The organism is Methylophilus sp. YYY-1 (genome assembly GCF_029132825.1).
Classification (GTDB): Bacteria; Pseudomonadota; Gammaproteobacteria; order Burkholderiales; family Methylophilaceae; genus Methylophilus; species Methylophilus glucosoxydans.
Genome location: NZ_WOVG01000002.1, coordinates 401,214 through 458,884, shown reverse-complemented (window position 1 = coordinate 458,884; position 57,671 = coordinate 401,214). Strand labels below are relative to the sequence as shown.

The 57,671-nt window shown below is 53.2% G+C and carries 51 protein-coding genes and 1 tRNA gene (2 of these 52 cut by a window edge); 15 read left to right on the top strand and 37 right to left on the bottom strand.

Going from position 1 to position 57,671, the window contains the following annotated elements; genetic code table 11:
- Positions 1-166, top strand: the 3' end of a protein-coding gene (locus GOC95_RS08840) for a GNAT family N-acyltransferase (protein ID WP_275356735.1). Its footprint begins 623 nt before the window's first position; the window shows 166 of its 789 coding nt (coding positions 624-789); its start codon lies beyond the left edge, outside the window; its stop codon occupies positions 164-166.
- A 76-nt stretch (positions 167-242) separates the two neighbouring features.
- Positions 243-965 carry a lysophospholipid acyltransferase family protein gene (locus tag GOC95_RS08835; protein WP_275356734.1) on the top strand — a complete coding sequence of 241 codons (723 nt, stop codon included), beginning with the start codon at positions 243-245 and terminating at the stop codon, positions 963-965.
- Between the two features lie 21 nt (positions 966-986).
- On the opposite strand, the gene GOC95_RS08830 is transcribed toward GOC95_RS08835, so the two are convergent.
- The 5 genes from GOC95_RS08830 to GOC95_RS08810 all read right to left on the bottom strand — a co-directional run bounded on the left by GOC95_RS08830 (position 987) and on the right by GOC95_RS08810 (position 6,220).
- Positions 987-1,745 carry a TSUP family transporter gene (locus GOC95_RS08830; RefSeq protein WP_275356733.1) on the bottom strand — a complete coding sequence of 253 codons (759 nt, stop codon included), beginning with the start codon at positions 1,743-1,745 and terminating at the stop codon, positions 987-989.
- Positions 1,746-1,759: 14 nt separating this feature from the next.
- Complete coding sequence (locus GOC95_RS08825; protein ID WP_275356732.1) at positions 1,760-2,599, bottom strand: symmetrical bis(5'-nucleosyl)-tetraphosphatase; 840 nt, start codon at positions 2,597-2,599, stop codon at positions 1,760-1,762.
- A gap of 224 nt (positions 2,600-2,823) precedes the next feature.
- Positions 2,824-3,327: a c-type cytochrome gene (locus GOC95_RS08820; RefSeq protein WP_275356731.1), complete on the bottom strand. Its 504-nt coding sequence runs from the start codon at positions 3,325-3,327 to the stop codon at positions 2,824-2,826.
- A 150-nt stretch (positions 3,328-3,477) separates the two neighbouring features.
- Positions 3,478-4,962: a choice-of-anchor I family protein gene (locus GOC95_RS08815; protein ID WP_275356730.1), complete on the bottom strand. Its 1,485-nt coding sequence runs from the start codon at positions 4,960-4,962 to the stop codon at positions 3,478-3,480.
- 118 nt (positions 4,963-5,080) lie between these two features.
- Positions 5,081-6,220 (bottom strand): NDP-sugar synthase, encoded by a 1,140-nt coding sequence (locus tag GOC95_RS08810; protein ID WP_275356729.1) that lies wholly within the window; start codon positions 6,218-6,220, stop codon positions 5,081-5,083.
- A gap of 231 nt (positions 6,221-6,451) precedes the next feature.
- Between GOC95_RS08810 and GOC95_RS08805 the strand changes: the two genes are divergently transcribed.
- On the top strand, positions 6,452-7,486 hold the full coding sequence (locus tag GOC95_RS08805; protein WP_275356728.1) for a sulfite exporter TauE/SafE family protein: 1,035 nt from the start codon (positions 6,452-6,454) through the stop codon (positions 7,484-7,486).
- Between the two features lie 90 nt (positions 7,487-7,576).
- Positions 7,577-7,653: transfer RNA gene (locus GOC95_RS08800), tRNA-Arg, on the top strand.
- A 483-nt stretch (positions 7,654-8,136) separates the two neighbouring features.
- Here GOC95_RS08800 and GOC95_RS08795 read toward each other — a convergent pair.
- On the bottom strand, positions 8,137-9,081 hold the full coding sequence (locus tag GOC95_RS08795; RefSeq protein ID WP_275356727.1) for a hypothetical protein: 945 nt from the start codon (positions 9,079-9,081) through the stop codon (positions 8,137-8,139).
- Between the two features lie 237 nt (positions 9,082-9,318).
- Positions 9,319-11,445, bottom strand: a complete 2,127-nt coding sequence (locus GOC95_RS08790) for a molybdopterin-dependent oxidoreductase (RefSeq protein WP_275356726.1) — start codon at positions 11,443-11,445, stop codon at positions 9,319-9,321.
- 294 nt (positions 11,446-11,739) lie between these two features.
- Between GOC95_RS08790 and GOC95_RS08785 the strand changes: the two genes are divergently transcribed.
- The 5 genes from GOC95_RS08785 to GOC95_RS08765 all read left to right on the top strand — a co-directional run bounded on the left by GOC95_RS08785 (position 11,740) and on the right by GOC95_RS08765 (position 21,632).
- Positions 11,740-12,306 (top strand): MOSC domain-containing protein, encoded by a 567-nt coding sequence (locus GOC95_RS08785; protein WP_275356724.1) that lies wholly within the window; start codon positions 11,740-11,742, stop codon positions 12,304-12,306.
- A 385-nt stretch (positions 12,307-12,691) separates the two neighbouring features.
- Positions 12,692-13,993: an MdtA/MuxA family multidrug efflux RND transporter periplasmic adaptor subunit gene (locus GOC95_RS08780; RefSeq protein ID WP_275356723.1), complete on the top strand. Its 1,302-nt coding sequence runs from the start codon at positions 12,692-12,694 to the stop codon at positions 13,991-13,993.
- Positions 13,994-14,008: 15 nt separating this feature from the next.
- The gene (locus tag GOC95_RS08775) at positions 14,009-17,095 is read left to right on the top strand and encodes an efflux RND transporter permease subunit (RefSeq protein WP_275356722.1); all 3,087 of its coding nucleotides are present in this window, start codon (positions 14,009-14,011) and stop codon (positions 17,093-17,095) included.
- Positions 17,092-20,220 carry an efflux RND transporter permease subunit gene (locus tag GOC95_RS08770; protein WP_275356721.1) on the top strand — a complete coding sequence of 1,043 codons (3,129 nt, stop codon included), beginning with the start codon at positions 17,092-17,094 and terminating at the stop codon, positions 20,218-20,220. Before GOC95_RS08775 ends, GOC95_RS08770 begins: the two co-directional genes overlap by 4 nt.
- Complete coding sequence (locus GOC95_RS08765) at positions 20,217-21,632, top strand: efflux transporter outer membrane subunit (protein WP_275356720.1); 1,416 nt, start codon at positions 20,217-20,219, stop codon at positions 21,630-21,632. The genes GOC95_RS08770 and GOC95_RS08765 overlap by 4 nt, the downstream gene beginning before the upstream one ends.
- Here the strand turns inward: GOC95_RS08765 and GOC95_RS08760 are convergent.
- The 10 genes from GOC95_RS08760 to GOC95_RS08715 form a co-directional block, all read right to left on the bottom strand.
- Positions 21,629-22,843 carry a diguanylate phosphodiesterase gene (locus GOC95_RS08760; protein ID WP_275356719.1) on the bottom strand — a complete coding sequence of 405 codons (1,215 nt, stop codon included), beginning with the start codon at positions 22,841-22,843 and terminating at the stop codon, positions 21,629-21,631. The two genes, GOC95_RS08765 and GOC95_RS08760, sit on opposite strands and share 4 nt — an antisense overlap.
- A gap of 232 nt (positions 22,844-23,075) precedes the next feature.
- Entirely contained in the window at positions 23,076-23,471 is a 396-nt protein-coding gene (locus GOC95_RS08755) for a hypothetical protein (RefSeq protein ID WP_194749370.1), read from the bottom strand.
- On the bottom strand, positions 23,446-24,597 hold the full coding sequence (locus tag GOC95_RS08750; protein WP_275356718.1) for a GNAT family N-acetyltransferase: 1,152 nt from the start codon (positions 24,595-24,597) through the stop codon (positions 23,446-23,448). Before GOC95_RS08750 ends, GOC95_RS08755 begins: the two co-directional genes overlap by 26 nt.
- Before the next feature lie 2 nt (positions 24,598-24,599).
- Positions 24,600-25,838, bottom strand: a complete 1,239-nt coding sequence (locus GOC95_RS08745; protein WP_275356717.1) for a beta-ketoacyl-[acyl-carrier-protein] synthase family protein — start codon at positions 25,836-25,838, stop codon at positions 24,600-24,602.
- Entirely contained in the window at positions 25,838-26,092 is a 255-nt protein-coding gene (locus GOC95_RS08740; RefSeq protein ID WP_275356716.1) for a phosphopantetheine-binding protein, read from the bottom strand. The genes GOC95_RS08745 and GOC95_RS08740 overlap by 1 nt, the downstream gene beginning before the upstream one ends.
- Positions 26,093-26,123: 31 nt before the next feature.
- Positions 26,124-26,963 (bottom strand): alpha/beta fold hydrolase, encoded by an 840-nt coding sequence (locus GOC95_RS08735; protein ID WP_275356715.1) that lies wholly within the window; start codon positions 26,961-26,963, stop codon positions 26,124-26,126.
- A complete protein-coding gene (locus tag GOC95_RS08730) occupies positions 26,960-27,328 on the bottom strand; it encodes an EamA family transporter (protein WP_275356714.1) in 369 nt (122 codons plus the stop codon). The genes GOC95_RS08735 and GOC95_RS08730 overlap by 4 nt, the downstream gene beginning before the upstream one ends.
- Positions 27,325-28,197 carry an arginase family protein gene (locus GOC95_RS08725; RefSeq protein WP_275356800.1) on the bottom strand — a complete coding sequence of 291 codons (873 nt, stop codon included), beginning with the start codon at positions 28,195-28,197 and terminating at the stop codon, positions 27,325-27,327. The genes GOC95_RS08730 and GOC95_RS08725 overlap by 4 nt, the downstream gene beginning before the upstream one ends.
- A 10-nt stretch (positions 28,198-28,207) precedes the next feature.
- Positions 28,208-29,581: an aminotransferase class III-fold pyridoxal phosphate-dependent enzyme gene (locus GOC95_RS08720; protein WP_275356713.1), complete on the bottom strand. Its 1,374-nt coding sequence runs from the start codon at positions 29,579-29,581 to the stop codon at positions 28,208-28,210.
- A 15-nt stretch (positions 29,582-29,596) separates the two neighbouring features.
- Complete coding sequence (locus tag GOC95_RS08715; protein WP_194749363.1) at positions 29,597-30,271, bottom strand: MtnX-like HAD-IB family phosphatase; 675 nt, start codon at positions 30,269-30,271, stop codon at positions 29,597-29,599.
- A 208-nt stretch (positions 30,272-30,479) separates the two neighbouring features.
- Between GOC95_RS08715 and GOC95_RS08710 the strand changes: the two genes are divergently transcribed.
- Positions 30,480-31,151 carry a response regulator transcription factor gene (locus GOC95_RS08710; RefSeq protein WP_194749362.1) on the top strand — a complete coding sequence of 224 codons (672 nt, stop codon included), beginning with the start codon at positions 30,480-30,482 and terminating at the stop codon, positions 31,149-31,151.
- Entirely contained in the window at positions 31,148-32,593 is a 1,446-nt protein-coding gene (locus GOC95_RS08705; RefSeq protein WP_275356712.1) for an ATP-binding protein, read from the top strand. Before GOC95_RS08710 ends, GOC95_RS08705 begins: the two co-directional genes overlap by 4 nt.
- Before the next feature lie 122 nt (positions 32,594-32,715).
- Here GOC95_RS08705 and GOC95_RS08700 read toward each other — a convergent pair whose 3' ends face one another.
- Complete coding sequence (locus GOC95_RS08700; protein WP_275356708.1) at positions 32,716-33,222, bottom strand: hypothetical protein; 507 nt, start codon at positions 33,220-33,222, stop codon at positions 32,716-32,718.
- A 252-nt stretch (positions 33,223-33,474) separates the two neighbouring features.
- On the opposite strand from GOC95_RS08700, the gene GOC95_RS08695 reads away from it, so the two are divergent.
- From GOC95_RS08695 to GOC95_RS08685, 3 genes are all read left to right on the top strand, one after another.
- Positions 33,475-33,648: a DUF1328 domain-containing protein gene (locus GOC95_RS08695; protein WP_194749360.1), complete on the top strand. Its 174-nt coding sequence runs from the start codon at positions 33,475-33,477 to the stop codon at positions 33,646-33,648.
- Positions 33,649-33,763: 115 nt separating this feature from the next.
- The gene (locus GOC95_RS08690; protein WP_275356707.1) at positions 33,764-35,998 is read left to right on the top strand and encodes a bifunctional (p)ppGpp synthetase/guanosine-3',5'-bis(diphosphate) 3'-pyrophosphohydrolase; all 2,235 of its coding nucleotides are present in this window, start codon (positions 33,764-33,766) and stop codon (positions 35,996-35,998) included.
- A 43-nt stretch (positions 35,999-36,041) separates the two neighbouring features.
- Positions 36,042-36,413, top strand: a complete 372-nt coding sequence (locus GOC95_RS08685) for a DUF202 domain-containing protein (RefSeq protein ID WP_194749358.1) — start codon at positions 36,042-36,044, stop codon at positions 36,411-36,413.
- Between the two features lie 45 nt (positions 36,414-36,458).
- On the opposite strand, the gene GOC95_RS08680 is transcribed toward GOC95_RS08685, so the two are convergent.
- The 18 genes from GOC95_RS08680 to ureE all read right to left on the bottom strand — a co-directional run bounded on the left by GOC95_RS08680 (position 36,459) and on the right by ureE (position 55,971).
- Positions 36,459-37,619: an efflux RND transporter periplasmic adaptor subunit gene (locus GOC95_RS08680; protein WP_275356706.1), complete on the bottom strand. Its 1,161-nt coding sequence runs from the start codon at positions 37,617-37,619 to the stop codon at positions 36,459-36,461.
- Entirely contained in the window at positions 37,612-40,806 is a 3,195-nt protein-coding gene (locus GOC95_RS08675) for an efflux RND transporter permease subunit (RefSeq protein WP_275356705.1), read from the bottom strand. The genes GOC95_RS08680 and GOC95_RS08675 overlap by 8 nt, the downstream gene beginning before the upstream one ends.
- Positions 40,799-41,740, bottom strand: coding sequence for a DedA family protein/thiosulfate sulfurtransferase GlpE (locus GOC95_RS08670; protein WP_194749355.1), 942 nt, complete (start codon positions 41,738-41,740; stop codon positions 40,799-40,801). Before GOC95_RS08670 ends, GOC95_RS08675 begins: the two co-directional genes overlap by 8 nt.
- Positions 41,741-41,805: 65 nt before the next feature.
- A complete protein-coding gene (locus GOC95_RS08665) occupies positions 41,806-42,900 on the bottom strand; it encodes a calcium:proton antiporter (protein ID WP_275356704.1) in 1,095 nt (364 codons plus the stop codon).
- Positions 42,901-42,972: 72 nt separating this feature from the next.
- Positions 42,973-43,857, bottom strand: coding sequence for an efflux RND transporter periplasmic adaptor subunit (locus tag GOC95_RS08660; RefSeq protein WP_275356703.1), 885 nt, complete (start codon positions 43,855-43,857; stop codon positions 42,973-42,975).
- Between the two features lie 11 nt (positions 43,858-43,868).
- Entirely contained in the window at positions 43,869-44,081 is a 213-nt protein-coding gene (locus GOC95_RS08655; protein WP_275356702.1) for a DUF1656 domain-containing protein, read from the bottom strand.
- 12 nt (positions 44,082-44,093) lie between these two features.
- The gene (locus tag GOC95_RS08650; RefSeq protein WP_275356701.1) at positions 44,094-46,265 is read right to left on the bottom strand and encodes an FUSC family protein; all 2,172 of its coding nucleotides are present in this window, start codon (positions 46,263-46,265) and stop codon (positions 44,094-44,096) included.
- Positions 46,243-47,730 carry an efflux transporter outer membrane subunit gene (locus GOC95_RS08645; protein WP_275356700.1) on the bottom strand — a complete coding sequence of 496 codons (1,488 nt, stop codon included), beginning with the start codon at positions 47,728-47,730 and terminating at the stop codon, positions 46,243-46,245. Before GOC95_RS08645 ends, GOC95_RS08650 begins: the two co-directional genes overlap by 23 nt.
- Positions 47,731-47,789: 59 nt before the next feature.
- Entirely contained in the window at positions 47,790-48,293 is a 504-nt protein-coding gene (locus tag GOC95_RS08640) for a MarR family transcriptional regulator (protein WP_275356699.1), read from the bottom strand.
- A gap of 120 nt (positions 48,294-48,413) precedes the next feature.
- Positions 48,414-49,079 (bottom strand): ANTAR domain-containing protein, encoded by a 666-nt coding sequence (locus GOC95_RS08635; protein WP_275356698.1) that lies wholly within the window; start codon positions 49,077-49,079, stop codon positions 48,414-48,416.
- Positions 49,045-50,196: a transporter substrate-binding domain-containing protein gene (locus GOC95_RS08630; protein WP_275356697.1), complete on the bottom strand. Its 1,152-nt coding sequence runs from the start codon at positions 50,194-50,196 to the stop codon at positions 49,045-49,047. The genes GOC95_RS08635 and GOC95_RS08630 overlap by 35 nt, the downstream gene beginning before the upstream one ends.
- Before the next feature lie 56 nt (positions 50,197-50,252).
- On the bottom strand, positions 50,253-50,855 hold the full coding sequence (locus GOC95_RS08625) for a HupE/UreJ family protein (protein ID WP_275356695.1): 603 nt from the start codon (positions 50,853-50,855) through the stop codon (positions 50,253-50,255).
- Positions 50,856-50,870: 15 nt separating this feature from the next.
- Positions 50,871-51,569 (bottom strand): urease accessory protein UreD, encoded by a 699-nt coding sequence (locus GOC95_RS08620; RefSeq protein ID WP_275356694.1) that lies wholly within the window; start codon positions 51,567-51,569, stop codon positions 50,871-50,873.
- 214 nt (positions 51,570-51,783) lie between these two features.
- Positions 51,784-52,419, bottom strand: coding sequence for an urease accessory protein UreG (ureG, locus tag GOC95_RS08615; protein ID WP_275356693.1), 636 nt, complete (start codon positions 52,417-52,419; stop codon positions 51,784-51,786).
- Positions 52,416-54,125: an urease subunit alpha gene (ureC, locus tag GOC95_RS08610; RefSeq protein WP_275356692.1), complete on the bottom strand. Its 1,710-nt coding sequence runs from the start codon at positions 54,123-54,125 to the stop codon at positions 52,416-52,418. The genes ureG and ureC overlap by 4 nt, the downstream gene beginning before the upstream one ends.
- A 3-nt stretch (positions 54,126-54,128) precedes the next feature.
- Positions 54,129-54,830, bottom strand: a complete 702-nt coding sequence (locus tag GOC95_RS08605) for an urease subunit gamma (protein WP_275356691.1) — start codon at positions 54,828-54,830, stop codon at positions 54,129-54,131.
- Between the two features lie 24 nt (positions 54,831-54,854).
- The gene (locus GOC95_RS08600; RefSeq protein ID WP_275356690.1) at positions 54,855-55,532 is read right to left on the bottom strand and encodes an urease accessory UreF family protein; all 678 of its coding nucleotides are present in this window, start codon (positions 55,530-55,532) and stop codon (positions 54,855-54,857) included.
- A complete protein-coding gene (ureE, locus tag GOC95_RS08595; RefSeq protein WP_275356689.1) occupies positions 55,525-55,971 on the bottom strand; it encodes an urease accessory protein UreE in 447 nt (148 codons plus the stop codon). Before ureE ends, GOC95_RS08600 begins: the two co-directional genes overlap by 8 nt.
- Positions 55,972-56,466: 495 nt before the next feature.
- Here ureE and GOC95_RS08590 point away from each other — a divergent pair, with 495 nt between their 5' ends.
- Positions 56,467-56,808 (top strand): FlxA-like family protein, encoded by a 342-nt coding sequence (locus tag GOC95_RS08590; RefSeq protein ID WP_275356688.1) that lies wholly within the window; start codon positions 56,467-56,469, stop codon positions 56,806-56,808.
- Between the two features lie 106 nt (positions 56,809-56,914).
- Here GOC95_RS08590 and GOC95_RS08585 read toward each other — a convergent pair whose 3' ends face one another.
- Positions 56,915-57,671 carry the 3' portion of an NAD(P)-dependent alcohol dehydrogenase gene (locus GOC95_RS08585; protein WP_275356687.1) on the bottom strand. 287 nt of this gene lie beyond the right edge of the window, so only the last 757 of its 1,044 coding nucleotides appear in the window; its start codon lies beyond the right edge, outside the window; the stop codon is at positions 56,915-56,917.

The following is a 57,671-nucleotide window of genomic DNA, read 5'->3' as shown; positions in this document are numbered from 1 at the left end:
GTCACTCGAAGTGACCTGCCCACCATTGGTGAAAGGCTATTTGCGCCTGGGGGCTTATATTTGTGGCGAACCTGCCTGGGATCCGGCTTTTAATACGGCCGATATGCTGGTATTGTTACCTTTATCCAGAATCAATCCCAGATATGCTGCGCATTTCTTGAAATAACTTGCCAAAAACAAATTTTCTTACCTTCTGCTGGCGCACCGCCCGCATCTTTCTCCACACACTCACCGGACTCACATTGGCAACACTCGTGTTGCCTGTGTGTGGCCGTCGTGGCCGCGAGCAGCTGATTCGCTGGTGGTGTGCCAAACTATTGCGCTGTTTTAACCTGCAGTTATCGGTGAGCGGCGTACGCCCGGCGCCGCAGTCCAAGCATGTGCTGTTTGTTGCCAACCATATTTCCTGGTCAGATATCCATGCCTTGAACAGCCTGATTCCAGTGCGTTTTGTCGCAAAAGTCGAAATCAAGGATTGGCCAGTGTTTGGCTATCTGGTCAAAAAGTCTGGCACCATTTTTATTAACCGGACACGCCAACGTGATGCGGCACGCGTGCTGAAAGTAGTCACGCAGGCGATGAAACTGGGGGACAATCTGTGCGTGTTTCCCGAAGGCACCACCACCGATGGACAGCAAGTATTACCGTTTAAAAGTAGCCTGATTCAGGCCGCGATTGATGCAGAGGCGACGGTGATCCCGATTGCGATCCACTATCCCATGCCTGACGGCAGCCCTAACCTGGCGGCAGCGTATGCCGGTGAAACCAGCATGATCGAATCCATGCTGTCTTTTCTGAACATGCAGTCACCCAAAGTGCATTTGCATTTTTGTGCGCCGATAGAGGCGCGCCTGCTGGACCGGCAAACGCTGGCCAGCCAGGCAAGAAATGAAATCATGGCGCGCTTACCCTGGGCGACCGTGCCTGAAACCGTCAGCGAACCAGCGGTGCAAAAGCAAGCCTGACTGTGATGGCTCAGCCCATCGTTAGACATATGCCTGCCAGGCCGTTTTAAGCAGCAAAAGCGTCACAACTGCCACAAACACCCGGCGCACCAGCGTGGTTCCATGCTTTAGCGCCAGTGCACTGCCTAACAGGCTGCCTGCGATATTGGCGGCCGCCATGGCCAAGCCCAGTTGCCACCAGACTGCACCGCTCCAGCCCAGCACCGCTAACGTTGCCAGATTCGTACTGGCATTTAACACTTTGGCAGAGGCAGAAGCATGCAAAAAATCCTGCCCGAGAAAACGCACCAGCATAAAAATAAAAAAGCTGCCGGTGCCTGGTCCAAAGAAACCGTCATACCAGCCGATGCTGACCCCAATGGCCAACGCAATTATCCATCGCTGCCGCACGCTGTGGCCCTGGGCCCCCTGTTCGACCCCAAACTGCGGAAACTTGAGCGTATACACCAACACCAGCAACAACACCGCTGGCAATAGCTTGCGCAAAAAATCTGGCGCGACCCAGGTCAAGGTCCACGCGCCCAGGCAGGCGCCTAAAAATGCAGCCAGCGTTGCAGGGACTAACCAGGCCCAATCCAGACGCACATGCCGACTATAGCGCCAGGCGGCAACACTGGTGCCAAACACACTGGAACATTTATTGGTGCCAAGCAACAACACCGGCGCGGTATTCGGAAAGCTGGTTAGCAAAGCGGGGACGGTCACCAGCCCACCGCCGCCCACCATGGCATCCACCACGCCCGCCCCAAAAGCGGCCAGGATCACCCACCAGAGTTCCACCCGCGTCCCCTGTGCTAATCGCCACCCAGGCCTGGCGGCTGATCACGCGGATCCAGTGCCACCTGCGTCGCCTCGCCAGTGTCCAGGGCGTATGCCGTCAGTTCTCGCCCCCATAAACAACCGGTGTCCAGCGCGATCACGCCATGCGCTTGATACAGGCCCAACGCCGACCAGTGCCCACACAGGATGGGCTGCTTGGCCTGGGCGGACTGGCGACCGGCCGCCTGAAACCAGGGCAGATACCCGGCCGGTAGCTCAGACAGTTCGCCTTTAAACGCAAACTCCATCGCGCCGGCCGCATCCACCACACGCATGCGGGTCAGCGCATTGGTAATCGCCCGCAAGCGGTCCATGCCGGTCAAGTCCGCGTGCCAGGCGGCAGGCTGATTACCGTACATCTGTTGCAAAAAGCCCAGATAGTCGGGCGATTGCAATACCGCCTCAACCTCGGCAGCCAGCGCCCTCGCTTGCGGCAACGACCACTGCGGATACAAGCCGGCATGTATCATGGCATAGTCGTCTTCCAGCACCATCAATGGTTGATGCCGCAACCAGTGCAATAACGCTTCGCCATCCTCGGCTGCCAATAAAGGCGCTAAAGTGTCAAAGCGATGCGGTGGCCGCACGGCGTGTGCGACGGCAATGGCATGCAAATCATGGTTACCCAGCACCACCTTGATATGCTCGCGATGCGCATATAACCAGCGCAATACCGGTAGTGATCCCGTGCCGCGGTTGATCAAATCGCCAACCAGCCACAACTGGTCGCGCCCAGGCGCAAAGTTTAGCTTTGCCAGCAACTGCATAAAAGAATGATAGCAACCTTGCAGGTCGCCAATCGCGTATCTCGCCATGGCTATGCACCTATCTGAAATCGATTTACGGGCACTGCTACACACTCAACTTCGGTCGCGATACGGCGTTGCTCATCAAGAAATTTCTCCTGCCATATCAACTATATGCAGCATCAAATTTTTTCATGCGCGCCTTGCCTGGCTTAGCGATTTGAAGGTGTAGAAGCGCCCTGACCAATAAAAAAGCCGCTTGAGATTCAAGCGGCTTATCGCAATATTGCTGTTTATTTTTTCAAGCTGGCAGGATCAAATTTGGCCCCTGCCTGATTCGCCATATAGGCCACCGCATCCGCGACTTCGTGGTCAGTCAACTCTGCGTTACCGCCGCGCGCTGGCATGCTACGAATCCCTTCGATGGCATGTTTTACCAAGGTTTCATAGCCTTGTGCAATACGTGGACCCCAGTCACCGGCATTACCGATTTTTGGCGCACCCAAGGCACCCACACCGTGGCAAGCGATACACACGCCTTTAACAATCTCTTCACCGCTCTTTTCAACGTGCGCGCCACCTGCTTCAGCCACGGCCACTGTCGCAACCGGGGCAATATTGGCCAGCACTTTTTGCTCTGCTGCTTCAGCCGCTTCTTTGCTTGGGGCTGCTTTTTCGGCACCAAGCACGCCAAAAAGATATGCCAGCAGCGAAACCAGCAATGTGAAAGCAATAATGGCGCCTGGAATGGCAATAATTAACTCTTTAATGCTTGAACTCTGATTGTAACCCGACATATCTGCATCCCGTTGCGTTAGAAAAATTTTCCACGTGATTATAGCGCAGAACCGCCAGACAGGAAACGCGCACCGGTATTTACTGCCATGCAAAACAAACAGCCGGGCTGATTCCCAGACCCGGCTGACATTAGCACAGATAAAACCGTACTACTTTTGTCGACGACGCAACATCGCCAATGAGAGCAACCCCATCCCCAGCATCGCTGCGGAGCCGGGTTCAGGGACAGCACTGACCTTGAACAAGGAAGTGGTGTTGGAGCTTTCATTCGAGAACGCCAGGAAAATCTGTCCGGCTTTTTCAAACGCAACCAAGCCTTCTGGCGCTTTGTCGCCGTCTGAGACAATCATATCAATAAAGCTGACTTTGGTAGGATCAGTGATATCAAACAGTGCTACGGCCCCTTTCAGGGTTCGCTCCAAACCGATAGCAGCGATGGTACGGCCACCCAGGGTAAACAAGTCCACACCTTCTGGCTCAACCCCTTTGTCGCGGCTACGGGCGTCATCATAAATCCCACGTGCAAAAGCTTCTTTATCAAGGATATCGCCACTGTCGTAAACCAGACTACCATCGGCATTACGGATGCTGAAAGAACGCGCACCCGCGGCGTACAGATCGCCTGCAGATGAATCGGTGTTTGATACGCGGATATTGGCCAAATCCCCAGTCGCGCCTAATGAACTGGCATTAGAACGATCACCGTCATCCTCACGGAAATCACCTTCGTTCGCAGTCACCAAGTAGTCCTTGCCAGCAACGTTGTAAGTCGCGATCCCGTCAGGCATGTACAACCCTTTTACGTTGGCGCTAATAAAATTAACGCTACCATTGTTAAGCGGGTCTATGCTGTTGCCCGGCAGGCTGAAGTCTTTGGCACCCAAGCCAACCACCTGGGTAAATGAATTGGTGTTCATGTCCAAAATGCCGATGGCATTCGCCTCTTGAAGGGTCACGTAAGCCTTGCTGCCATCTGCACTGACGGCAATATACTCAGGCTCATAATCCATGCCAGTATTATTGCGAATATGGCTACCTGAAGTAGGCACTCCAGACAACGTGGCAGTGGCAGCCACAGTACGCTTGGTTACATCAATAATAGTCACGCTACCGACTGGATCATTGGCTGCCGGATTGAATACGCGTGGCACCGTGCTGCCTTTACGTGTGCCATACACATCTGGCGTCCCTTCATTGGCAACCAAAATCTTGCTGCCATCCGGCGTAAAAGTCAGCATATCTGGCAATGCACCGACCGTAAATGTGTTAGTCCCAGATGCAAGGCTTCTGGTTGTGGTGTTATATAACTGCACGATCCCCGGTTGAGTACGTGCACTGTTTTCGATGGCAAATGCCGCCATGCCATTGCTGATACTGACGCTATTGATGTTACCGAAGCTACTGGTGTCAATATGCTGCACCAGGCTGCCTGTAGCCGCATTCAAAACATCTACGCCTTTGACGCCTGCGACCCATAAAGTATTGGTCATGGCATCAAATGCCGGAATTTCAGACAAATAACCACTCCCACTATGGCTAAAGGTCCACTCTTTGCTAATCTGATAACTGGTTGCAGCCTCAGCCACGCCCATGCTGCCCACTAGCAAGCCAATCATTAAAGTCATTTTTTTCATGTGTATACTCTCCTCATAAAGTGAGAAAAGCATAGGCATCATGCATGACAAATCCTTGACAGTTAAATGTCAATCAAATGAAAACGGACTAGTCATGTAAAATCAAACCGCGCTGAAATTACAACCTCGCATAAGCGTAGTTTTGCGGATACACCACTTTTTCCCGTGCATCAGTCCAGATAATGTCGCAGCTATCATCATCCATATGCACCATGCGGCCATTACGGTCTACGCAATACTCGCCACAGACGATGCGCTCAACAATTTCATAGCCCTGCGCAATGCGGGTGTAATCAAACAAAATGGAGCGGATGACCGTACTGTCGCGCTGGATATGGCAACCCGAGTTAATCCAGGTTGGGCCAACAATGCGGGTATTTTTATCAATCCGGCTACCAGAACCAATATATACCGGCCCCTCAATCTGCGTGCGCTCCCAGTCAATATGCACATTGAGGCCCACCCATACACCCGGTTTCACCTGCGTGCCCGGAATCGGCATCGACGGGAAGAAGCCTTGCATCATTTGCTGCATCACCAGCCAGTAATCGGTCACCACGCCAATATCAATCCAGTTAAACGGATGCTGAATCGCGTAAAACGGCAAGCCTTTTTGCACCAACAACGGAAACAAGTCCGAGCCAATATCGAACTCGCTGCCAGAAGGGATCAAGTCCAGCACCTCCGGCTCGAAAATATAAATGCCGGTACTCGCCCAGTTAGAGCGCGCCTCCAGCTGGCTAGGCTTCTCCTGAAACGAAATAATGCGCCCTTCATTGTTGGTTACCACCACGCCATAGCCAGATACCTTGTCCATGGGCACCTGCATGGTCACCAGGCTCGCCAGTGCGCCTTTCTCCTTGTGCTCTTTCACCGCACTCGTAATGTCCAGGTCAATAATCGCATCCCCGCACAACACAATCGTCGTTTCATCAAAAAAGCCGCTAAAGTCCTGAATCTTGCGCATGCCACCGGCTGAGCCCACTGCATGCGGCACCACCTGGCCATCCACAATATCCCCCTCAAACGAGTAGCCGATATTCACGCCAAAACGATGACCATCCTCAAAGTAATCCTGAATCTTTTTGTGCAGATAACTGACATTGACCATAATATCCGCCACCCCATGCAATGCCAGGTGCTCCACCAGATAAGCCATCACCGGCTTGCCCAGCACCGGAATCATCGGCTTGGGTAAATCATAAGTCAGTGGCCGAACGCGAGTGCCCTTCCCCGCAGCTAAAATCATGGCTTTCATCGTGCTATATCCTCATATGTTTAGATTTATCAGCCAAGCATAGTCACGCTCTATGACACGATTATTGCAACCTTTAGTACGCTCCCCGAGTCAAGGCAAGGTGAGCGCTAACCCCCTGCCTGCCAAACGACTGCCGCTTTTTTATAGATGCTTAACTAAAAGCCCAGGCATTTGGGCTATGATTTGAGCGTTTCAAATGCAACCAAAAACATAACGCCTGCCCTGCCCCACATGATTTATTTAAATGTTTTCCTCATTGCCTTCATCGCGTTTGCAATCAGTATGGTTTGCGGCGGCGGAGCAGGCCTGCTACTGATCCCCATTCTAGGCCACGTGCTCCCGGCGTCTCAGGTGCCAGCGGCGCTATCGGTAGGCACCTCAGTGAGTTCACTGACCAAGCTCTATTTGTTCTTCCAGCACATTAACTGGCGCATCGTCAGGCACTTTCTGCCCCTCGCCTTACTGGGGGTGATCGTCGGCGCCTGGCTACTCAGCTACCTGGCCCCGATGTACATCGAGCTGTGCATGGCCATTTTTCTGGTCTGCAACCTGCCCTACCTCTTCAAAAAAACCACCGCCCCCAGTGCAGACAAACCCGCGCTATCCAACCACTTTCTTAAATTCATCGGTTTTCTCGCAGGCTTTATCTCCGCCCTCACCGGCGCAGTCGGCGTTTTGTTCAACGGTGTTTACCTTAGATACGGGCTCAGCAAAGAAGAAATCATCGCCACCCGCGCAGCCAATGAGATTTTTCTGCACATCGTCAAACTGGGCCTATATGCCTATTTCGGATTATTTACGCTAAAAGCACTCACCATCGGCATACTGGTCGCCATTGCCGCCGTCGCAGCCACTTACCTGATGAAATACCTGCTGCCTAAAATCTCCATCAGCCTCTTCAGCAAAGTTGGCTACGGTGCCATGGTCTTGTCCGGCGTCGTCTTGCTCAACAGTGCCATCATCCGCATTCAAGAAGCACACGACCCCAACGTACACATCGTCCGCGTCTCCAAGGGCTATGACGCCACGCTAAACTGGGATGATTTAATCTATACCATCGAGTTCAAATACGGCGAAGGCTTTGAATTTGAAAGGATTATTCCATTCACAGCGCTGGACGCGCCAAGACAAGCCCATGTAAACGCGCAGAATATAGGCGCTGACAAAATTGTCATCGAAAAAGTCTATTCTCTGAAGAAAATCTCATACGAAGCCTATTACTACAAAGACGAAACTAACTTGATCAAAAAGATCAAGTTTAAGTAACAGCGAGAAACGCTTTGAATCAAACACACCTAAAAATTGAGCGGCGACAAGCGAAGCCAGCCGCACTTAATTTGCTATAATGGCAGGATTGCGCCCGTAGCTCAGCTGGATAGAGTATTGGTTTCCGAAGCCAAGGGTCGTGAGTTCGAATCTCGCCGGGCGCACCAGAAATAAAAGCAAAGCCAAGATAGTTGTCACTAGCACCATAAATTGACCGCAACGGCCACTTTATGCTTCCGTGTACTAGCTAAAAAAGCCTGCTAAACTTTTCTTCCTCACTCAATCCAGAAATGGGGTAAATAAACCGACTTTTCTTGGTAGTCATAAACTAAGAAGAATATGGACCAAATATAAAAGAAGTGTCGCACAAGGTGACAAGCCTTGTGCGACACTAAAGTTATATCCCAAATGGACTTTCGATTTTTAGTTGTTTAAGAGTTAAGCTCCACAACTGTTCCTGCAAACTAATATCGCGACTGGCTTTTGACGACTTTCCTATCTTGGATTTAGCGAAATATTTTCCGGAGACTGCGTCGAGCTCAAGAGCCGTTGCCACATGAATAGAGGTTGGATTTCTCCATTGATAGAAAGTAGGAAGCCGGACCTTTTACCTTTGTTTCGTCTGCAATTGAAACCCGATTGTGTGACTTTTATGTATTTTTTAATGCTCCAGATGCATGAACGGAGTAAAGGAAGTCATCTGTCACTGAAAACTGCACGATATATTCCTCAGAGTGTGGTAAGCCAAAATATTCTCCACCCACTGCCAGATCACGATAATTTCTTGGCCCTTTGTAATCATGGACTTTAGCCAAAAATACCTCGTTGTGTGCATCTTCCATATCGATATGATATTGAACCTTCATCGTTGCCTCATCATTTTTAATCAGCCATGGAAAAATACTTCCCAAGTCAGACCCCACGTGAGCAGCGATTCTCCCGGTTTCCAATAAACATAATGCAGTTGGAAACGCCTTGTAGACATTATCATAGGCACGGATTCTAAGATCACTACCGCAAACAATGGCACGACCCTGAGCAATCAGTTCCCATAATGGTTCATGGTCTGGGTGTGCCTCGCCCGACCAATATCTAGGTATCCACGATGGATCAGTGATGTACCCATTTTTATCAAGCGGGGCATATGTAATCCAGTTTGAGTCAACCTTAGTAATGCTTGAAGATGGATGTAAGGCTAACTCAGCCAAATACTCTGGTGTGAAGTGATACCCCCAGTTTTTTAAACGTTGGGCAGAAGCCATGTCTTCAAAAAAATACATGCCAGTGAGTCTGGAATTGCATGTTGGAAAGTGTTGCTGACGCCAGGTTTCAATCAACATCTCATTGCGAAACCTTACATTGTTTTGGGCAGCAATCATGCCCGCAAACATCATGGAAATGGGGCATTGTGGAGGTTGATACTTAGCATGTGCCGAAACCAATACTCCACGATAACTCGCCCAAGCGACAAATGGTTGGTCAATATCCAGATATGCAAACACCTGCATAGGCGTGCCCTCATACGGTAGTGGCTCTGTGATTGGCTCCCCTGGGCCAACACGAGGAACTTCTTTTTGGTTTGTTTGTGTATTCATAGTAGTAATCCTAAAAATCAGATTGATGCTGAGTGTGTAAATGCATCATCTGTTATATCTATTTTAAGTTCCGATTTTCGGTTTTCTGGAAAAACTGACGATTTATGAATCGCCACTAATTTTGTAGTCACTGTTCAGCCGATTGATTGAACAGCTTTTCACAGTTAGCGGCGATCCCGAGTGAAAAAATTCGATAGATCAATCGAAACCCTGCCTCTGCTTTTACAAAGTAACTGTTCAAACAAGCTCAACCTCTACCAGATTGTCGCTAAACGTATTTGAGTGGCCCATGTCACCATACTCGGCAGAACTGATACAGTTCACCGTCCCCTTGTTGAGTTGGCGCCAATAGCCCAGAGTAGCGACCACGATGCCGGGATTCACATCAGTAGTGACACGGGCGACCGCTTCAAAAGCGCCTCTTTCGTTATAGGTTTTGACCATCATGCCATCCTGCACATCGCGTGCGAGTGCATCTACCGGGTTGATCATCAGGTATTGCTCGCCCTGCACGCGGAGTTTGGATTCCATATTCGCGTATGAGGAGTTGATAAAGCCATGGCTTTTTGGGGAGATGATGTTTAATGGAAACTTGGCCGCCAGTGCTGCGTTGGTATCAGGCGCTTCCCGACTGGGCACATAGGCCGGCAATGGGTCTAAATCTTCGCCCGGTTGAAAACCGTCATACATCTGCCTGAAAGGGCCGGCGACAAAATTCTTGGCGCCTTCAACCATGAACATACATTTACCGGTCGGGGTGGGGAAATTGCCCTCACGATGCGGGGCGCGGTCGTCTTTTGTACCGACATTCAGTCTTGCAAACCCGTGCTCACGCATGTAGTTAAGGTCTATGCCTTTGCAAGCGGGTGAACTCCAGTCTACATAGTTTTCAAGACATTCGCTGTCACTCCATTTGAAATTATCTTCTTCGAAGCCCAAACGCTGGGCCAAGCGGCGGAATATTTCATTATTGGGTAAGGCTTCGCCGGGAGGCTCTATACATTTGGTGTTGTAGGTGAGGTATAAATGACCCCAGGATAAGATCATGTCTTCCTGCTCTGCGCCCATGGCGGCGGGCAAGACAATATCTGCATACGACGCCGTATCTGAAATGAAATGGTCTGCCACAATGGTAAACAGGTCTTCGCGCTTGAGCCCTTCGATGACTTTGTCAGTTTCGGGCGATTGGGTGACCGGGTTGGTATTCCACACCATGATCGATTTAATCGGCACCTCTAGCGGTGTTTCGCCAAGCAGCGCCCGGCCTAATTGCAGGATATTAACCACTGGCGTACCTTCAGGGATCAGGTCCGGCCTGCAAATCACATCAAACTTGTAAGGATGCTCCCAGACTGGGAATTGCAGCGCTCCACCGCCTACGTGGCGCCAGGCCCCGATAAGAGCTGGCAATGAGGTGACAGCGCGTATCGCCTGACTGCCGCCATAACTGCGTTCCAACGCGACGCCAATGCGGATGGCGGCTGGCGGCGTGGTCGCATATTCGCGGGCAAACAGGCGAATCTGGTCGGCGGGGATGCCTGTGATGTCAGCTGCCCATTCCGGCGTGCAGGGTTTAGCTCTTTCCGCCAGCTCGGCATAGCCCACGGTATATTTTTCAACATAGTCATGGTCAACCAAGTCTTCTGCAATGATCACGTGCATCATCGCCATCGCCAGCGCGCCATCGGTCCCTGGTTTGGGGGCAATATGCCAATCGGCTTCTTTTGCGGTTTTGGAAGCGAACGAATCTACAACGACGATCTTCGCCCCTCGTTTTTGCGCATCTTTAATAATGTGCCAGTGATGAAGATTGGTGGAGACCGAGTTACACGCCCAGATGACGATGAATTTGGCATGGATAAAGCTTTCGGGGTCCACGCCGGCGGTCGGCCCGACTGTGAGTAACCAGGCAGTACAGGAGCCTTCGCCACAAAAGGTTCTTTCACAAACGGTGGCGCCCAGCCGGTTGAAAAAGGCATCCCCGCCATTGAGTCCATGTACCAGCCCCTGATTACCCAGATAACTGACGGGTAATATGGCGCGGGGGCCTTCATGATTGATCAATGCCTGCCATCGATCCACAATGGTATCCAGGGCCTCATCCCAGGTGATGCGCTCAAACTGATTGGTGCCTTTGGGCCCTACCCGCTTCATGGGGTACAGCAGGCGGTTGGGATGATAATGCCGCTTTTCGTAATCTTTTAATTTGACGCATAACCCGCCTCGCGTCATCGGATGATCAGGGTTACCTGAAACTGAAATCAGCTCGCCGTTTTTGACATGAAACTGCATCGCGCAAGTATCAGGACAATCATGCGGACAACCACCATGAAAGGTTTTGACTACATCTGCAACATCATTCATATGACACTCCAAGCGCACTGTTATATGCCGTCATGTTTTAAAAAGAATCAATGCAAGACAGGTCTGTCTATTTCAAATACTATACCCCTTAGCATGGAAATACAATACTGCTGGATATTGATACTTTTTGTTCTTAAAGCGGATCATCGCCTGTAGATAAAAAGTTTGAGCATGGGTTGCATGACTCGCTATTCAAACTCGATATAATCGTTCTAGGCGATACGCAAACAAAATCAATTGTGTTTTCCCAGCGCCCCAATTTATGAATCGCCGCTTATTTTTAAGACTCAATTAATGCAAACCGCCACCCTGCGTGACTTAACCCAGCACTTTAGCCAACACGGTCGACTGGAAACCATTTACCTTCGTCCAGATCGCGGTCAGCCTTGTTTGTCACCCAATCAAGCCTTAGCGATAGCAAACCGTGGATTGCAAGGGGATAGAGCCAGCTTGCGCGCGTCATCACAAGCGAATGGCAGCAAACGGCAGGTGACCTTGCTGCAAGCCGAGCATTTACCAGTGATTGCGGCACTCACGGGGCGGGCGCAGGTGGATCCGGCGGTGCTCAGGCGCAACCTGATTGTCTCCGGACTCAATCTGCTGGCGGCTAAATCGCTGTTTAAAGATCAGCCCTTGCATCTATTGATAGGCGAAGTGGTGCTGGAGGTGACTGGCCCTTGTGAGCCATGCTCACGTATGGAGCAGGTGCTGGGGACAGGCGGTTACAACGCCATGCGTGGTCATGGCGGGGTCACGGCTCGGGTTTTAAAAAGTGGGATACTGCAGCGAGGAGACCCGGTGCGGGTGATGGTCGCTGAGTCTGCAACAGATGCGCCGTTGCAATCGTCTTTGAGCTTCTAGCAGAAGCAGCCCGCAAAATTACTTTTTCCTGACTTGTCTTCGCCGCCTACCCCTGACTAAGCCCGCTTCAATCCCCGGCGTTGAATCAGGGGTTGATACATTTCGTGACAAAATCTTTTGCACAATAATCGCACCAATTGTTAGATTAGCTGCCTAGCAAATGCAGCACTCAATGCGGTGATGCAAGGTTACGCCCTGTAAACAGATATCACAGTGAGTCCCACCCCAATTACAAACAACTCCCGTTTGCGATTTGGAATTTTCTTTTTCTGGAAAACCAGAATCGGGGGATGGGCGCGATAAAATGCAAGTCGCGGGGGTGAATGATTGACCGCATGAAGAGATGTTTGTATTTTCAACGTTGAGCAAGCATATTGAGTCGGCTATGTCTAATAAAAAAGCGCTATTGAACACTGCAATAGGACTGATTGCCCTGGGATTGGCACTCTGGTTCTGGAAACATCCGCGTACCGATCAAGGGGCTGAGGCGCCCCAGGCCGAGGCGCAAGCTGGGCAAGGGCATGGTCGCGGACACGGCGGCCATCATGGCCCGGGGGGAGACAAGCCAACGCCAGTGACAGCGGCCACGGTAACGGTTGCCGATATTCCGGTGACACATACGGCGCTGGGGACGGCGATTCCGTCTGCGGTGGTGACGGTGACCAGCCGCGTGGCCGGGCAATTGATTCAAGTGGCTTTTCAGGAAGGTCAGCTGGTCAAGCAAGGGCAGTTATTGGCGAAGATTGATCCGCGTCCGTTTGAAACGGCGCTGGGGCAGATTCAGGGGCAGGCAGTGCGCAACCAGGCCTTGCTCAAAAATAGCCAGATTGATTTGGAGCGCTATAAAACCCTGCAAGCGCAAGACTCGATTGCCTCGCAGCAAGTAGACTCACAAGCCTCGCTGGTGCAGCAATATCAGGGCACGGTGCAGGCAGACAAAGCCTCGGTGGAAAACGCCAGGTTACAGCTCAGTTTTACCAACATCACCGCGCCGATCAGCGGCCGCATTGGCTTGCGTCAGGTCGATAGCGGCAACAATATCGACACCACCAGCCCGATTGCGGTGATTAATGCGATTCATCCTATCCATGTGGTGTTTACGCTGCCGGAAGACCGCATCACGCGTCTGGTGGCACAAAGCCAGTCAAGCGCTGGCTTGCACAAACTCAAGGTAGAAGCGTGGGACAAAGGCAATACGCGGCGGTTGGCCAGCGGGGTGCTTGAGAGTATTGATAACCAGATTGATACCACCTCGGGCACACTTAAGCTCAAGGCGGCCTTTGCCAACGAGGACGACCACCTGTTTCCTAACCAGTTTGTGAATGTGAAACTGTTTAGCGAGACGATTCCGCATGCCAGCGTGATCCCGATCAATGCCTTGCAGCAAGGGCCGGACGGCGCTTTTGTGTATAAAATTGTGCCCGATACCAACGGCGAAAAAGTGGTGTTGCAAGCGGTGACGGTGGGGCATACCGACGCGGAAATCGCGGCCATTACCAAGGGCTTGCAGCCGGGTGACCGGGTGGTGAGCAGCGGCATTGATAAACTCAAGCAAGACGCCAAAGTGCGGGTCAAGGACCCGAATCACGCGCTGGATCCGGCTGAGCAGGCGGACCCAGCGCTGGCCAATGGTAGTGCTGACGGACAAGCATCCAAGCATAGACGTCGCGCGGCAGCCGGGGCATAAGCGGCACGCCTGACGATGATGAACCCTTCACGGCTGTTTATTTTAAGACCGGTGGCGACCTCGTTATTGATGGTCGCCATTCTGCTGGCGGGCCTGCTGGCGTATACCTTGTTGCCAAAAGCTGCCTTGCCGCAGGTCGATTACCCGGTGATTCAAGTGGTCACGCTCTACCCCGGCGCCAGTGCCGAGGTGATGGCGATGAATGTGACCTCACCGCTGGAGCGTCAATTTGGCTCTATGGCTGGCCTGGCACATATGTCATCTGCCAGCTCTGGCGGCGTTTCAGTCATTACCTTGCAGTTCAGCCTGAAAAACAGCCTCGATGTTGCCGTCCAGTCAGTTCAGGCGGCCATGAACGCGGCCAGTACCTTTTTGCCTGCGGATTTACCCTCCCCGCCCATCTATAACAAGGTGAACCCGGCCGATGCCCCGGTGCTGACGCTGGCCGTGACTTCGCAGAGCCTGCCATTGCCAAAGTTACGCGACCTGGTGGATACACGCATGGCACAAAAAATTGCGCAGGTGAGTGGCGTGGGCCTGGTCAGTGTGGATGGCGGGCAAAAACCGGCGATCCGCATTCAGGTGAATCAGCCCGTGCTGGCGGCCTACGGGCTGGGCATGAATACGCTGCGCACCATCATAGACAGCGCCAACTCCAACCAGGCCAAAGGCAATATTGATGGCCCCTTGCTGGCCTATGAACTCGATGCCAACAGCCAACTGCGGTCCGCAGAGGAATACCGTAACCTGATCATTGCCAACACCGGTGACCGACCTGTGCGCCTGCGGGATGTGGCTGAGGTGAAAGAGGCACAAGAAGATTTGTATATCTCTGCCTGGGCCAATCAAACGCCCGCCATTCTGGTCAATATCCGCCGCCAGCCCGGCGCCAATGTGATTGAGGTGGTCGAGCAGATTCGCGAGCGCCTGCCCGGCCTGACGGCGGGCTTGCCGGCCGATGTCAGCGTCAGCGAACTCACTAACCGCACGCATACCATCCGTAGTGCGCTTGAAGATGTGCAGTTTGAGCTCATGCTGGCCATTGCCCTGGTGGTGATGGTGATCTTCCTGTTTTTGCGCACGGCGGCGGGCACCGTCATCCCCAGTTTGACTGTACCGCTGTCGCTGGTGGGCACGTTTAGCATCATGTATGCGGCGGGCTTTAGCATCAACAACCTCACTCTGATGGCGCTGACCATTGCCACCGGCTTTGTGGTCGATGATGCCATTGTCATGATTGAGAATATCGCGCGCCATATTGAAGAAGGCGAGACGCCGATGAATGCCGCCATCAAGGGCGCCCGCCAGATCGGTTTTACCATCATCTCGCTGACCTTTTCACTGATTGCGGTGCTGATCCCCTTGCTGTTTATGGGCGATGTGATTGGCCGCTTGTTCCGCGAGTTTGCCGTCACACTGGCCGTTGCCATCCTGATTTCGGCGGTAGTCTCGCTCACCCTGACGCCCATGCTGTGTGCGCGCTTGCTCAAACCGGCCAAAGCCCCTGTCGCAAACCAGACTAACCTCATAGACCGCATCATTGCCTATTACGGCAGAGGACTGCAGGTTGCCTTGCGGCACCAGCCACTGGTATTGCTGCTTGCCGCCGCCTCGCTGGTGCTAACGGTCACGCTGGTGATCAGCATCCCCAAAGGCCTGTTCCCGACCCAGGATACCGGCTTTATCCAGGTGATGACTGAGGCCAACGGTTCGGATGCCTTCAGCGTCATCAGCCACAAGCAGCAAGCCGTGGTAGAAGCCATTTTGCAGGATGCCGATGTAGAAAGTATTTCTTCTGTGGTGGGCGTGGATGGGGTCAACACCACGCATAACAGTGGCCGCATGCTGATCAACCTCAAGCCCTACCCGCAACGCCAGGCCAGCGCCAGCGAGGTCATTACCCGCTTGCAATCTCGCCTGGAGGCCACCGCCCCGCTCAAGCTGTTTATGCAACCGGTGCAAGACCTGACGCTGTCAGACCGTGTCAGCCAGACCCAGTATCAATACCTGCTGACCAGCACCGATCCGCAGGCCTTGCAAAGCGCGCTCCCCGGCTTTATGCAAGCACTGCGCAAGCTGCCGCAACTGACCACCGTCACACATAACTTGCACAGCGACGGCCTGCGCGCCGCCGTGACCGTGGACCGCGACAGTGCCGGGCGGCTGGGCATTACCATGGCGGATGTGGACAATGCGCTCTATAGCGCCTTTGGCCAGCGCATGATCAGTACCATTTTCACCCAGGCCAATCAGTATCGCGTGATTCTTGAGTCGCAACCGTCCTCGGCCTCGGGCTTGCAGGCGCTGGATCAGGTTTATGTCACCAGCAATACCGGGCGCCAGGTGCCGCTGGCGAGTATCGCCCGCATCAGCGAGCAACCGGCGGCGCTGGTAGTGAACCGGGAAGACCAGTTACCCTCGGTCACCATTGGCTTTAACCTTGCCGAGGGCTATGCCCTGGGGGATGCTGTGGCCGCGATTGATGCAGTCAAACAGCGCATGCAATTCCCGGCCACCATGATTAGCCGCTTTCAGGGCGCGGCTGCCGCCTTTAATGCCGCACTCGGCAACGAATTATTTTTAATGCTGGCCGCCATCCTCACCATGTATATCGTGCTGGGCATTTTGTATGAAAGCTATATCCACCCGCTGACCATCCTCTCCACCTTGCCTTCTGCTGGCGTCGGCGCCTTGCTGGCCCTCATGCTGACCGGGCACCCGCTCAGCGTGATTGCCATCATCGGCATTATCCTGCTGATCGGCATTGTGCAAAAAAATGCCATCATGATGATTGATTTTGCGCTGGAGGCCGAGCGCCATCATGGCAAGTCGCCTGAAGAAGCCATTTATGAAGCCTGCCTGCTCAGGTTCCGGCCTATCCTGATGACCACGCTGGCGGCGCTGTTAAGTGCCGTGCCGCTGGTCACCGGCGATGGCCCCGGCTCAGAATTGCGTGCGCCGCTCGGCATTGCCATGATAGGCGGCCTGTTAGTAAGCCAGCTGCTCACCTTGTTTACCACGCCTGTCATCTACCTGATGTTTGACCGCCTGGCCCAGCCTGGTCAGCGCAAAGCTGTCGCACACAGCGAGGCAAGCCCATGAGTGGGCTCACGCTGTTTTTGCGCCGCCCCGTGGCCACCACCTTGCTGGCACTGGCGATTGCCTTGCCCGGCATTGCGGCTTATGTGGCGCTGCCGATTGCCTCGCTGCCGCAAGTGGAAATGCCCAGCATCGATGTGTTTGCGCGCCTGCCCGGCGCCAGCGCCGAAACCATGGCCTCGGCTGTGGCCTCGCCGCTGGAGCGTTCGCTGGGTAATATTGCCGGCCTCAACGAAATGACCTCCAGCAGCACCAAGGGCCAAACCCGGGTCAGTTTGCAGTTTGATCTGGATCGCAATGCAGACAGTGCCGCACGCGATGTGCAAGCGGCCATCAATACCGCCATCCCCTTGCTGCCAGCCGGCATGCAAAGCAACCCAACCTGGCGCAAGAGTGGCCCGACCATGATCATGCATATCGCGCTGACCTCGGACCGCTACAGCCAGTCCGAGCTGTACGATGTGGCCTACAGCCTGGTCGGGCAGCGCATCTCGCAAGTCGATGGCGTAGGCCAGGTCAACGTCAATGGCAGCGCCTTGCGGGCGGTCAGGGTAGAAGTGAATCCGCTCACTGCCAATCAATATGGCATTAGCCTGGACCAGATCCGCACGGCCATCGCCAATGCCAACGCCCATTTACCCAAAGGCTTTATCGAGAGTGCCAGCAAACGCTGGCAGCTGGAAGTGAACGACAGTAACCGCCAGGCGGCCGATTTTCGTGATTTGATTGTGGCCTGGCGCAATGCCGCCCCGGTCAGGCTGCGCGACATTGCCGAGGTGAAAGACTCGGTGCAGGAGCTGCGCAGCGCCGGTAGCGTCAAGCAAAAGCCCGGCGTGGTCATCGCGGTGAATAATATCCCGGGCGCCAACATTGTCGCCACGGTTGATGGCATCAAGGCCTTGCTGCCCAGGCTGCAGCCCTTGTTGCCGCCAGGCATCGCCATGGAAGTGCTCATAGACCGCAGCACCATCGTCCGCAAATCGTTAGAAGAAGTCGAACACAGCCTGCTGATCTCGATTGGATTAGTGATCGTGGTGACTTTTCTGTTTTTAAAAAGCGGGCGCGCGGCGCTGATTCCCAGCATCGCCATTCCGGTGTCCTTGCTGGGGACGCTGGCCGTGATTTACCTGTGCGGTTTCAGCCTCAATAATCTGACCCTGATGGCGCTCATTATTGCCACCGGCTTTGTGGTGGATGATGCGATTGTGGTAGTCGAAAATACGGCCCGGCACATTGAACATGGCCTCAGCCCCTTGCAGGCGGCGCTGCGAGCAGTGCACGAGGTGTCATTTACCATTATCGCCATGAGCCTGGCGCTGATTGCGGCATTTATTCCGCTGCTGTTCATGGACGGTGTGGTCGGGCGCATGTTCCGCGAGTTTTCAATCACGCTGGCCAGTGCGGTGATCATTTCATTGCTGGTGTCGCTGACACTGACACCCGTCCTCTCCTCCAAACTACTGCGGCCGCAAGCAGCAAAGCATGGCGCAAAGACGGGTGGCGCTGACCATACGAGTCCCGCTCCCGCCACGCAGGACCAACCCTGGCCTGCGTCGGTGTATCAGCGTGTGCTGCGCTGGAGCCTGCACCACAGGCGCCTGATTCTGCTGCTCTTCACCGTGGCCATCGCCAGTAACCTTTATCTGTATACCCTGGTGCCCAAGGGCTTTTTTCCGCTGCAAGATACCGGCCGCTTGCAAGGCAACTTCGAGGGCGACCAGAATCTGTCGTTTTGGGCCATGCGTGAAAAAGTGGCCCAATTCATGCAGATCATCGCCCGCGACCCCGATATCGATACCTATTATGAATACACGGGTGGCTTTGGCGGCGGGCAATCCAATACCGGCATGCTCAATGCGCGGCTGAAACCCCGTGCAGAGCGCCAGGCCTCGGCGCAAGAAGTGGTGGATCGCTTGCGTCCGCAACTGGACCGCGTGGCTGGCGCTTCGTTACGCTTGCGGCCACAACAGGAATTCAATATCGGCTTGCGTCCGGGCTCGGCAGAATACCAATACACCTTACTCTCCAGCAGCGTAGACGATTTGCGCCAGTTTGCTCCCAAACTCAAAGATGCCATGGCCAAGCTGCCGCAACTGACTGACGTCTCCAGTGATGCACAAGACAAGGGCTTGCAGATTAATCTGGTGGTGGACCGCGATGCGGCCACGCGCCTGGGCATTACCCAGCAGCAGATTGACAGTGCCTTGAATGATGCCTTTGGCCAGCGGCTGGTCTCCACCATTTACGAGCCGCTCAATCAATACTATGTGGTGATGACGGTGGCGGCCCGCTTTGCGCAGGGGCCGGAGTCCTTGCAGAATATCTACCTGACCAGCCTGAAAAACCAGCGCATTCCGCTGGCGAGCTTTGCCCACTGGCAACCGGTGAATACGCCGCTGGCGGTCAATCACCAGGGGCAGTTTGCCGCCGCCACGGTCTCGTTTAACCTGGCCCAAGGCTATGCGCTGGATGCCGCCAGCCAGGCCATCGAATCGACCTTTGCCGCGCTGGCGCCGCCAGAGAGCATCCATGGCACCTTTGCCGGTAAAGCCAAAGCGTTTCAGGATTCCATGGATAGCCAGCCGTGGCTGATCCTGACCGCCGTGATCGCGATCTACATCGTGCTGGGCATGCTGTACGAAAGCCTGATCCATCCGCTGACCATCCTCTCCACCCTGCCCTCGGCGGGCATAGGCGCCTTGCTGGCCCTGTTATGGTTTGACAGCGAGTTGACCATTATCGCTATGATAGGCATTGTGCTCCTGGTGGGCATTGTCATGAAAAACGCCATTATCATGATTGATGCGGCGATTCATTTGCGGCGTGAACACGCGCTCTCTGCCGAAGCCGCCGTCACCCAGGCCTGCCTGCAACGCTTGCGGCCCATTTTAATGACCACGCTGGCGGCGGTGCTGGGGGCGGTGCCCTTGTTGCTGGGCGTCGGCGATGGTGCTGAAATCCGTCAGCCGCTGGGCATCTCCATTGTCGGTGGCCTGCTGGTAGGGCAAGTGCTGACGCTGGTCACCACGCCCGTGGTTTATCTGTATCTGGATGATGCGGGGCGTTGGCTCAGCCAGCGTTTCGGCCTCTCGTTAAACTCAAATTCTTTGAAGAATCAAACGGTATGAACATAGTCAAAATGTGGGTGCTGGCCATGGCGGGCCTGATGATACAAGGATGCAGCGTCTGGCAAGACTATGTACGCCCGCGCGTCGAGATACCGGCACAATACAAAGAACCGCCGCCTGCAGGCTGGAAAGTGGCCGAGCCCGGTTCACCAGAACTGTCTGCGGCCTGGTGGGAACGCTACAACGATCCCCAACTGACCGCCTTACTCACCCAGGCCAATCAAGCCAACTATACCATCCTGATTGCGGAGGCCAATTATCGGCAAGGGCTGGCACTGGCGCGGGCGAGCCACTCGCCGCAATTGCCCGCACTCAACGGTCAGGCAGGCGCCACCCGCGGAGAGACCACCAATACCACTGGCGTGCGCAGTGATTACAGCATTGGCCTCAATGCCAGTTGGGAGATGGACTTGTGGGGCAGGATACGTAACAGCGTGATTGCCGGCGAAACCAATGCCGAAGCCACGGCCGCCGACCTGGCTGCGGCCAAGCTCTCGGTCCAGTCTACGCTGGCGCAAACCTATTTTCAGCTCAGGATTCTCGACTCGCAAAAGCTGCTGCTGGATAACACGGCCAAAAGCTTTGATCGCTCACTCAAGCTGACCACCAACCGCTATAACGTGGGCTTGGCCTCGCGCACGGAAATCGCCCAGGCCGAAACGCAATTGCGCAACACCTTGGCGCAGTCGATTGATATCAGCGCCTCGCGCGCGCAACTGGAGCATGCGATTGCAGTACTGATCGGCAAGCCGCCAGCAGAATTGTCCATCCCCGAACAACCATACAAGGACGTGGCCAATTTGTCTCTACCCGCCGCGAATACAGGCTTGCCTGCCAGCCTGCTGGAACGCAGACCAGACATAGCCGGGGCTGAGCGCAGGGTTGCCTCCGCCAATGCACAGATCGGCGTTGCACGGGCGGCACTCTTCCCCACGCTGACGCTGGGCGCGACCTTTGGCTATAGTGACAACAGCCTGAGCAATCTGCTTTCGCTGCCTAACCGCCTCTGGTCACTGGGCCCCGCGCTGGCAGGGCCGATTTTTGATAATCAGCTGCGTAGATCGAATACCAATGCGGCCATTGCCCGCTACGATGCCAGTGTCGCCACCTATAAACAAACCGTGATTAATGGCTTGCGCGAAGTTGAGGATAATCTGGCCTTGCTGCGTATTCTGGAGGCGGAGGCAAAAGAACAGGAAACCGCCGTCAAATTTGCACGCGAAGCCGTCACCCAAACCGAAAACCGCTACCGTGCCGGCATCAGTGAATACCAATACGTGGTCAACGTGCAATCCACCCTGTTGAGCGCCGAGCGCAACCTGCTCTCCATCACCGGGCGCAGGCTCAATGCTTCAGTGGCTTTGATGGTGGCACTGGGTGGCGCTTACGTGCTGCCCCAGTCTAACTATTAAGTCTGAACAGGCCACTGGATAGGTGCCACCCCATTGAGCATGGGCTTGGCAAATAAAAACCCTTGAAACAAATCGACGCCAGCAGATTGTAGCCAGCACCATTCTTCCACGGTCTCTACCCCTTCGGCCACAATCGTAATGCCCAGCGCATGGGCACACTCAATCAGCGCCCGCACAATCGCCTGCTTGGGGCCATCCTTGTGAATATTTTCAACAATCAGTCTATCCACCTTAAGCTTCTCAGGCTGAAATTTGGACAGCAAGGTCAGCCCGGCAAAGCCGGCACCAAAATCATCAATCGACACACTAATGCCTGCCAGACGTAATTCCCTGATGGCGCGCTGAAAGTCATCAAAGTTAGCAATAGACTCTTGCTCGGTGATTTCAACGATGATTTGCTGCGGCTTGAAATCAAACTGTGCGATATAACTGAGCAGCTTTTCCACCGCATTGGGCACCCGCACCAAAGACATCGGCAACAGATTGATGGATAACTTGATCGGCCCGAGTTGCATCTGCGATGCCAGGGCCAACGCGTGCTGCTTGGATTCCAGATCGAATACATATAACTCCTCGGCTGACAATCCCTCAAAACATTGCTGCGGGGAGCCGCCAGACGGGCTGCGGATCAGCGCTTCAATCGAAGAGATCAGTCCGGTCAGCGGAGAAACAATCGGTTGAAATGCAAACTGGCAAGCCGCCTGCTGAATGCGGGCAGGATTCACGACATCAAAAGGGGATGGTTGGGGCTGAAACTGCCAGTCTTCCGCGTGCAGTGTCCGCTCGCCATCGCTCCAGCGGGAGGTGGCAAAGGCCGTGATCAGTTTGATAACACGGTCATGATCGGGGAGCGACTCGCCGCTATTAAAGGTAGCCCCCTCTGACAACAGGGCATAAATGTCTTCACCATACACCTTTTGCACATCAATGCAGTACATGGACCAGCCGCCAAATCGCCGCGCAGGAGAAAAGTCCTCCATCAGCTTGACCACATTACGATGCCTGTCATCCAAGGTAATCAGATGATAAAGCAGCTTGATGGCAATATCCGGACCTTCCAGATATTGCAGAAAATAGTCGCCATCGTATAAGAGCACGCCTGAAATGGCATTCTTTTGATTCTTTTCAGCTGCAGCGTCAACCAATGCAGCAAGTTCATCCCCCACCAGCTGCTTCACTGAGCGACTTTTATACACCAATACCGTAAACATATTTATTACAAAAACAAATTTATATTAATGTATTATACAAACAAAAATTAATCTAAACATAAAAATATTATCTAAAACGGCAAAAAAGTTAGATGTTTCAACGGAAAACCGTCAACACTGTAGTGGGGAGATGTGACACTGTTATTTTTAAACCCTGTTACAGGCACATTCAGGTGTGACATCGCATGCTGGACGCGTGAATGGAGGCTGGCATTGCGCTAATCGCCCGCTGCTAGCTGAGACTGGAAATCGTCGCCCCCAGGGTGATCAGGCCAATGCCCATGATTTGCGCCGGGCTCAGATGCTCGGCAAACAAATATACCGAGACCAGTGGCACGGTGGCATAGGCAATGCCAGAGATCAAATGTGCCTTGGAGAGGTCGGTGCGGGACATGAGCAGCATCCAGCAACAAAATGCCACCAGTAGCAGCATCACCCCACCCACCAGCGCAGGCTGCAGCAACAGTGAGCCGGCAAAGGCAAAAAAACTCTGCCAGCTTTCCAATGAGGCCGCGCCGACCTCCAGCGAGGCCATCTTGAATAACACCTGACTAAACGTATCGCAGAAAATCAGCAGTGAAAATAACCAGACGACACTGGCGTTAGATGTTCTGGTCAAAGTTTTCATAAGCAAGCAATTTGGCCAGACAAGCCAGCGGTTGATTCAGGAAGCGGTTGGTATGTTTAAACAGCAAATAAGTGTCTTCAAGCTCGGCACCCAGTTTTTTCTTTACCTCGTAGGAGGCCTGCCCGCTTTGAAACTGCGTGATGCCATCGCGCAGGCACATCTCGATGTTATAGATCCAGCTTAAGAAGTAAATATTGTGCTCCGCCGCGACAGGCTGGTGCATACCGATGTATTTGTCCATCAGGGTATGGCCGTTGTGCAGCAGCATGTTAAACGCAATCAGTTTGCCTTCGAGGTAATACAGCACAAAGCGGGTATTTTCTGGCATCAGGCCCGCCACAAACTCAAAAAAGCTGCTGGTCAGTTTTTCAAACTTCAATTCGCTGCGCTCATAGGTTTCGAGATACAGCTGGTAGATTTCGTCCAGATTGGACGGCATGCCCTGCACTTCGCGGATTTCAATCTGCGAGCGTTTTTTGAGCTTTCTGCGCAGGTCTTTGCGCGTGGCATAACTCAGGCTGGCGAAGTAGGCCTCCATCGAGTCAAATGCGATCTGATTGACGGCGACCGGCATGTTTCTGAGCGTGCTGTAGCCCAACGCATTGAGCGGGGCACCCACTTTTTGCAGGTCACGTGCCAGCACATCTTTAAACGCAATCACCGAGGCACCGGCTTTGGCGGCGATTTTTTGCAACTGCGCATTGAGGGCCTGCATCATGGCCGGATCAAACGGATAGTCAGGATGCAAGGTCATTTTGCAGGCATCCGTAATCGGCGAACCGACGCAAAGTAATTTGACCCGCATGAGGAAAGGAATACGCTCGCGGACTTTTTGCAGCAAGGGTTTCAGGCGCCCTTGCACCGTGGTATCCAGGTTGTAATCGGTGATAAAAAACGGCGCCAGGCAAACAATGACCTGGTTTTTCTTGACCGCCAGGTAACCGGTTTTAAAGCCCTGCACATTGGCGGAGTCAAACGCCAGATGCAAGCGGTAGCCTTCGAGATCATCCTTTAACAGTGTTTTCCAGGTTTCCTCGGGAAACTTGGCGGCACTGTAGCCAACTTCGACGTCAAACACAGGCGTTTCAGCACTGAGGTTGGAATCCATATATAAGGCAGTTTGCATGATTAGATCTTTCTCAAAATAAGGACACCGCTGGTGCCGCCAAAGGCAAACGAGTTACTCATGACAGTCTCGAGATGCTGAACGGGTTGCGCCTGGTTGGCCACGTAATTCAAATCACATTCCGGGTCCGGGGTGTGCAAATGCATGGTGGGTGGCAAGGTGTTTTGCTGCAAGGCGACAATGCAGGCGACCAACTCGACCGCGGCCGCAGCGCCCATCAAGTGACCATGCATGGATTTGGTGGAGCTGACCGGAATCTGCGCCGCCGCCTCACCGAACACTTGCTTGATCGCACGGGTCTCGGTTACATCGTTGAGCTGGGTGCCGGTGCCGTGAGCATTGATATAGCTGATCTGCTCAGGGTTGAGGCCGGCATCTTGCAAGGCTTTTTGCATGGCCAGGGCCTGACCTTCGACCGAAGGCTGGGTCATATGGCTAAAGTCATTTGACGTACCAAAACCGACGATTTCCGCCAGAATATGCGCGCCGCGCGCACTGGCATGTTCGTAGGTTTCGAGCACGAACACGGCTGCACCTTCGCCGAGTACCAGGCCCGTTCTATCGGCAGAAAACGGTTTGCAGGAGGCTGCAGCGGCTTGCGGGTCTTCTTTGGCGAGGGTACGCAATGCCTCCCAGGCCTTGATGGTACCAAAGGTGAGCAAGGCTTCACTGCCGCCGGCCAGCGCCGCTTCACAGCGGCCAAAGGCAATCTGTTTGGCGGCTTCACCAATGGCAATCGCGGCAGAAGAACATGCGGTGGAAATGGTTTGATTCGGGCCAGCGAGCTGGTATTTGGTCGCAATTTGCGAGGCAGCGGCACTGTTCATCGCCATCAGTACCGTAAACGGTTTGAGCCGGTTCAGGCCCTGTTTGAACAAGCGCGCATAGCCTTCTTCCGTGGCGGCAGCGCCACCCATGCCGGTGCCGATAAAGCAACCAAGCGCGTCTGGACTGAAGGCAGCCAAATCGATACCAGACTGCTGCAAGGCTTGCTCGGCACTGTGCAAGGCAAACTGGCTGACGCGGTCGAGCAAGGCTAGCTCCTGGCGGCTGAAATGCTGCTCGGGCTCAAACTGACACTGGGCAGCAATCCGCGTTTCGAGTTGCTCGGCAAACTCGGCCTTGAGCGCACCAATGCCTGACACCCCATTCAACAGGCTTTGTTGAAAGGTCGTCACATCGTTGCCTAGCGGCGAAACGATGCCCGCCCCCGTGATCACCACCCGACGCGGCATGCTCATTATGCGCTGGCCTCGGTCTTGAGCAAGTCGTCCAGCATGCGCACCACATCTTCTACGGTGGCAATCTCTTCTGAAGGGTTAGGCACCTTGATGCCATACTGATCTTCAGCCTGGAAGATAATGTCAAAAATATCCAGCGAGTCCAGGCCAAGGTCGACCAGCTTGCTCTGCGGTGTAATCGCCTTCTGGTCTATCTCCAGCTTGCTGGCGATCAGGCCGCTCACGACTTCAAATGTATTCTGTGTATTCTGCATAAGCACTCCTTACTTATCTCACTTCTAGTGATCAGGCGTTAATCACGGACAAACAAAACTCTGCACTGCGTCTGGCGATATCATCCTTGCGCTTGTCCAGTGTCACCACGTGGTAGGTATCGCCGATATAAAAGGTTTCCACATGCTTGCTGGCAATTTCTTTTTCTACCAGATAGGCATTTTTAAGGCTGGCCATGTCATCCTCGGTCGAATGCACAATCAATACCGGGCAAGTGACTTGTGGCAGCTGCTTGCGCGCTGCGCGGATCAATTTGACACTCTGGTAGATGACGGTCGCCGGGGTCTTGAAATAGCCGATTTTTTCCGAGGTACGGGCATCCTTGTTTTCAAGCACGGCAGCCACCATGGCGCGTGTACGCTCGCACTTGATGCCATAAGGCGCGGTTTCTTCCCACTGCATGACATAGCGCAAGGGCGAATACAGTACCAGGGGCAACAAAAAGCGTTGCTTGAACAGGGGGATATTCCAGCCGTCATATACAAAGGTCGCCGACAACAGCACCACGCCAGCCACTTCTTTGCCGTGTTTGGCAGCCACCAGCAAGGCAATCAGTGCGCCCATAGACAGGCCTGAAACAAACACGCTTTTATAATGTTTGCGCATCTCGAGAAAGACGGCTTCAATCGAGGTAAACCACGCTTGCCAGCGGGTGCGACTCAACTCCTGCACCGAGGCACAATGCCCGGCCAGCACCGGGCACACGACAGACAGGCCTTTACGGGCGATTTGCTTGCCGTAATGTTTCATTTCTGCAGGCGTGCCGGTCAAACCGTGGACCAGTAATACGGCATGTTCTGACTGTTGCAGCCAGAAGCCGTTTTCGCCTATCAGTTGTTGCAATGTGTTCATGTGTTGCTCCCTAACAACCCAACGCCGGCCACAATGAGCAAGGCCCCCAGCCAGCGCTTCATGCCAATCTGTTCATTTAGCGCCAGTCGTGACACCAGCATGATCAATACAATGGTGATGCTATACATCGGAAAAGCCTGGCTCAGCGAAGAGGCGGACAAATAGGTAATCCAGATCACGTATTCCACCACGTAGACCAGCAAGCCGGCCGGCACATGCCAGCGGGTCAGGCAAGACCGTAACAGCGCCATCGGCGAAGCTTCTACCGTGGTTTCCGGTTGCATGGCACCCAGCTTAAACAAGGTGGTGCCCAGCGTATCCAGCAGGACGGCTGCGACAAATAATGCGCCGGTATGTATCATCATGCGCCCCCCTTCAGGGCATGCAACAAGCGCAGGTTGGCAGCAGCATTAACCTGGGCGGCAACCTGCACAGCCTCACGCGGATGCACTTTGCGGTCTAAATAAGAGGCGATCCATTTGAGTGGTGAACGGAACCGCACCGGCGAAAAGTCGCCCACCGTATCCGCACCTATGAGCTGTTTATGCTGGCTGAGCGCCTGAATGACGGCGGTGACGGTGGCCAGAGGCAGGCTCCCCTGCTCCCAGTTGGTCTTGGCGTCTGCCGCTTGCAGGCAGTCTTTATCAATGCTGATATAGACCTGCTCAGTGTCTATGTACGACAGCACCTCTTGAATCCCCGTCGTCAGATCTTGCGCCAGCTTGCTGTGCAAAAACAGGGGCTGCTGCGCATTCACCTGCACCTTGCGATAAGGCAACAAAATGATTTTTTGCTGCAGAAAGCTTTCTACATCGCCTTTTTTAAACTGATCGTAATCAATATCGCCACTTTCGAGGCCGACGATGATCACGCGCTTGACCTGTGGCAAACGGGCCAGTTGATAGACCCAGGTACCACAGTGATACTGATGCGGCGGCTGCATCCAGTCAGGATGATTGTCAAACAGCACCACCGTCAACGGCGTTTCAAAACGCGCAATCAAGGCCAGTGAGATATGGTGGTAGTCGCCGGAACCGATCAGCGAAAATTGCGGCAGGCTTGTGCGCGGCCGCAACTGGCTGGCCATGGCGGCAAACGCCTTGGCCGACGCCCACAGGCGCGTCGCCGTTTCATGCTGGCGCATGGCATGCAGCACCGGCTGAACCCCTTGCGCGTTCAGCATGGCCAGCTGCGCCTGAATGCTGCCATCAAAATCGTAGGCCACCACTTCCATCTCAAGCAAGTTACTCTGCTCCGCAACGCTTGAGCAGCATTTCAAACAGCTGGATACCCAGGTCGATTTCTTCCTCGGTAATCATCAGCGAAGGCGCCAGCGTGATCACGTTTTTCTCGTAACCACCGATATCCAGCACCAAGCCATACTGCTTGTCACCGACCAGCAAATCGCCTTTCAGGCCTTCGTTAAACATGCGGTCAGCCAGGGCACGACTTGCGGTAAAACCGTCGCTCTCGCACAACTCGATTCTGAGCGCCAGGCCCAGACCGCTGACATCGCCCACGCACTTCCAGCGCGACTTCAGTTCATGCAGACGCTTGAGGAAATGCGCACCCCGTTGACGTACATGCGGTTCAAAATCAGACTCTTGCGTCATCTTCAACACTTCGAGTGCCACGGCAGTGCCGAGCGGATTCGAGGCAAAAGTAGAGTGGGTTGAGCCTGGTGGGAATTTTTCAGGCGAGATCAATTCTTCGCGCGCCCAGATCCCGGACAACGGATTCAAGCCGTTAGTGATCGCCTTACCAAACACAAAAATATCCGGCACGATGCCAAAGTTTTCCCAGGACCACAATTTACCCGTCCGGTAAACGCCCATCTGGATTTCGTCAGCCACCAGCAACACATTGCGTTTTTTCAGTGAAGCTTGCAGCTTTTGCATATATCCTTCAGGCGGAATAATGTAGCCACCGGTCCCCTGCATAGGCTCAATATAAAACGCGCCAAATTCACACTGTTTGGATTTTTCATCCCAGAAAGACTGGTATTCGGTTTCAAACAGTTTTTCAAACTCTTTGTGGCAATAGGTATCGCAAGTTTCCACTTTCATGTCATACGGGCAACGGAAGCAGTATGGATACGGCACAAAGTGCGCGCGGTCAGCAAAGTTGCCAAACCGGCGGCGGTAACGGTAGCTGGAAGTAATCGCAGAGGCGCCCAGCGTACGGCCGTGGTAGCCACCCATAAACGCAAACTGATGCGTTTTACCGGTATGGTTACGCACCACTTTCAAGGAGTCTTCAACCGCTTGTGCCCCGCCGACGTTGAAGTGGACGCGGCCTTTGACCCCATATTTTTCTTCCATGTAGCGGCAGATGATTTCTGCCAGCTCGACTTTTTCCTTGTGCAGGTATTGGCTGGCCAGTTGAGGCAAGGTATCAATCTGCTTCTTCAGTACATTGGCAATGCGCTCATTTTTGTAGCCGAAATTGACAGCGGAATACCACATTTGCCAATCGAGGTATTTCACCCCTTTTTCGTCATACAAAAAGCTGCCATCACAGCCCTCAAACACTTTGGGAGGATCGGCATAGTTCACCGTGTCACCATGTGAACAGTACTGATTGTTCTTATCGAGAATTTCTATAATTTTTTGGTCCATAATGAAATCGCCTCACTAGGCTGTTTGGTGGGTAAGGGTGGTTGAAATCTGACATTCGGGCCAGTCTTGCAAGACGGCCACCACATCGTCAAAGGTTGAAAACGGAATAAAAGGAATCTGGTTTTTTTCGCAATGCTTGACTAGTGAACCTTTGGCAAATACCACATCGGCACGTTTGGCCAGGCAGGCGTCTGACTTGCCATCGCCGATCAGCACCACTTTTTCGCCAGGGTAGGCGCGTTGGGCCGTGGCAATCGCACATTTGCAATTGCCGTTGCCGCCCGCACAATCAGGCTGACGGTTAGGGAAAGTCATGCGGATGCCTTTGGGTTCAAAGTTCAGGCGATTGGCAAACACCGGCAGCTCAGGAAAGGCGGAATGTTGCATGGAAACCTTGATCGCATGATCCAGGCCATCGCTGGCAATCACCACACGCGCAAACTGGCGGGCAAAGCTATGAAACTGGCAAAAGCTACGGTCTAGCTCTATGGTGCGGAAAAAACTTTCGAGGGCAATGTGATCGGCCTCAACCAGCGCCAACTGGTTGCTCATGCAGGTGACGGCATCGATCTCGCCCGCCAGCCACGACTGCTCATACTGCTGCCAACGGTCATCGGCAAACTTCTCCAGCAAGGCATCAATCGTGTCCGACTTTGAAATGGTGCCATCAAAATCCACAATAAATAACATCACCCTCTCCTTATTTTTCGACAACAGCAATCTGGTCAGAACAGCAGGCCCTTGCTGTTGCGCCTACCGGTCAATCTTGGTTACGGCGTCATCATGCAGTCAAATTCTTACGAAACACTTACAGTCATTCAGTGGCAAAATTGATGTAAGCAAGCTGTAAGTAGGCATGAGGCAAGCTAGCAGTAATCTTGAAGCAGGACTCAGATGAATGCGTATTTTGTTGGTTGAGGATGATGTGGTACTAGGTGATGCCGTCGTGCAATCGCTAGTCAATGCAACCTATGCGGTTGACTGGTTCAGAAATGGCAAGGACGGTGTACTGGCGGCACAAGCACAAACCTATGATCTGGTGTTACTGGATTTGGGGTTGCCGTTTTTAACCGGCTTTGAAGTCATTCAGCGCTTGCGCAACAGCAAACAATCCGTCCCTATCATCGTGCTAACAGCGAATGACAACCCGGATGATATCGTCAACGCCTTTGACATGGGCGCGGATGATTACCTGATCAAACCATTCAGACTGCCCGAGCTGGCTGCCAGAATCCGTGCCCAGATCCGGCGCGTGAATGCGCACTACTCCTCCAAGATTACGATAGGTCCGCTGGAACTGGACACCAAGGAGCATAGCGTTCACCTCAAGGGCGAGAAACTCAGTGTGTCGCCACGCGAGTTTTCCTTACTGGAAACCCTGGCCAATAAATGCGGCAAGCTGGTAACCAAAGAGGCGCTGATTGAAAGCCTGTGCAACTGGGAACAGGATATCGGCCAGAATGCGATTGAGGTCTATGTGCACCGCTTGCGCAAAAAACTGGGCGACGGCGAGGTCTGCATTTCCAACGTACGCGGTCTGGGCTATATCATGGAACAAAAAAATCCATGAATCGACTGTTCAAATTGAGCCAGGGCCGCACCCTGCGCAAACAGTTATTTTTGTGGGTGACCATCCCCATGTTCATCCTGGTCCCGCTGGACACCACCATTTTGTACAAGGTGGGGAGCCACTTTATTGAGCAATCGTTTGATGAGATGCTGGAGGATATTGCCAATGACGTGATCGCCATGATCAGCGAATCCGGCAAGACCCCGGAAAATTTCAGAATGAGCACGGAATCACAAACAGTGCTGTTTTCTGACAAGGATGATAAAACTTATTTTGCGATTTACGACGCGCAAGGCCATTATTTAAGTGGCGACCCGACACTGCCCTTTAACCACAAGGACAGCTTGAATCATCGTCATTTACGCTATGCCAGAGCGCATGGCGAGGTCGTGCGATTGCTTAATCAGAAAAGCACGATTGTAGATCGTCAGAACCAGCCGCTCATGTACTCTGTGTTGATTGCCGAAACCGTGCACAAACGTAATGACTTGCGCAGCCGGATTCTCTTTGCCATCGTCCTGCCACAGTTGCTCCTGCTGCTGGTCTGCAGTGTCATGCTGTTAGCCGGGGTGACCAAGGGTCTACGGCCACTGCACGAGCTCAACGAAGAGATCGCCAAACGCTCCAGCACGCAACTGGACCCGGTCATGCTCAACAACGTACCCGAAGAGGCCATGGTGTTGATCAACTCGATCAACCTGCTCATGGGAAGGCTCAATAACGCCATCCTGGCGCAGAACCAGTTTATTGCCGATGCCGCCCATCAATTGCGTACCCCATTGGCGGGCATACAGGCGCAACTGGAGCTGGCATTGCGCCATGAGCAGGCCAAGGACCAGTCTCAACACCAGCTGGGCATGATCAGCGAAAGCGTGAGCAAGCTCACACATATCGTCAACCAGTTGTTGCGGCTGTCAAATAACCAGCCTGAAGCCGCCAACGTGATTGCGCTCAAACCTGTCAATCTGCTGGCCCTGGCCCAAGATGCCTGCGTGGAAGTGATTCATTTTGCACTGAAAAAAAATATAGACCTGGGGCTGGAATCCAGTGGTGCTGGCCCTTTGCCAGACTTCACTATCCATGCCGACAAGCAACGCCTGAAGATTCTGCTGGTCAACCTGCTGGACAATGCGGTTCGCTACACGCCGGAAGGGGGCAAGGTGACGCTGTCTGTGATTGCCCAGGAAAAATGGACAGAAATCCAGGTGGAAGACAACGGTATCGGCATCCCGGAAGAAGAGCATGCCATGGTGTTTGAACGCTTTCACCGCGTGCTCAACCATTCACAGGAAGGCAGTGGCTTGGGCTTATCCATCGTCAAGGAGATTGTGGCGCTGCATAGTGCCAGCATCACCGTTAGCGCTGGCGCACAGGGTATAGGCACGTTGATGAGGGTGCGGTTTCAACGGCCAGACGCTGGCGGCCCGACCAAGCTGAGCTAAGGCATTACGCACTTCGCTAGGTCTGATGCACTATGCTGGGAACAGTATGGGCTGAAAACGATCCGTTGCTGGCCATCCAACCCACCCTGGCATCATGCTCCATCTTGATAGGGAGAACGATCTTACGATTTGATTTTACGTGCTGGCCGACTCGGCGGATTCAGCGTGGCATATAAATTAATCAGGCTGCGTTGCTGACCATCAGAACACAGCTGAAAATGAATCAGGTACTGCTTGCCGACGCGGATAAACTGGTGGGCGGCCTGAATCTCTTCTAGCGTCAATACCGGGTTTTCGCCGACATTGGTGGCCACATCCAGCGCATTGCCTTGCCAGTCAAACTTGATTTTCTCAGGCGTCATGCCACTTTCACTATAGGCCACGGTTTTGATTCTGGCCATGGTGACTTGCTGCTGGCAGTCAGGCGACACCTCATCCAGATTGACCAGCGCAATGACGGCAGGCTTGCTTGTGGATTTGCTACCGTGCTTATCCTCAGTCACTGTCATGGCACTGATCACTTTGGCACTATCGCTGGAGGCCAGCGCAAAAGAAACTGGCCACCAAAGACTTAACAGGCAACTTCCTGTGACCAGCCAGGCTGCTCGACACTGTTTGATTCCACCCATGACTGCGCCCTCCTGCAGGTTAACCCACTTGCACTCCGCCCTTCCCACTGGCGGACTTGCCTATCTTTGATCTGAAATAATATACGCGCATTTTGACGCTCGCCAAGCACTTTTATACTTGTCAATCACGCATGATCCGACTGCGCGGTGCGTCAGCCTTTTCTGACTGGCAGTCACGACAGAGGCTGATAGTGCGCATGCCAGGCTTTTTTTATCATGAGCATGTATTTAACCAATTGGGAAAGGTCGAACATGCTTTATTACGCACTCTTGTTTCTGGTCATTTCATTTATCGCCGGGCTCTTGGGGTTTAGAGGCGTTGAATCAGGCGCGGCCACCATCTCCAAGGTATTTTTCTTTATTTTCCTGCTACTGGCCATCGGCATTGCGCTGGCAACGGTGCTTGGCATTAGTATGATCGCTTAATATCCATTCAACCCTGGCAGCGGACACCACCTTCTGCAGCGGGTACACGTCCTGATCCATGCGTCAGGACGTGTTTTATCTTTACGCTGCCTGGGGATAGCGGCGATAATAGGGCATGGTTTCTGGTCACCGCTCTACTCACACGCCCACTGTACTTGATCCACAGGCACTCAGTTTGTGGATGGATTCCTTAGCGCAACGGTTTACGGCTGATGAATTGACACAAATACGGCAGGCGGCTGAGCTGGCAGCGTCTCTGTATGCGCAACACCATGCCATCAACCGTTATCCTCTATTGCAACATGCCTTAGAAACGGCCTCTACCCTCTCGGATATCAACATGGATGCAGACAGCCTGACTGCCTGCATTCTATATGCCGCGCCAGACTTTCTTGATGACTGGTCCGTCCACTTATCTACCCGCTTCAATCCGTGCGTTGTCAGTCTGATAGAGGGTATTTCGCGCATGTCACAGATCCATGCCTTGAGTGAAATGGATGGCTTGCACCATGCGGACGCCAAAGCGGACCACAAACAGAATGACCGCGCGCAACAGTTGGAAGCGCTGCGCAAAATGCTATTGGCCATGGTGCAAGATATCCGGGTCGTGTTGATCAAGCTGGCAGAGCGTACCCAATTATTACGGCATTTGTCTGGCGCCAGTCCCGAGCAACAAGTGCAGATTGCCCGCGAGAACCAGAGTATCTTTGCCCCGCTGGCCAACCGCCTGGGCGTGTGGCAACTCAAATGGGAACTCGAAGACTTATCCTTACGCTACCTCGAACCGCAGCTGTATAAAGAAGTCGCGAAAATGCTGGACGAACGGCGCGTGGATCGTGAACAGTATATTGCAGAGGTCGTGCAGCAGCTGCAGCATGAACTGACCCAAGCGGGCATCCAGGGGGAAGTGAGCGGGCGGCCAAAACACATCTACAGCATCGTGAAAAAAATGCGTAGCAAGCATCTGCAATTTAACCAGCTCTATGATGTGCGTGCGGTTCGCATCATGGTGCAAGATGTGAAAGACTGCTATACCGCACTTGGCCTGGTACATCACTTGTGGCAACCGATTCCCGGTGAGTTTGATGACTATATTGCCCGCCCCAAAAGCAACAACTACCGGTCCCTGCACACGGCTGTCAGCGGCCCTCGTGGCCTTGCAGTAGAGGTGCAGATCCGCACGTTTGAAATGCACCAGCATTCCGAGTTGGGCGTTGCCGCACATTGGCGCTATAAGGAAGGTGGAAAATCCGACGCGAAATTCGACGAAAAAATTGCCTGGTTGCGCCAGATCCTGTCCTGGAAGGATGAGGTCGCTGATCACGGTGACTTGCTGGAGCAATTCAACAATGCGTTATTGCAGGACAAAGTATACGTGCTGACACCACAAGGCAAAGTCATGGACTTGCCCAAAGGCGCCACCCCCATAGACTTTGCTTACGCTTTACACACAGACCTGGGTCATCGTACCCGCGGCGCGAAAATCGACGGCCAGATCGTCCCCTTGCATACCAAGCTGGAGAACGGTCAGCGGGTGGAAATCCTGACCGCCAAACATGGCGCCCCCAGCCGAGACTGGCTGAACCCTGCGCTCGGCTTTTTGCAAAGCGCCAGTGCACGCGCCAAGGTGCGCCACTGGTTTAAATACCAGCATTTTGAAGAAAACGTCGCCCAGGGCCGGGCTAAATTGGACAAAGAGTTACACCGTGCCGGTGCCAGTAGCCTGCCGCTTGAAAAAGTCGCACAAAAGCTGCAGTTCCAGAAACTGGAAGATTGCCTGGCTGCGATTGGCCGCGGCGATATCAGCGAACACCAGATTGCCATCACCATTCAGGGGGAATTGACACCGGTTGCGCAAGGCAATTCGCCAGCCATCATCAAGCGCCCCAGCGCCTCTCAGGTGAACCATGCGGGCATTATGATTGAAGGCATAGGCAATGTACAAACCACCATGGCCAAATGCTGCAAGCCGGTGTCGCCAGAACCGATAGTCGCGTATCTGACGCGCAACCACAGTGTGACCATCCACCGCCAGGCGTGCTCGTTTATTACGCGGCTCGACCAGACACGCCACAACCGTCTGCTCAATGCGCAATGGGGCAATAAACAATCTGGCGTATACGAAGTGGATATTGTGCTGGAAGCGAATGACCGTCAGGGATTGTTGCGTGACATCAGCGAGCTGTTTGCGCGTGAAAAAATCAATACCACAAAAGCGAACACGCTCAGCCGCAACCATGTGGCGCTCATGCACTTTACGGTGGAACTGGTTGACCTCGACCAGCTAGAGCACTTGCTGGCAAGGCTCAAGCAAGTGCCAGGCGTGATCATGGCCCAGCGACAGACCTAAGCCACGTTGAATGATGACATCATGAAACAGGAGAATCCAGCACATGTCTTACCTCGATGACCCACGGGTTTATTTTGCGGCAGAACGGACATTGCTGGCCTGGCAACGTTCAGCCATTGCCCTGATGGGGCTGGGCTTTGTGATTGAGCGTTTTGGCTTGTTTATGCAGCTCATGGCACAGGGGCAGCCAGTGTCGCCCTCCCAAAGCATGTTATCGCTCTATCTCGGGGTTGGATTTATTCTGCTGGGGGCCTGTACGGCAATCTTGTCTGCCATCCAATTTCTGCTGTTTTACCAATCGCTCAGCACACAGGAAAAACCACGTGGTCACGTTTACTGGCTGCCACCGGCAGTCAACTTGTTCCTGGCGGTCTCTGCGGCAGCATTAAGCGGCTGGTTAGTGTTTACTCGCTAGCCTTTCCAGGCAAGTATAAACTGGATTGGCAAGTTTACGCGGTCATCATTTTTCCGCTGCGGCCCTCATGGCAATATTGACCTGATCCCCATCGTTGAGACCATCTGGCGGATTTTCTACCACCATATCCGTGCTTGTCAGTCCAGACTGCACTTCCAGTTGCTTACCCAGGTCACGCGCAATGGTAATCGTTTTTAAAGTCACCTTGCGATCTTTACCAACGGTAGCCACCTTGAGGCCATTCTGGTCAAAAATCAGTGCACTGGCAGGAATGCTCAGCCGCGCGACGGCATCATTGAATAGCAGATTGACATTGGCAAAGCCCCCGGGCAAAAAACGGCCCGCCGAATTATCCACCAGTAACTGTACAAGCGTTGTACCAGAGGACGCATTGATCGCACCTGAAGTCGACTGTATCGTGGCCTCGAACGCTTCACCCGCGGCTTCCGGCACGGTAAACCTGGCTTTGTCACCGGTCCGGATCTGACCGACATAATTTTGTGGCACATTGATATAGAGGCGCAACTTGCGCGTGTTCGACACTTCAAAGAGCGGCAACACCGTCGCACTACTACTGCCCGCATTAATCAGCGCGCCAGTGTCGGTATTGCGCGCTGTCACTGAGCCGTCAAACGGCGCCACGATACGGGCAAAACTTTTGAGGGCGAGCAAACGGTTGACATTGGCTTCGGCCGCCTTCACGATCGCCTGCTTGCTTTGCAAGTCTCCCACTTTCTCATCCACCGCCTGACGGGCAATCGACTGCGTTTTTAGCATTTCCTGCCAGCGCTTGGCCGTGGTTTCTGCCAGTGCCACATTGGCTTGCGCACTGGCGAGATCGGCTTTGGCTTGCAACAATTCCTGATCCAGATCCGGCGTCTCGATCTCGGCCAGCAATTGCCCACTTTTCACCCGCGTGCCAATATCGGCTTTCCAGGATTTGAGATAGCCACTGACGCGCGCATAAATCGGTGCTCGTGCGTAGGCCTCAAATCGCCCTGGCAAGATCAGGCTGCCCCCTTGGTCAGACTGTGCAGGCGGGTGGATACTGACCGTCGGAATCGCCTGCTGGTCGGTCCAGGCCTTGACGCTGGCGTCATGGCTGTGACGGCTGCTGATGCCCGCAATCACAATGCCACTAGCGATCAGGGCCAAGATCAGACCCGCCAGCTTTAGGCCCCGGCTGGCCGTGGGTGGATTACTCATGGATAGGGTCTCCTGAATCACTGACTGGCCCTGAAACACTTGCCTCAGGGGAAGCCTGTCGTTTTTGATGAATCGCACTAAAGACAACGGGTACAAACAGCAGGGTGGCGACGGTGGCAAACAGCAGGCCACCGATCACAGCCCGGCCCAACGGCGCATTCTGCTCGCCGCCCTCGCCCAGGCCCAAAGCCATGGGGGTCATGCCGATGACCATGGCCAGCGCGGTCATGAGTACTGGCCTAAAGCGGACGAAGCCCGCCTCCAGCGCCGCAGCAGTCGCATCCTGCAAGACGGCCAGCCGTTCGCGGGCAAAACTGATCACCAGCACACTATTGGCCGTCGCCACCCCCATACACATGATGGCGCCGGTCAGGGCGGGCACCGACAAAGGCGTGAACGTCACAAACAACATCCAGACGATACCGGCCAGCGCGGCTGGTAAAGCTGAAATAATCACAAACGGGTCACTCCAGGATTGCAGGTTGACCACAATCAGCAGGTAAATCAGCACAATGGCGCCCAGTAGCCCAAAGAACAGGCCGGTAAATGCGCTTTGCATGGTCTGCACCTGGCCCAGCATCACCACGCTGGCGGCTTTAGGCACTTGCGCTTGCGTGTCATCCAGAATCTTGCGGATGTCGGCGGCCACCGCCCCCAGATCGCGGTCCTGCGTGCTGGCATGAATCTGCACCATGGGCTGGATATCATATTGGCTGATGACGGCATTGCCGACACTGCGTTTAAATGTTGCCAACCCACCCAATGTCTGCAGCGGCGCATCTGCACCGCCTATCGGCAGGTTGGCCAGCGTGTTGAGGCTATCGAGCTGGTATTGCGGGGTTTGCAGCACAATCGGGTAAGTCACGCCATTAGCTGGGTTCAACCAATAAGTCGGGGAGACTTGCGAACTGCCCGCCAGGTTCACCACCAGGCTATTGGTCACGTCGCGCGTACTGATGCCCAACTCCTGCGCACGGGTTTTATCGACGGTAATTTCAAAACCGGGACGCCGACGCGACTGCTGGATACGCGCATCGACCACACCCGGCACTGCGCGGATGCGCGCCAGCAACTGGTTGGCATAGACAAAATCTTCGGCCAGCTTGCCGCCGCGAATCTGGATGTCAATCGGGGCCGGTGAGCCAAAATTGAGGATCTGACTGACAATATCCGCTGGCGGGAATGAAAAGGTCGTATCCGGAAACTGCCTGGGCAGCACTTCGCGCAGGGTACGGATGTAATCTGCCGTCGGCGCATGCTCGGGTTTGAGCGCAATCTGGATATCACCATCATGTGCACCAGTGAGGCCGGTATTGTTATAGGCCATGTTGATACTGCTGATCGGCATGCCGATATTATCAACAATGGTGAGGATTTCCTCCGGCGGGATCACCTGTTTGATGGCTGCCTGTATCCGGGCAAAACGGTTGGCGGTGTCTTCAATACGGGTGCCGACCGGTACGCGGGCATGCATGAGGACTTGGCCACTATCCACCGCCGGAAAAAAGTTACGTCCCAGCATGGGCAGCAATAAAAATGACAGCATGACCAGCAACATAAAGCCGATCATAAACAGTCGGCGGTGGGCAATCGCCAGGCTCAGCAAGCCATGATAGCCCTGCCGGAGCTGCTCGAAGCGGGTTTCAAAGTGTTGCTGGAACCTGACCAGCGGATTGCTGCTGGCTGGGCGGTGTTCACCTGCGACATGTGGTTTGAGCAAGTAATTGGCCATGGTCGGGACCAGGGTCCGTGACAAAATAAACGAGCTGACCATGGCAAACATGACGGCTTCGGCCATGGGCACGAATAAAAAGCGCGACACGCCCTCAAGAAAAAACATGGGCACAAACACGATACAAATACACAGCAGCGACACAAACGCAGGCGTCACAATCTGTGCGGCACCATCGAGAATGGACTGCTCGACCGGCTTGCCTTGCTCCAGGTGCCAGTTAATATTTTCAATAGTCACGGTGGCCTCATCGACCAGCAAACCTACTGCCAAGGCGAGGCCACCCAGGGTCATGATATTGAGCGTCTCGCCTATCGCCGACAGCCCCATTACCGCCCCCAGAATGGACAAGGGGATGGAGGTGGCAATGATCAGCGACGAGCGCCAGCTACCCAAAAACAGCAGGATCATGAGGCTGGTGAGCACCGCCGCCAGCACGCCTTCAAACACCACGCCTTCAATCGCCGCACGCACAAACAGCGACTGATCGTTGATCGGCGTTGCCACCAGCGTCTCAGGCAGGGCCGGCTTGATTTCTTCCAGTTTGGCCTTGATACCATCGACAATATCCAGCGTCGAGATGGCACCGTTTTTGAGGATGGTCATCAGCACCGAACGGTTGCCATCCACATGCACGATATTGGTTTGTGGCGGGTTGCCATCACGTACCTGACCGATATCACGCATGTACACGGTGGCGCCATTGACCACCTTGACCGGGATATTGGACAGCTCGTCAATTTGAGTGACGGCATTATTCAGGTTCAGCGTGTATTCAATGCTGCCAATTTTTTGTGTCCCCACCGGTACGATCATATTGTGCGCAGCCAGCGCATTGGCAATATCCTGTGCCGACAAGCCACGTGCCTGCAACGCGGCCGGATTCAGGTCAATCTGGATCTGCCGGCTTTTGCCGCCATAGGGAAATGGCACGCCCGCACCGGGCACCGTGACCAACCGGATACGCACGGCATTCAGGCCCAGGTCAGCCAGGTTCTGCTCGGTCAGCCCTTTACCAGACAAGGCAATCTGTAAGATGGGCACCGTGGAGGCGTTATAGTTAAGAATCAGCGGCGGCGTGGTGCCGGCGGGCATCTGCCGCGTCACTGTTTGCGAAATCGCCGCCACCTGCGCATTGGCGGTGGCGATATTGACGCCCATATGGAAAAAGATTTTGACGATGGCAAACCCATTGTATGAATTGGCCTCGATATGCTCGATATCGTTGACGGTGGTGGTCAGGCTGCGCTGATATAGCGTACTGATGCGGCCCGCCATGTCATCTGGCGGCAAGCCATTGTATTGCCAGGCCACCGCTACCACGGGGATACGGATATCCGGAAAAATATCCACCGGGCTGCGCAGGGCAGACAAAGTACCAAAAATCAGAATCAGCAGCGCCATCACCACAAAGGTGTAGGGCCGTTTGAGGGCAATCCCAACCACATTAAACATGCGCGTCCTTTGCTGCGGTGATGGCAAACCCGGCATCCCGCCAGGCATCAATGCCGCCGCTTAACGGGCGAATATTGCGATAGCCACGCCGAATCAGTTTTTTTGCCACTTTGGCCGCGGTGACCTCATTCGGGCAGGAGCAGTACAAAATAACGGGCGCATCTTCATCAATATCCAGCGTCAATTGGTCCACATCTTCCAGCGTGACAAACTGCGCCCCCGGAATCCAGCCGTCTTCTATCAAGTGCGGGGCACGCGTATCCAGAATCACCGGCGCCGCATCACTGGCGATCAGTGTATGCAATTCTTCGACACTGATCCGCGCCATGCGCAGGCTTTTGAGAAAGCGTTGCCGGTCCCACCATTTGACCGCGATAAACGCGGTCAACAGCAGTAAAACCAGCCCGGTGCCCCATTTACCCATTTCGACCAGCGTCAGCATCAGCTCGTCAATGGCAGAACTGAAAAGATTGCCCAACCACAATGCGGAGCCCGACCATAGCAGCGCGCCCAGGCCATCCATAAGCGCAAACAGCCAATAAGGCGTGCCGGATGATCCGGCCAGCGCACTCGAAATTGAGGCAAAGCCCGGGATAAATTTGCAGACCAGCAACGCGGGCGGGCCGAATTTCAGATAAAGCGCTTCGGTTTGTCGCACACAGGTGTCTGGCGACAAGGAGATTTTGCATAACTTGCCCATGACGCGCTTGCCATATTTGCGCCCGGCGCGGTACCAGATGGAGTCTGCCAGTAAGGCTGCCACCAGCGCCACCAGCAACATGGCCGCCCAGGAGTACTGGCCATTGCCGATCAAGACCCCGGCCAGCAGCAAGGTGGGATAGGCCGGTAAAGGCAAGCCCATCTGCTCCAGAAATACACTGGCAAACACAATCAGCAAGCCATATTGCTGAATCAGCTCAAGCACGACATTCATAACAGTTCTTTTTTAACGGGAAATCACACACAGACCATCACATGCTCATCATCACAAGTCAATCATCACATGCCTAGGGATGCCAGCATGGCAAACGCCATAAACAAGACAAAATGCGTCATGCCTTCAATCGCATTGGTTTCACCATCATGCAGATTAATGGTGGCCACAATCAAAGTCAAAAACGTCATCACCATCTGCGTGGGCGACAAGCCGACAATGAGCTGCCTGTCTTCAATCAGCGCAATCGCTTCAATCACCGGCACCGTCAAAATCACGGTAGACAAGGTAGCCCCGAGCGCAATATTGACTACAGTTTGCATGCGGTCATTAACGGCGGCCTTTAAGGCGGTGAGCACTTCCGGGCTGGCCGCAATAATCGCAACCACAATCGCCGCCACAATCGGGGGTACGCCGCTGCCAGTCAGGCCCGCATCCATATGCAGGCTCATTTCTTCAGACAGAAAGCCGATGGTAACGATGCCGGCCAGGATGTAAAGAATGGAAAATTTGACATTGGTACTGATCACCGGCACATGCTGGCCCTGTTCCAGCATGGCCTGGTGCTGATCACGGTAGCTGAAGTAATTGCGGTGCCGCCCGGTTTGCATCTTGAGAAACAGGGCATAAAACACACTCATGGTCACGATGGTGAACATGGAATACACGCGCCAGTGCTCTGGCGGCAAAAAAGCGGGCAAGGCCATTGAGATGCCCAGCGCGGTCATGATCATGACGATATAGGTATTGCCCGAGTTGACGTTGTACTCGACCTCGCCGTACTTGATGCCGCCGACAATGGCACACAAGCCGAGAATGCCGTTGATATCCAGCATCACCGCGGAGTAAATCGCATCTCTGGCCAAGGTGGTCGAGGAGGTATGGCTGAGCATCATGACGATAATCACCACTTCGATGATGACAGCGCTGATGGTAAGGATCATGGTGCCATAAGGCTCTTTGAGCCGTTCGGCGACATATTCCACCTGAAACGATAACTGAAAAGCCAGGTTGATAATCAGCAAGACAAACAGGACCGCAATGATGAGCGACTCAGGCTGCCCGAGCGTGATGACTTTGTCGGCTTGCGCCAGCGCCAGATAAGCGAGAATGGAAATGAGCAGGGACCACAGTCCCTGGGGCGGTTTTTCTTTAAGCATGCGCTTAGATTGTCATCAATGAGTTGTCATCTTAACAGAGCCGCGCCCTTCTGTTGCATGTTGCGCAATACACTAGGGGTTGATGACCACCGAACACGTCATGCCTGCAACCAGCGTCAGGCCTGCCGGAATCTGGTCCAGCCGGATACGCACCGGGATGCGTTGTGCCAGCCGCACCCAGTTAAAGGTCGGGTTGACATTGGCCAGCAGGCGCACGTCGGTTGGGTTGTCGCGGTCGGTAATGCCGTGGGCAATGCTTTCCACGTGCCCCTTAAGCGTGGTGTGGCTACCCAGCAACTGCACGTCGGCTGCGTCACCTGGCTTGATCATGCTCAGCTTGTGTTCCTCAAAATATCCATAGACCCAGAACGAGTGCTGGTCGATGACTGCCAGCTTGGCCGCCCCGACCTGGGCAAAATCACCGGGCCGTACCAGCAGGTTCGACACCCAGCCATCCACGGGGGAGCGCACCACGGTACGTTCCAGGTCCAGCTTGATTTTCTCGACCTGGGCGAGCGCGGCCTCATAGTCCGCCTTGGCCGCCAACGCCCCCAAATCGGTATCTTCACGGTTCTCGCGAGAAATGACTTCATCATCCAGATGGGCCCGGCGTAAGGCTTGTTGCTGCTTCATCTCCCATAGCGATTTGCGCTGCTGGGCCACGGCCTTGGCTTCGGCCAGGGCATGCGCATAATGCAGGGGGTCTATGCGAAACAGCACATCGCCTTGATGCACATACTGGTTATCGTGCACTGGCACCGTCGTCACCAGCCCGGCCACATCCGGGGCAATATTCACCACATCGGCGCGCACGCGGCCATCCCGTGTCCATGGGTAGTCGGTATAACGCACCCACAACGTGTAAGCCAACCAGCCAGCCGCCACGGCTATGCCTAGCGTGATCCCTGCGCGCAGTACACCTGTGGTGACCTTCATCCAGATACGTTGCGTTTGCATGTGTCTCCCTTTCAATACACCATTAAGCCAAACAGCGAAAACAAGCCAAAAAACAGCGCCACCCGAAACAGCGCCGGGTACCAGAGCCGCTCGTAAATCGCCCATGCGGCCAGCCATTGATCTAGCTGCCAGACCACCACGGCGGCAAGCAAAAAGGCGACGAACAACGTCGGCACATGTGCATCCAGAAATGTCAGTTCACGCGGAATCCATGCATGCCACATGTGTCGTCTCCTTCATAAGGACCTAGGGCTGAGCGCAGGCATTTCGGTGTCGATCACCAGCCGGACAAAATGTAACTGCGTTACCAGCTTTTGCACTTGCGTCGGCGACAAGCTCTGCGCATATTCACCGCCTTGCAACCAGACCAAAAAGTGATCCAGCCATTGCAAGACCTGTTGCTGATGTTTGCGGCTGGGCTGTTTGTAGTCGTGTGCGACCAGCAACAGCGTATGTTGCACTAATCGCTGCGGCTGCGCCGGCAACGCCACCGCCGCCGTGCGCAAGGCCAGTACGGCATGGCCCATCTCCAGCGCCGCACACAATGCCTCTGCGACGTGGACGCTGTCTGCCGCTTGTGGTCTATGCAGGTCGCCCGAGCGCTGGATCAGGTCGCGTGCCCGCATTTCAAACGCCGCCGCGGTCATGGTGGTATTCAGGCAGGCCTCCACCACTAGCCCGCGCAATTGGGCCAGCAAGCGGCGCCTAGCCCAGGGGCTGGCGGCATAGTCAGTCAGGCTGAACAGGATGGCGGACACCGCCAGCGCAATCATGAGCGCAATCGAATCATTGAAATATCTGACTGGCAGATCACCCAGCGCCTGGTTAAAGCCAACCATTAAAAAGTAGGCAATGCCCAGCCCAGCCCCGACAAGTGCGGTGGCAGGCCGGGCACTGAGCCAGGCCGTCAGCAAAATGGCCGGGGCAATGACGATGCACAACATGACGTAGTCGTGTGCCGCCGTCAGCCAGAACACATTGCTCAGGTAAACCAGCACAATGCCCAGTACCACGCCAAGCGTAAACTGGCGCAAGGTAGCCATCGGCGTCGGGCTGCCCGCAAACAAGGTGCTGGTAATCACCCCCAGGGTCATGGCCAGGATGCCGGAGGGCCAGTCTATGGTCATCCAGAGCACGGCCAGCACCAGCAAGGTGAGTGCGCCACGTGTCGCGGCAATTGCCACTGGCAACCAGTCAATATGCATTTGCAACTGCGCGGCTGCAAACTCGCGGCTGGCCACTTGCCGCTTGCGCGGATTGGCCACCAGCAACACATAGGTGTCCAGATAAGCCGCCAATTCGGCGGCCAGACGTTGCAACAACGCTGCCCCACTCTCGAATGTCAGCAACTGCGCCTCAGGCAGGGCCGACAAGGCCTGCCTCTGCCGCTGAAACGCGTTAGCAAACGCTTGCTGATACGCGGCAACCGCCTGTTGCAACTGCGTCAGCTCGGGCGCGCTTGTGGCGGGTTGCCCTTTACTCAACACCGCCGTCGCCAGGGGTTGCATCAACTCCTGCAAAGCCTCGGCTTCATGCTTGCATCCACTGCGCTGCAGCCGCTGTTGCAGGCGCTGAAAGACGATGTAGGTGGTTGAAACCGCCATAAACTGCAGATTAAGCTGGTTAATCGTGGTGCTATGCACGCGCGCATCATCGGTTTCAAATTGCGCCGAAGCCCGGAAAGACTCCAGTTGATACAGGTCTTGCATAAACTTGAGCACGGGCTGATTCAGGCCAACAGCATCGCGCTGCCCAAGCAACAGACTGAAATCACGGAACTTGCCACGCACCACGGCCTGAATGGTTTCCCACAAGCGCTGCGGCAGCACCAGCTCGCTCACCAGGCTGGCACTAAGCAAGCCCACCCCGATTTCTGACATGCGCGTTGAGGCAATTTGAAAGGTTTGCCAGGGCGTCAGCGTGGCTGGCAAGCCGACAATACACAGCGTGTAACCGGCCAGCACAAAGCCATAAGATTGAAAGTTGCGGTAGACCAGCGATCCTGCCGTGCACAAGCCTATCCAAAGCGCAGCCGCGATAAAAAACGGGAACCGGTCCTGCGCAAAACTGGCTACCAGTAGCAATGAAAACAGGATACCAATGCCCGTACCGATCAGGCGGTAGTAACTCTTGGTGATCACCATGCCCGAGCGGAAATGCATGACGATCACCACCGTCAACAGCGCCGTCGCCGGCTGGTCCATTTCCATTTTCAAGGCCAGCCATAAGGCCAGCCAAGAGGCGAGCAAATACTTGAACAAATATCCGATCAGCGGGAAATCCTGCCGGTACCAGCCTAGTCCGGCCTGTTGCGCACAGATGGCCAGCCACCGCCCCCCGTGGCCAAGTATTGCAATGCCAGCCGCCAGCGCGTGCCAACCTTGCCTAAGGGCGTGCCTGCGTGACATGTGCCTCCTCCATCACGCCGCCACCCAAGGCCAGCATCAGTGCCGCATACGCCTCCAGACGCGCGGCCTCCTGTTCGACCAGCACGTTTTTTTGCTGCAAGACCAGCAGATTGGTTTGCAGGCTCTCCACCCGGTTACTGAGTCCGGCGCGGTAGTTTTTCAGCGCCAGCCGATGGGCCTGCTCGCTCTTGCCCAGGGCTTGCCGGGTATTTGTCATTTCAGCCTCTACCGTTTGCATGACCGACAACTGGCTGGAGATGCGCTCAAGTGCCTTCAGCAGCGTGGCGTTGTAGTCCTCCACTGCCATGTCATATAAAGCCGTTTCAGCAGACAGATTGGCGCGTCGACGGCCGCCATCAAACAGCGGCAATGTCATGGCTGGGCCCAGATTACCCACCAGACCGGCACTGGAAAACAGACTCGCAAATGCGAGCCCTTGAAAACCGACATAGCCCAGCAAATTGATATTCGGGTAAAACGCGGCTTTGGCACTTTGTATGTGCTTCTGTGCCGCCTCCACCCGCCATCTGGCCGCCACCATATCCGGGCGACGGCCAACCAGGTTGGCGGGCAAGCGGTCGGGCAGGCCAACGCTGGCGGACAAATGCAAGGCTGGTCGGGTAATGCTTTCGCCAGCGCCAGGCCCCTCGCCGCTCAGTGCCGCCATCTGGTTTTTGAGCAAGGTCAGATGCAAGTCTATCAATACCAGTTTGTTCTGCGCCGCTGGTAGCCTCGCCTCCAGACGACTCAGGGCGAGTTGGGTATTGAGTCCGGCCGCCAGGGCTTTTTGGGCAATGGCAATCTCGTGACGCAAATCGTCCAGCTCGTCTTGTGCCAGGTCGCGCCATTGATATTCGGCCGCGAGCTGGATCTCACTTTTGACCATCGCTGCCGTGAGCTCGATCTTGACCTGCTGCATTTCGGCGTCCGCCACCCGCGTTTCATCCAGTGCCGCCAGCCACGCCGATTTCTGCTGTTTCCACAGGTCCAGGTTGTAGGACATGTCTACGGTCGCCTGGTTGTTCCAGTTAAAGCGACCTGCCCACGGCTTGGGGATAAAGCTCAACTCGGTAAACCGCTCGCGTGAAGAGCTGACTTTACCGCCAAGGTTGGGCAAGGTGGCGGCATGGGCCTGCTCGGCCATGGCGGTGGTTACGGCTATTCGTGCCGTCGCTTTTTTGAGGTCAGGATGGTCATGCAGACTTTTCTCAATCAGACGGTTGAGCTGTGCATCCCCATAGACATGCCACCAGTGCTCGGTGGGCCACGCCATGACAGGCGCCTCCGAAATGGTTTTACCCAGCGCTAACTGATCCTGTAGCAGTGGCTGCGACACGGGCGCAATGCCTTTACTGCTGAGACATCCATTGAGCAACAGCGCCAAGAGCCAAACCGCACTGCGCGCAACCTGCGTGGGCTGACGCGGCAACAAAACAGTCAGTGTTGAGGTGAATGGCAGAGACATAAAGTATGGTTATTAATAGTATGGGATCAAACTAAATAATTAAAAAATGATGCTGCCGTTTATTTAATCAAATCGACGCGGCTGGCCAATGTCGCCAAATCCGCGATCAGGGTGTCTCTTTGTACCTTGGCCAGGACGTTCATAAACTGGGTGACGCATTGCACATAGTCCGGCATGACTTCATCGAGTTTTTGCTGCCCGGCCATCGACAACCGGATGAGGAATTTGCGCCTGTCGCTGGTATCCATAAAGCGCGACACCAGGCCCTCACGCTCCAGCCCGTCAATGAAACCCGTCATGGTGGCCTTGGTCACGCCGGCTTTGTCGGCCAGGTCTGAAGGCGAAGAAGTCAGATCATCCTGCCGCATCAGCAAGACCAGCACCCACCAGCGGCCTTGCAGCAACCCATGCCTGGCCAGTAACGCATCCAGCGCCGTCGAAATATCCGACGCGGCGCGCAAAATACTGACAAAGTCAGAAATCGCTGTAATGTCTGTGCCAGGATAGCGGGTCACAAACTTTTCCAGGCTTTTGGAGGTGGGTAATTCTTTGAGCAGCAACATAGTACGGATCAGTATAGTATGGCATCAAACAAATTGCAAGTGCTGCTGTTAAGAGTCCTTGTTGTTTGATGTAGGCTGAGCAACATCACAAAAAATTTAATTGACCCAACGCAGGCTCAATCAATCAATATCAATATTCATAATTGATTGAGCATAAATGATTGTTTCCGCAATCACTTCTATCTCAACTCGCTTACTCTTGGCTTGGTCACGAAGTATTGCATAAGCCTCTTCTTCTGAGATTTTTTTCGAAGCCATTAGAATTCGCTTCGCCTCATACACTGTTGCCACGCCCGCAACTTTCCTTTCAAGTCGCTGAATACGCTTACGCCCTTCGGCAATATCTTTGAAACACTGCCTGGTAATCACCATGGAAGTAAGTAAGCCAAATTCGCGAATAGGGCAAGCGACAACGCCTTTTACGCCTATTTTTAATGCCAGGTTTACGATGGTTGGGTTTTCATAAGCCACAACGGCAATAATGGGTGGGCAATTCTCTGAGTTAAACCAAGCATACTCTGCCACATTAAACTCAGGATTGATGGATAGAAAAATTAAATCTGTTAATTCAGATAACTCTGGTCGTGGTGGCCAGAATTGAGACGTCTTGCAGCCAATCCGCTCTAATTGTTGAAGTAGCATTTCCCCATCTTTATCCTGAGGGTGAAATACCACCACATTCAAAGATCGCAGATCTCTTAATAACTCTGAAGTTAGTCTCAAAGCCTGAGTGGGCTTGCCGTTGGTCAAATTACATCCCCAATCGTCCTGAAACCAGACGGACATCTTCAAATGTATGTGTCACTAAATAGGGATCCGCATACACTTGATTTGACGATTCACGCACAATCGTAAATTGGCCATCAGCGTTTGCTCGTCCAATTCTAGGGTTTAGATTTGTATGATGACTCAGTGGATCAATACTGATCAGGCCTTGTGGGGCATTAAACTCTGAATCCAATAGGTAGGGTAAGAGTGCTTCAATATCATCATCGTTGGATTGAGCCATCGCGTTGGCAAACAAGTGAACCTGGAAATACGCTGCTTCCCAATTCATATTTGGGATTGCGCCATGCCCGAATTTTTTTCTAAAGTTAGCTAGACACTCCCGATTGACTTGAGAGTCTACAGATTGAAAATAGGGTGAGGCTGTAAAGTGGCCTGCCGCAGCCTCAGCGCCCATTTGTGCAATTTCAGCCTCTGAGGTAGACAAACTTGCTATCGGCATTTGCTGAGGATTTAGTCCAGCTTGAGCATAGTGCTTATACAAATATGCAGTTGTCTCTCCAACCACAGTCGAAAAAATAAAGTCAGGTTTTTTTTCTTTGATATCTTCAACAATGGGAAGAAACTCGTCTTCACTGGCATTCAACTTCAAATACACCTCACCAAGGACTTCACCATCTTCATACTGGGTCAGTAATTCTTTCATGATGCGGTTCGACTCATATGGGAAGATATAGTCCGAGCCAACCAGATAAACCCTTGTACCATAATTGGATGTCATATACTCGACTAATTGCACGATATTCTGGTTGGGCGTTGCGCCGGTATAAATGACGTTATTGGAGAACTCAAACCCCTCATACATGGTTGGATAAAAAAGTAGCCTGTTCCATTTTTCTACCACGGGTAAAATAGCTCTACGACTGATGGAGGTGTACCCTCCGAAAATCACCTTTACCTTATCTTCCAAGATTAACTTTTCAGCAAAAGCAGCATCGAGATCAGGATTTGACTGGGTGTCATATGAAATCGGAACGATCATTCTGCCATTCACACCGCCAGCGGCATTCACCTCATCTATCGCAAGCAGAGTACCTTGTAGTTGCGAGTTGCCAATGGCCGAGACGACGCCAGTTTGGGAGTACAGAACGCCCACTTTGATTGAATGATCTTGCATTAATTTAAACCCCTACAACGTACCAAGGCAATCGGCCTTCAAGCATTTTATTGTATTTATACAACCAGAAGCGACAACCCAACCACTGCAGTGGCAGCGCCAAGATAGGCCACTATCTTCTCACGCCCTTTGAGTGAAGTGAGCATACCCGCCAACAGAAGTAATGAAGAACCTGCCACTAAACCCACCCCGTATTCAAAACCTTTTGCATTAAACGGCATTTCAAGACCATGCGCATAGCCATGAAAAACAGAAAACATCCCTACCAAAGGCAATAACAATGGCAGGGACAATTTGACCCTGCATGCTAACAGCACGCCACTGACAACCAAAGTTAAAAGGATACCCATTTCACTGAAGGAAATAACCAACCCAGAAATGGCTGCAGCACATGCTAACGCCATTGCCGAAAGGCATACCACCGGCACCAACATGATTGCTTTGCCATCTCTTTGACCAGCGAGCAGTCCTATTGCAAACATAGAAGGTAAATGGTCAACCCCGCTAAAAGGGTGACTGAAGCCTGCAAAAAAACCCATCATATCGTTAAAATGCCCAGGGTGCGCGTACGCACTTCCGGCCCACATCATCAAGAACATCGTCACTAGATATTTAGTGTCACTTCTCATATTTTCCTCATTTCCATTTAAATTGATCATTCCTACGCATCTGCCCTAATCAAGCGCAGCTAATTGCAAAGCGTCAACCATAAACTCTCGAACCAATATCCATGCTAAATCCAGCGCTTGCTTGAGGCATGCACCATCCTTCCCCAGCATCCGTATCCACACCCCGGCGTTGGATGGCAAGGTAGACACGCCCACATATAACGCCTCCATCGCAACCAATCCTGCCCGCAGATGGGTCACCAGAGCGTCTGCAGACACCTGCTGGGTAATCACCATGAGTGTTGCCTGCGCCTTATATTTGCCGGTAATGCCCAGGGTCTTGCTTTCGTAGGTCTCCCCAGTTACAAAGGCGCGATCTCTCACCAGCACTTCCCCTTGGAGATTACGGACACAGACGTCTGTCCGTAAACTCGTAAACGTCTCGCCATTGTGATTGGGGTTGTGCGCGATAAAAGAGTCGCAAAATATCACAGTGGCTGATGGATCCACTTTCAACTCTAGACTCGATCTCAAATTGGCCATCGGAAACATAATCAGAGGCCCAGGCGCATATTCAAAAAATGAGCCCGGCCCCGCTTCAATAAAGACTTTTTGTTGCGCGATGTCTTTCTCCATCCTGTGCACAACCGTCGCGGCCGCAGTGGTAACGCGTGCGTGGCTATTCTCTTCAAGGACGATCGAAACACTGGTTCTATCACTCTCAAAAATACCGCCGCTAGTCGATTGCAAGCATAAAGTAGCCATACTGGGCGGATCATTTGGTTTGTAATATGCTCGGCATACATGAAAGGGATAAGTGACAAATTGCTCATCGATATAAGTGCGCTTGCCAGGCCCAGGAGATACAAATACCAATCTGACTTGATTGCCGCCTGTTGAACTAAGCTTCATTAAAGACAAAGGCACGGTTTCCCCAGCCCCTATTGTCTCGACGATGGGCGCTACAACCTGTAAATGGTTAGCCCTCAAAAAGAACCTCCCTGGCAATTTTCTCGACCACCTCATCAATGCCATGACCTTTGGCGCAATTGGTGAGCAGTATTGGCTTGCCACCTCGAACCTCTTCACCTTCCATCAACATCCGTTCGATATTCACCCCCACATAGGGTGCTAAATCCGTTTTATTGATGACCAGCAAATCGCACTGCATAACACCTAGCCCGCGTTTGCGTGGAATATCATCGCCGCCTGCGACATCAATGACGAATAACCAATAATCAACGAGATCAAGTGAAAAAGAAGAAGCCAAATTGTCACCGCCACTTTCAATCAGGATGAGATCCAGATTTCCATATTTCTCATCCAGAAAATCAGCCGCCTGGATGTTCATCGTTGGATCTTCACGGATAGCAGTATGAGGACAGGCGCCAGTTTCGACTGCCATCACCCGGTCAGGTGAAATCAGTCCGCTCCGTTGAATCCTGATTGCATCCTCTTTAGTCACTAAATCATTAGTGATGACAGCGAGTTGGGTGCCTCTTGCAATAAATCTTGGAATCAGTTGCTCAAGTAATGCCGTTTTACCCGATCCAACGGGACCGCCAATACCGACCCTGGCGGCACCCTTATGTGGTTTGACAGTTTCTGTATTCATCTGAACATGTACCTTTGCGCCAATGGGAGTTTAGTTGAAGGCTCACAAGTGATTGGAACCCCATCAATGGAGACCTGAAAGGTTTGAGAGTTGACACTGATATTAGGCAAGGTCTTGTTGTGAAGCATATTGGACTTATTGATTTTTCTGGTGCCATACGATGGAAGCAGGCCTTTTTTGAGCCCTAACTTGTCGGACAGACCAGCCTCTATTGCCAAAGGATTCACAAAGTTAAAGCTCAACTGACTTGGCGCGCCACCAAAAGCGCCCCATTGTGGACGCATAATGACTGGTTCACAGGTCATTAGTGATGCAGCACTATCCCCCATGGGAGACCAGACTATGAAACCGCCTTTCACGACTAACTCAGGTTTGATGCCAAAAAATGCAGGGCGCCATAAAACGATATCCGCAATTTTTCCACTTTCTAATGAGCCAACATGTTCATCGATCCCAAACGCACGTGCTGCATTGATCGTATATTTAGCAATGTACCTTTTGATCCGCTCGTTATCCCCAATTCGGGAAGTTTCCTCGGCTAAACGGCCGCGCTGGTCTTTCATCTTGCTTGCCAACTGCCAGGTTCTACAAACCACTTCGTTGATACGCCCCATGCCTTGACTGTCAGAGCCAAGCATAGAGATGGCGCCCATATCATGTAAAACATCCTCAGCCGCAATTGTTTGCGCTCGAATGCGACTCTCAGCAAAGGCCACATCCTCTGGAATGGATGGGTTCAAATGATGGCAAACCATAATCATATCCAGGTGCTCATCGAAGGTATTGATGGTGTAAGGATTGGTGGGGTTAGTAGAAGAAGGTAAGCAGTTCAGCTCCCCGACGACTTTGATGATGTCAGGTGCATGCCCACCACCAGCGCCTTCCGTATGGTACATGTGTATTGTTCTACCCTTGACCGCGGCCAATGAGTCTTCAAGAAAACCACTTTCATTTAAAGTGTCTGAGTGAAGGCAAACTTGGAAGTCAAGTTCATCCGCAACAGAGAGGCAAGTGTCGATGACAGCGGGCATCGCGCCCCAGTCTTCATGAATTTTCAGACCAAAACAACCGCCTGAAAGTTGATCATATATTGATTGAGGGTTGGAAGAGCTTCTCCCCAAGAATCCAAAGTTGATTGGCCAATGCTCACTGGATTGATGCATTTTGCCAACATTCCACTCCCCGGCACTGTCAATACCAACTGTAATGGGTCCTAGTGACCCGCCTATGAGCGTTGTCAGGCCTGAACTAAGGGCATGCTCGCAAAGTTGTGCGCTGTCAAAATGAACGTGAACATCAATGCCTCCAGGCGTGGCAATGAGCCCTTCACCGTCACGCACCGTGGTCGCTGCGCCAATCACCAAGTCACTATCTACGCCATCCATAATGGCGGGGTTACCGGCCTTGCCAATCTTGACTATTTTACCGGCCTTAATCCCAATATCCCCTTTAACGATGCCGAGTACTGGATCAATAATCACCACATTTGAGATCAACATATCTAATGATCCGGATGCGCTATCAAACCCGGGCGCCATTCCAAGTCCATCGCGAAGCGTTTTGCCGCCACCATGCAAACACTCATCCCCAGGGAATCCAAAATCTTTTTCGATTTCAGCGAGCAGTGAGGTATCTCCAAGTCGAACAGCATCGCCAACGGTTGGCCCGTACATTGCTGCATATTCTTTACGCGTGATCTTTGCCATCTCTTACGCACCTTTAAAGTTTGATTGACGTGCCCGCTCTAAAGCGACCTCTAGCAGTTCTTCATTTTTTGTAGATCCATTGGTCAAGTTGTTTAAACCGTATACTTCTGCCCTGCCGCCAAAAGCGACAAGAGTCACCACTTTGCTTTCGCCGGGTTCAAAACGCACTGCGGTACCGGCTGGGATGTCGAGGTGCATTCCGAAAGATAATCTACGCTCAAAATCCAGGGCTCTATTAGCCTCGAAAAAGTGATAATGGCTACCAATTTGGATAGGCCTATCTCCAGTATTCACAGCTTTCAATGAAACCTGTTTTCTACCGGCGTTAATTTCAATGTCCCCATCGGCTGCAATGATTTCACCAGGAACAATTTCATCCTCTGGCGCTCGCTTGAGCTTTCCTGGCCTGATTGGATCGTGCACGGTAACGAGTTTTGTCCCATCAGGGAAAACAGGCTCCACCTGAATCATCGTGACCATGGCTTCCACGCCTGGCATGACATCGTCAGTCGTGAGAATCTGCGAGCCATAACTAATGAGCTCGGCCACGGAACGTCCGTCTCTTGCCCCTTCCATAATTTCGTCAGCAATAATGGCAATCGCCTCAGGGTGGTTCAACTTAAGGCCACGCTCCATTCTTCTACGCGCCAACTGGGCTGCATTGAATATTGCAAAGCGCTCCATTTCTACGGGTGTTAGTAACATGCATTTCTCCCTCAATGTATGCCATCAATTAAAAAACAATCTTGAATCTGCTGTTTCATGCCGCATCACAGCAATGTCTGTTTCGGGTATATACGAATGAAGTTCTTCAAGCGGCACCAAGGGTTGCGAGAGCAAATGAGCAGAAATCTCATGCATGTTCTTGATGATGATCTGGCTATCAACATAGCCAATCAGACCCAGCCTGATGGCTGCACTGACGAAGGCTGAACAAAAACTATATCCAGACAACACGGCTGCCTGATGCTGGGTTAAACCGACCCCAAACCACAGCAAGCCTTGAACTGCCGAGAGTTGCCCAGGCGCTTTTAGGCTTTTGACGAGTTTCTTGTATTCTTCCGCATGCGGCGTGCCTAATTTTGCATGCGTGGTTAACAAGCCCGAACCAGCGCGTTCAGCCCCTGTTCTAAACTCCTTAGTAAGCGATAAAACATGTAGCTCTTTATCCACCCGCGCAACCGCTGCTAAATCCCCTTTAGCCTGGTATGCAGCGATGAGGCCTGGCAATTCACAAGTGACCCAACGTCCTCTTAACTGACCCTCGATATAGGTATTTAAATCAAACGAAGATTGAATTGTTTTTTCATTGCAGAGCGTCTCCAATCCCCAGGAAAAGGAAGTTGCTCCTGAAGGAAAGAAGCTGTCTGCATGCTGCAGAGTGATGAATAGGGAATCACTACTCATGCACCAACTCAACTTTCACATCCGAAATAAAATGGAAAATGCGCTCGATATATCGTTCCTTCGGACCATTCAACATGATTCTCAAAATATCGCCCTCAAAATCCACTTTCCAGTGCATATTCCCGCAGAAATACCCAACCTCCAGCGCGGCCGCTACGCTAGTTGGGCGCAAGCAAAGATATTCAACTTTAGCCATTTGAACGACGATGGCTTTTTTGTCTTCAAGTAGGAGGACTGCCCCATTGGACAGCATCTCATTTCTGGAAAGCTGAATCGCACACTCCGTGCCTTTATCCGTCTTCATCCGCAGTCGGTGCCTCAGAACATCGTCCTTATTCAGTACCAAGTGTTCAACAACGCCATGGTGATTTAAATCGTGTAACTGCTCAGCGACGCCCTGATCAGTCGAGTTAGCAATGATTTTATTTAGTACGAGCATTCCTCTGTTCCCTTAAACTTGATAAGCACATCGACATAAATTTTGAGCAAAAAAAAGCCCTGTTCCGTCAATAAACTGACTGAACAGGGCTTTCCTAGCCATACACTAAACCGGCAACATTGGCGATTTGTGTAGAATTAACAAATTGTATTCAAACTATTCTTAAATACTTTCATTGTCAACATTTTTGTGTTTTGCTTTGAATAATTTCCATAAAACCCGTCATCGTCGGCTTGGTCACACCGCCTTATTTTACTAGATCAGTCATCAATGAACTGAGATCATCCTGCCGTATCAATAACCCCATTACCCACCAGCGCAGTCTAAATATCGGAGGCTATACGCAAAATACTGACAAAACAAAATACCAGCCAGATTTTTCAGCGAATATGGTTTCAAAACCAAGACATGCCTGGTCAAACATTCAGCGCTTTTCTCAAGTTTGGCTGACTTGTGTCGTAATTCAATTGTAGCCAATACTTTTATGAGCATGCCATGTCCATTTCTATTTCGATGTCCGCTGTGAGCACTCAAATGTCCAGTACAGCCAGCACGGGCGGCAGCAGCCAGTCGGCCATAGAAGCACTGCAGAAAAAGCTGACCTCCCTGCAAAAAGACCTGAAGGAAGCGATTAATACGCAATCGAAAGAAGGGCAGGCCAAAGCCAAGCTCATCCAATTGCAAATCGAGGCGACGCAAGCACAACTGGACCAACTTATCCGGCAAAAACAGGAAACGGCAGAAAAGCAGAAGCAGACAGAAGGCTCGTCAACGCTCAACCAGAACAACCAGGCGCCTGCCAAGCAGAAACGCTCAATGATAGACGAATATGTTTAAACTGTTTCGGCCCTCAGCTTTGGTGGTCGGGCCCGGCATTACCTATAAAAAAGCCCTGTTCATTTCAACAGGGCTTTTTTATCGCCAAACGGCAAGTACTCACCGCTTAAGCTTTCATGGAATTGATATCAATCACAAAACGATATTTCACGTCACTCTTGAGCATGCGCTCGTAAGCATCATTGATATCGTTGGCATCGATCATCTCAACATCGCTGACGATGTTATGTTTGCCACAGAAATCCAGCATTTCCTGGGTTTCCGCAATGCCGCCTATCAGTGACCCGGCGACATGACGGCGTTGCGTGATCAGGTTGGCGCCATGGACGTCAACCGGGTCCAGCGGACCGACCAGCACGATAGTTTTATCCCGCTTGAGCAGGCCAATATAGGGGTTCAGGTCATGGGCAACCGGCACCGTGTCAATAATCAAATCAAAACTGGATGCATGCTTGGCCAGGTCTTCGGCTTGTGTGGAGATCAGCACCTCATGCGCCCCCAGCTTGGTCGCATCAGCCGCCTTGCTGGCCGAAGTGGTGATCATCACCACATGCGCGCCCATCGCGGCCGCCAATTTAACCCCCATATGCCCCAAGCCGCCCAGGCCGATAATGCCGACTTTCTGGCCGGGCTGCACCTGCCAGTGTTTCAATGGCGAATACAAGGTAATGCCGGCACAGAGCAAGGGAGCCACGGCCTTGGTATCCAGGTTTTCCGGCACGCTGACCACAAAGTGTTCATCAACGGTAATCCGCTCGGCATAGCCACCAAAGGTCAGGCCGCCATGCTTGGGATCTTTGGCGTTGTAAGTGAATACCGTGTGGTCACAGTATTGCTCTTCGCCTTCATCGCAGGCCTCACAG

Coding starts and splice junctions, on each gene's coding strand:
- GOC95_RS08750 (WP_275356718.1), bottom strand. CDS start 24,597: ATGCAAACTGCCTTATATATGGATTCCAACCTCAGTGCTGAAACGCCT.
- GOC95_RS08810 (WP_275356729.1), bottom strand. CDS start 6,220: ATGAAAGCCATGATTTTAGCTGCGGGGAAGGGCACTCGCGTTCGGCCA.
- GOC95_RS08590 (WP_275356688.1), top strand. CDS start 56,467: ATGTCCATTTCTATTTCGATGTCCGCTGTGAGCACTCAAATGTCCAGT.
- GOC95_RS08735 (WP_275356715.1), bottom strand. CDS start 26,963: ATGAACACATTGCAACAACTGATAGGCGAAAACGGCTTCTGGCTGCAA.
- GOC95_RS08680 (WP_275356706.1), bottom strand. CDS start 37,619: ATGAGTAATCCACCCACGGCCAGCCGGGGCCTAAAGCTGGCGGGTCTG.
- GOC95_RS08770 (WP_275356721.1), top strand. CDS start 17,092: ATGAGTGGGCTCACGCTGTTTTTGCGCCGCCCCGTGGCCACCACCTTG.
- GOC95_RS08825 (WP_275356732.1), bottom strand. CDS start 2,599: ATGGCGAGATACGCGATTGGCGACCTGCAAGGTTGCTATCATTCTTTT.
- GOC95_RS08665 (WP_275356704.1), bottom strand. CDS start 42,900: ATGCTTAAAGAAAAACCGCCCCAGGGACTGTGGTCCCTGCTCATTTCC.
- GOC95_RS08620 (WP_275356694.1), bottom strand. CDS start 51,569: ATGGCTACTTTATGCTTGCAATCGACTAGCGGCGGTATTTTTGAGAGT.
- GOC95_RS08720 (WP_275356713.1), bottom strand. CDS start 29,581: ATGGACCAAAAAATTATAGAAATTCTCGATAAGAACAATCAGTACTGT.
- GOC95_RS08645 (WP_275356700.1), bottom strand. CDS start 47,730: ATGTCTCTGCCATTCACCTCAACACTGACTGTTTTGTTGCCGCGTCAG.
- GOC95_RS08625 (WP_275356695.1), bottom strand. CDS start 50,855: ATGATCAATTTAAATGGAAATGAGGAAAATATGAGAAGTGACACTAAA.
- GOC95_RS08655 (WP_275356702.1), bottom strand. CDS start 44,081: ATGTGGCATGCATGGATTCCGCGTGAACTGACATTTCTGGATGCACAT.
- GOC95_RS08675 (WP_275356705.1), bottom strand. CDS start 40,806: ATGTTTAATGTGGTTGGGATTGCCCTCAAACGGCCCTACACCTTTGTG.
- GOC95_RS08600 (WP_275356690.1), bottom strand. CDS start 55,532: ATGAGTAGTGATTCCCTATTCATCACTCTGCAGCATGCAGACAGCTTC.
- GOC95_RS08755 (WP_194749370.1), bottom strand. CDS start 23,471: ATGAAAACTTTGACCAGAACATCTAACGCCAGTGTCGTCTGGTTATTT.
- GOC95_RS08630 (WP_275356697.1), bottom strand. CDS start 50,196: ATGCAAGATCATTCAATCAAAGTGGGCGTTCTGTACTCCCAAACTGGC.
- GOC95_RS08765 (WP_275356720.1), top strand. CDS start 20,217: ATGAACATAGTCAAAATGTGGGTGCTGGCCATGGCGGGCCTGATGATA.
- GOC95_RS08660 (WP_275356703.1), bottom strand. CDS start 43,857: ATGCAAACGCAACGTATCTGGATGAAGGTCACCACAGGTGTACTGCGC.
- GOC95_RS08785 (WP_275356724.1), top strand. CDS start 11,740: ATGCAAACCGCCACCCTGCGTGACTTAACCCAGCACTTTAGCCAACAC.
- GOC95_RS08690 (WP_275356707.1), top strand. CDS start 33,764: ATGGTTTCTGGTCACCGCTCTACTCACACGCCCACTGTACTTGATCCA.
- GOC95_RS08820 (WP_275356731.1), bottom strand. CDS start 3,327: ATGTCGGGTTACAATCAGAGTTCAAGCATTAAAGAGTTAATTATTGCC.
- GOC95_RS08605 (WP_275356691.1), bottom strand. CDS start 54,830: ATGTTACTAACACCCGTAGAAATGGAGCGCTTTGCAATATTCAATGCA.
- ureE (WP_275356689.1), bottom strand. CDS start 55,971: ATGCTCGTACTAAATAAAATCATTGCTAACTCGACTGATCAGGGCGTC.
- GOC95_RS08815 (WP_275356730.1), bottom strand. CDS start 4,962: ATGAAAAAAATGACTTTAATGATTGGCTTGCTAGTGGGCAGCATGGGC.
- GOC95_RS08805 (WP_275356728.1), top strand. CDS start 6,452: ATGATTTATTTAAATGTTTTCCTCATTGCCTTCATCGCGTTTGCAATC.
- GOC95_RS08795 (WP_275356727.1), bottom strand. CDS start 9,081: ATGAATACACAAACAAACCAAAAAGAAGTTCCTCGTGTTGGCCCAGGG.
- GOC95_RS08685 (WP_194749358.1), top strand. CDS start 36,042: ATGTCTTACCTCGATGACCCACGGGTTTATTTTGCGGCAGAACGGACA.
- GOC95_RS08715 (WP_194749363.1), bottom strand. CDS start 30,271: ATGTTATTTATTGTGGATTTTGATGGCACCATTTCAAAGTCGGACACG.
- GOC95_RS08760 (WP_275356719.1), bottom strand. CDS start 22,843: ATGTTTACGGTATTGGTGTATAAAAGTCGCTCAGTGAAGCAGCTGGTG.
- GOC95_RS08650 (WP_275356701.1), bottom strand. CDS start 46,265: ATGTCACGCAGGCACGCCCTTAGGCAAGGTTGGCACGCGCTGGCGGCT.
- GOC95_RS08730 (WP_275356714.1), bottom strand. CDS start 27,328: ATGATGATACATACCGGCGCATTATTTGTCGCAGCCGTCCTGCTGGAT.
- GOC95_RS08725 (WP_275356800.1), bottom strand. CDS start 28,197: ATGGAAGTGGTGGCCTACGATTTTGATGGCAGCATTCAGGCGCAGCTG.
- GOC95_RS08780 (WP_275356723.1), top strand. CDS start 12,692: ATGTCTAATAAAAAAGCGCTATTGAACACTGCAATAGGACTGATTGCC.
- GOC95_RS08695 (WP_194749360.1), top strand. CDS start 33,475: ATGCTTTATTACGCACTCTTGTTTCTGGTCATTTCATTTATCGCCGGG.
- GOC95_RS08670 (WP_194749355.1), bottom strand. CDS start 41,740: ATGAATGTCGTGCTTGAGCTGATTCAGCAATATGGCTTGCTGATTGTG.
- GOC95_RS08635 (WP_275356698.1), bottom strand. CDS start 49,079: ATGTCCGTCTGGTTTCAGGACGATTGGGGATGTAATTTGACCAACGGC.
- GOC95_RS08740 (WP_275356716.1), bottom strand. CDS start 26,092: ATGCAGAATACACAGAATACATTTGAAGTCGTGAGCGGCCTGATCGCC.
- GOC95_RS08745 (WP_275356717.1), bottom strand. CDS start 25,838: ATGAGCATGCCGCGTCGGGTGGTGATCACGGGGGCGGGCATCGTTTCG.
- GOC95_RS08775 (WP_275356722.1), top strand. CDS start 14,009: ATGATGAACCCTTCACGGCTGTTTATTTTAAGACCGGTGGCGACCTCG.
- ureC (WP_275356692.1), bottom strand. CDS start 54,125: ATGGCAAAGATCACGCGTAAAGAATATGCAGCAATGTACGGGCCAACC.
- ureG (WP_275356693.1), bottom strand. CDS start 52,419: ATGAATACAGAAACTGTCAAACCACATAAGGGTGCCGCCAGGGTCGGT.
- GOC95_RS08640 (WP_275356699.1), bottom strand. CDS start 48,293: ATGTTGCTGCTCAAAGAATTACCCACCTCCAAAAGCCTGGAAAAGTTT.
- GOC95_RS08705 (WP_275356712.1), top strand. CDS start 31,148: ATGAATCGACTGTTCAAATTGAGCCAGGGCCGCACCCTGCGCAAACAG.
- GOC95_RS08710 (WP_194749362.1), top strand. CDS start 30,480: ATGCGTATTTTGTTGGTTGAGGATGATGTGGTACTAGGTGATGCCGTC.
- GOC95_RS08700 (WP_275356708.1), bottom strand. CDS start 33,222: ATGGGTGGAATCAAACAGTGTCGAGCAGCCTGGCTGGTCACAGGAAGT.
- GOC95_RS08790 (WP_275356726.1), bottom strand. CDS start 11,445: ATGAATGATGTTGCAGATGTAGTCAAAACCTTTCATGGTGGTTGTCCG.